Raw genomic sequence first — 57,671 nt, 5'->3', positions numbered from 1 at the left:
CACGAACTTCCTATTTTTTGGGCTTGTGGCGTAACACCCCAAGTGGCGATCGCCAATGCAAAGCCCCCCATTGCAATTACCCATGTACCCGGAAAAATGCTCATCACAGATTGCCTAAACGATGAACTGGCAGTGCTGTAGCTGATCAGCTATTACTTAAGCTATATGAATGGAGATTAACATTATGAAATGGATAGTAAAAACCGCAGCCACATTACTTATCAGCGCATTAGCTGCTCACAATGCGATTGCCGCTAAGTGGCATATGCCGACACCTTACGGGGATGGTCACTTACCTACTCAAATCGCTTATCAGTTCGCGAAAGACATCAAATCCTATACCGATGGTGACGTCGATATTACGGTATATTCTGGGGCCTCTTTGATGAAACATCCTGAGATTCCACGCGCAGTGCGTACTGGCCAAGTCCAGCTTGGGGAAGTGTTCATCGGAATCATGGGAAACACGCATCCAATCTTTAAACACGACAACATTCCTTTCCTTGCCACCAATTACGACCAAGCCAAGAAGCTATGGTTAGCCGCTAAACCAGAAGTTGAAAAGCAACTCAGCAAAGAAGGGGTGATGCTTCTGTACACCGTGCCGTGGCCAGCACAAAGCCTTTACACGAAGAAACCCGTTCAGTCGTTAGCCGATCTGCAAGGCAGTAAGATGCGAGCCTACAGCCCATCCACCTCGCGCCTTGCTGATTTAATGAATACCACCCCGACCACTGTTCAGTTGCCGGACATTCCACAAGCATTCAGCACCGGTATTATTGATGCAATGATCACCTCACCATCAACAGGCGCAAATGGGCAAGCATGGGATTACCTAAGCCACTTCACAGAAGTAAAAGCATGGATTCCTAAAAACTTCGTTGTGGTAAACAAGCGTGCTTTCAAGCGCCTAGATAAAGACACCCAGAAGAGCATTCTGACGGCAGCTGCAAAAGCAGAAACATCAGCATGGGATCTCGTTGTAGAACGTGAAGCTCGTGATACTGCCATCCTTGCAGACAACGGCATCAAAGTAACGCAACCATCAGAGGAATTGCTGTCTGAGCTGAAAGAGATTGGCGTAACCATGACGAAAGAATGGGAACAAGAAGCTCCTGCAGAAGTAAAAATGGTGCTAGACAGATATAACCAATAATACATTACCTAAATGCTCTGTCTTCAGAGCCTTTCTTTGAACTAGGGTCTGTAGGCCTGATACTTCGAAGTATTGCTGTGGGGTTTTTCAGTGAATACGATTAAACACACTCTTTATATGTTGTCTGGCTACTCATCTGGGTTGTGCATCGTTCTGATGATGCTGATCATTTTGGCTCAGGTTGTGGGTCGCTTTTTTGGGTTTATTGTGCCGTCAGCCGAAGATTTTTCCGGCTACGCTTTGGCGGCATCCACTTTTTTCGGGCTTGCATACGCATTTCGGGAAGGTGGGCACATTCGCGTTACGTTGGTAATTCAACGTTTACCTGAACGCGTTCAATACTATCAAGAAACGCTTATCCTTATTTTTGCTTTTCTCTTGGTGACTTTTATGAGCTTTTACTGCGGCCATATGGTGTGGGAATCCTACGATTTTGAAGAAGTCACCCATGGCTACATTCCGATTCCGTTGTGGATAGCGCAAGTGCCTGTTGCACTTGGCATGTTTGGTCTTAATTTGGCTGTTCTCGATAACCTCATTTTGACATTGAAAGGGCAAACGCCAACTTACAAAGCCCACGAAGGCGAGACGGAGTAAGGAAAAGCACTCATGGATATTTCTGTTATTTCTATTATCTTAGCGCTCACCATGATCCTAATGCTCGCGGCTGGGATATGGGTATCGCTTGCCTTAATTGGCGTTGGTGTGCTCGGTTTGTACATGACGGGGAATGAACAAATCGGCTTGTTGTTCGCTACCTCAAGTTGGGGTGGAAGCACCAGTTGGTCACTCACGGCTTTGCCGATGTTTATTTGGATGGGGGAACTGCTGTTTAGAACTCGCCTGTCTGAAGATCTCTTTAAAGGGCTTGCCCCGTGGTTAAGTGGTTTTCCGGGTAAGCTCTTGCACGTTAACGTACTGAGCTGTGGTATTTTCGCTGCGGTATCGGGGTCATCGGCCGCAACAGCGGCAACCATCGGGCGTATGACACTGCCGGAACTCAAAGCCCAAGGTTACAGCGAAAAGATGGCCATAGGCACGCTTGCAGGTTCTGGCACTCTGGGCTTACTGATCCCACCTTCTATCATTTTGATCGTTTATGGTGTGGCCGCAGAAGTGTCCATTGGGCGGCTTTTCATCGCTGGAGCCCTACCTGGGTTTATGCTTGTGTTGATGTTTATGGGTTACACCGCGGTGTGGGCACTACTCAATAAAGATGCGCTCCCTGTACACAGTAAAGAAAGCGTGTCTTTCACCGTTAAGTTGGCGGCACTGAAAAAGCTCCTTCCTATAGTGAGTCTTATCTTGTTCGTGCTCGGTTCAATATACGGTGGACTAACGACACCAACCGAAGCGGCTGCGTTGGGCGTCTTTGGTGCACTCATTTTGGCATGGCCGACGGGTTCTTTATCGCTGAACAACTTCCTTGATAGCTTACTCGGCGCGGTAAAAAGTTCCTGTATGATCGGGCTAATTCTAGTTGGCGCGCACTTTCTGACACTAGCAATGGGATTTTTGGGTATACCTCGAGCTTTGGCTGAATGGATAGCGACGTTTACTCTGTCTCCGTTTGAATTACTAATCTACCTAACGGTGCTGTTCGTTATTCTAGGGTGTTTTTTGGATGGCATCTCTGTTGTTGTGTTAACCGTCGCAGTTGTCATGCCAATGGTGCAACAAGCTGGCATCGACTTGTTGTGGTTTGGTATATTCATTGTATTGGTTGTCGAAATGTCACAAATTACCCCGCCAGTTGGGTTTAACTTATTTGTCATTCAGGCACTCACAGGTAAAGACATACTCTATGTGGCTCGTGCTGCGCTGCCCTTTTTCCTATTGATTTTAGTTGGGTTGGTAATGATCACCGTATTCCCAGAAATCGTGACTTACTTACCGACCACCATGACACAAAGATAATCGAATCTGCGTTTTTAAAAGACATCGTTTAAGAGACAAAACATGAAACTGAATTGCGATATGGGTGAGTCCTTTGGCGGTTGGGCCAAAGGACAGGATTCTCACGTCATGCCTTTTATCGACATGGCAAACATTGCGTGTGGTTTTCACGCTTCAGACCCACTGACCATGGACAAAACTGTTCGCATGGCCGTCGAGAACAACGTAAAAATTGGTGCGCACCCTGGCTACCCGGATCTGATTGGGTTTGGGCGTCGCAACATGGATATTGCACCGCAAGAGCTTGAAGCCATATTGATTTACCAAATTGGCGCTCTGGATGCGATTTGCCAAAAACACGGCACTGAAGTCAGCTACATCAAACCTCACGGTGCAATGTACAACCAGATGATGAAAGACAAAATCATTCTATCGACTATCATGAAAACGGTTCGTAAAGTTCGCCCCCTTTGCCCGCTAGTGGTGATGGCAACCCCAAATAACGACATTATTCGAGCCATGGCTCAAGAGCACGGTATTGAGGTGTGGTTTGAAGCATTTTCTGATCGGGCATACGACGATCAAGGCTACCTCGTTTCGCGCAATGAAGCGGGCTCGGTTTACACCGATTTCACCAGCATCAAAAATCAAATCTGCCAAATCATCGAAGAAGGCTGTGTGACTACGATTACAGGCAAAAAGCTCTCTATAGACGTAGACACCATCTGCATTCACGGCGACGGCGAACACGCTGCCAGTGTGAGTGAAGCAGCGGCAGTAATGGGAGAGCCAACTTATGCGCATTGAGCCAGTCAATGAGATGACCTGTATCGTGTATTTTGGCGACCAAATTAACGAACAAATCGCACAGCAGATAAGCTGGGCGATCAACCGGATACACGAAAACCTTGGTGACATTGTGATCGATATTATTCCATCTTACACCTCCATTTTGGTGTGTTATGACGTCAATAAAACCGATCGATTCAACATCATTGCAAACCTAAAAAATGCGCTTCATGGATCGAGCTCTGCCCATGAAAAAACTCAGTCTTCACACGTTGTAGACCTACCCGTTTACTATGGCGATGAAGTCGCTCTGGATTTACAAGATATTTGCAATCACCATAAACTGAGTAAAAGTGAAGTCATCCAAATTCATAGCGATAAGATCTATCAAGTCTACGCTATTGGGTTTAGCCCTGGCTTTGCCTATTTGGGGACAACAGATGAACGAATCACCATGCCACGTAAATCCACACCTCGTTTAAAAGTCCCCACGGGCAGCGTTGGCGTAGCGGATAACCAAACAGCGATTTACCCAAGCGCTACACCCGGAGGTTGGCAAATAGTGGGTCGAACACCACTCAAGATGATCGATTGGGAAAGCGACTCTCTGGCTCGTGTTGCAGTCGGCAATCAAGTGCGATTCCGCCCCATAACTCGAGAAGAATTTTGGGATTTGGGAGGGCAATTCGATGAGCTTTGAAGTCATTAATCCGGGACTAATTGCATTGTTTCAAGATCTCGGACGTTTCGGGTACCAACACATTGGTATTACCACGGGCGGCCCTATGGATGAACATGCATTTTGTTGGGCAAATCGAATGCTCGATAACCCTCAAAATGCGCCGCAGCTTGAAATTACATTTGGAAAGCTTACTTTAAAGGCACTCGCAGATACTTGTATTGCGATAACAGGCGCAGACTTAAACGCCAGAATCGGCGATAAAAAAATTCAGCCTTGGAATACGTATCGAATTCGACAAGGCGATACCCTGAATTTTGACTCTCCTAAAAACGGCTTACGCGCTTATTTAGCGGTTAAGGGTGGCTTTACAATCGACCTGCAACTCGATAGCGCATCGACAGTATCACGAGAGAAAATCGGCGGTATTGAAAATGGACGCGCGTTAAAGCAAGGGGATGTTCTCCGGTTTAGCCCATGTAAAGACGACATCAAAACTCGAACACCAAAATGGGCGATCCCCGACTATACAGCGCCACTGGAATTGGGCGTGATGCTCGGATACCAGTACAGAGATTTTCCCAATAACGACATCATGACTCTGTTTTCCAGCGCTTATGAAGTCTCATCCAACATTGATCGAATGGGCTACCGGCTTTCTGGTCAAGCCATTCACTGCAATCGAGATGGCATTATTTCAGAAGGCATTGCCTACGGTGCAATACAGATTCCTAAAGATGGGCAACCCATCGTGCTTATGAGAGACAGGCAAACTATCGGGGGCTACCCCAAAATAGGGTGTTTAAGTACATTAGGGTCTGGCCAGCTCGCGCAGCGCGCCCCAGGTAGCCAAATTAGTTTTTACCAAATGGACGTTGGAGAAGCAGAGGCGCAGCGCGTCATCTTCAATCGAGTCATGCAAACTAAGTAGCGACCTAATAAAAGACCTGAGCTCGGATTAAAACTAGAAAGGCGTCACCATCAATTCCGAGGTCTTTGACAGTGAAAATTCTACTTTGTATCGATATGGCACCGCTGAAAAAATTGAAATGGACATTGAGCCGCAAGTGAAATGGGCTCGCTCAAGCTAAAGTAGTGTTGGCGCAGCCTATGATCAGTGAGAAATAGTAAGATATACGGCAAAAGAGCCAAAGCCTCTAGCAAAGATTCCGCAACAACGGAGCGAAAAATGCGAGCTATCGTTTGCCTACGTGGGATACCATGTTCGAATGATCTATATTTTCTTAACCAATCGAGCTTTTCTTCTCCATAAAATTCAATACCTTCACATCCCGATGCGATAGCGCTGATCACAAGGAACATCACATCAATAAGGTCGTGTTTCTGATTGATGTCCGATCGAGTATCTTTTACGACAGATAAGTGTTCAATAAGGTTCAAAATGACTGGATTTCCGAGGGTTTAGCACCATTAGATCACATTAGTTAACAAAGTGCGATCCCCCGCCCAAGGGATAATCACATGACTTACTACCTGACCCTAGAAAAGAAAACAGAAAACGGTGAGTACGTCGATATTTATCCAGACCTACTTGAAGCCTTTGAGAGTGGCAATGAGTATCTCAATGAATACCAAGCTAAGTTATGGCTTTGATGCATTTGGTAAGGACTTCGCAATCACCATCGTCTACATGTACCTAATGTTTTACTACACGGATGTAGTCGGTATTTCTGCCGCTACAGTCGGAACCATTTTCCTCTCAGCACGTATCTGGGATGCAGTCAATGACCCTATTATGGGGTGTCTGGTCAACAATACCCGCCCTCGTTGGGTAAATTCAAGCCTTGGATTTTAATCAAGAGCTATTCCCGTACTACATGGCATATGCGGGTATCGCGATACCTTATCACTCTAGTGTTGTTCCCTAAACTAACGAAAATGTTCTCACGCCGAGTTTTATGGGCCTGTGCATTCACTTTCCCTATCTTAGGCAGCGCGGTACTCATCTACGTTGGCATGTACGACAAACAGAGCATTCTGCTGATCTCGACGACAGGCGCCTTCCTACAAATTGGTACTGCCTATTCTGGGTACTTAACGTGATTATGGTGGCAGACACCGTCGATTACGGTGCATTTAAGCTGGGTGCTCGTTGTGAAAGTATCGCTTACTCGGTGCAAACTCTGGTTTTAAAAGCAGGCTCAGCATTTGCCGCTTTCTTTATAGGTATCGCACTCACCGCTGTTGATTCTGTACCCAACGTCACACAAAGCCCTGAAAACGTGTTCGGCATGCAATGCATCATGGTCGGCTTACCTGCTTTCTTCTTTGCCATTGGCTAATCATCTACTTCCGGTTCTACAAGCTGAACTGCGATGATCACCAAAAGATTCAAGATCACTTAACAGAGAAGAACGACCACATTACAAACGAAGGCTCAAATAAAGGCGTAAGTCACAAACCAACAGAACCGGCACAAATCGTATAACATGACGCCACATAAAACAGTTCGCCTATACAGTTAAAAACGCCAACAACAAAGCCACTGCAAGCACTGTTGCTTTTCTTAATAGTTAGTCAGCTCTAACCTGAACCTTCATTAAACAACCAATAACTCACTGGGTTATCAGGGCACTGATAAGGCCCACACTCAGCAAACGTAGCAATGGCATTGAGCGCAACGACAACAATTGCCAGTAAGCACGCAATACGCCCTAGATTGCTCATTTTGTAAGGCTCTTGAGTCTCTGTCTTGTTCGTTAGTATCAAGAGCACAGCAACCGCAAAGATAGTGGCAGTGAACAAAACAAAAGCCCACGTATAGTAATGCATCCCGAGGATGGGACTGCCGTAACCCGGAGTGCCCGGAATCACATGCAAGGAAACTTGTCTTAGCGACGTTGCAACGCCGTATATCGTGCCAATTAGGACGATACCATAGTGGCGAGGTTGAGGCCCGTAAACTACATTAAGCATGAAACCAAACGCCACCATCACAAAGCCAATACGTTGTAATAAGCACAAAGGGCAAGGCAGTTCATTAAGAACAAACTGAAGAATGAGGCCGATCAACAAAACGCTTGTCATGCCTAGTAAACCAAACGTATTCAAAAGAGTTAACTGATTTCGATTCATTTTAACTCCTTACAATAAGATCGATAGTGGGTCTGTGGCATGGTGGTTAAACCAATATAAACCAAGGATCACTGAGCTAGCAAAAAAACCATAAGCAGCGGTCTTCTTGTTGAACAAGGCGCATAGCATCGCCACGAGTAAAAACATAAAAAGTAAAGACATCATAATAGGTATTTCCTTTCTATTTATCCTGTTCAGTCAGACTAAACGTCATAATAAATATCGGCACCGATGCTCTAAATCATTCAACTTCGGTAAATCGGTGGATTGCGAATTGAAAATCATCAACTTAATAGTTGTTAGTAAGAACCAAGCTGTCAAGTTTGAAACAGCACACTAAAGGCGCACCAACACGTTAAGACAACTAACACAACGATTTCAATGATAAGAATTCAGATTTTCATTCCGAGTCTAAGCTCTATATTTAGTTAGACAAACCAATGAAGTCCGTTGATGATGGCAAGGTTGGCGAATATGTGAATGAATTTAAGCTTGGGGAATATCAGAGGTTATTTTTACTGTTCCCAAAAGCAAAAACCTAGCGAAAGATCGCTAGGTTTCAAATATAAAAATGAGGTAGTACAAGCTTACTTCAGTGGGTCATTGTCCGGCAGTGCATTGTGAATCCATAGTGCTAAACGCTTCTTGATATTCGCGCCATCAAGTTTATTCTCAGGGAGAGGTGTAATCTGATTGACTTCAACAAGGAACAAATACACCGCTTTAACCTTTATCGGTTGGGATGAATTTGGCAAATCAAAACCTTGTAGTTTTGCCATCTTAAAACCGACTTCAACTGCTTTTTTTACCAGTTTATCTTCATTAATGATCTTCGCGGTTTTCGACATATCATCTCCATCATCTTCATCGAATGAACACTAAGTATATCAAACCGAAAAATTTACAAGACTACTTCAGTCTCAATTTGAGGCGTCGCATTGATAAATAACATCAAAAGGATGCTTGATGGAAAACATGATTACAGCTTACCTATCATTTATGAGAGGAATACACACCAACAATGAATTACCAGCAGCAGATAGCCTCAAAAAATGATCGTCAGTCAAGAAACCCAAAATCGAACAATATTTGACTGCAACTCCAGATAATACGAAACACTGTCTTTTACAGTGAAAAGTTATTTACAAAAAGGTCATTAGTGAGATAAAATCACCTCTTTACTATTAGAGTGGGTACTTAAAATGCGCTACCTATGGGCTTCATTCTGTCATAAAAACCCAGTTTTCGGACGAATCGTTCATATCCTTGTTATGTTGGTAGCGTTAGCTTCTATCGTGGTTCCATTGATATCAAAAGACGCAACAACCATCTTAGTTTCATTGTGTGTTGCTCTGGTCTGTGTTGTGTTGTTTGTCTTCTTTGCACTTGCCGACAAAATGCGTTTAGGTATGCACTGATCTTAGATACTGAGTTGCACCTTGAAGCGAGGACCTGCTCTCTTCATGTGCAACGTAATGTCACTCCTCAGTAACAGGCTCTTTTATTGAAGGAGCTTGCTGCTGTATGAATATGTTCCTTGATACCTCTACTATCTATCTTCACAAAGCACCAGTGAAAAACGGGTGTATCTCCCAGCGAAGTTGTATGTCGAAGTTACAGAAAGACCCCAAAATATCTATCGTCAGTGTAATGCGTTAGGAGATAAGTGTGTTGTTATGATAGCTCCGCCGACAGGCTTTAACGCCTCCGAGCGTTGAAACAAACTTACGTGGCTAAGTATGCATGAACTAAGCAAAACACGAAATGGGGTGACTTTGTCTCTAAACTGAATTACGGAACAAAGCCATATATGGATTTTAGTAAACCGCTTACTTTAAAAAACTATTCATCACCAGGCACACCGTAGCTTTCAGCATTAGCGGGGTCGATTGCTCTCCGAATATAAGCCTCCATTTGCGGTATGTAATTTTCTAAAATCATTCTTAGTTCAGAGGTTGGAGATATATGCCAATCAACTCTTAGGTCTAAGATGGGCCACTGTGGCTCACCACACATTAATAACCCCGCGGAATGTATAGGCCCCATCTCTCCGCCTGCATTAAGTCCAGCTTCTAAGGAAAGCATTAATCTGTCAGCAAGAAGTCCTTTACTATGTGCAAATGCCTGAGTCATTACTTGAGGTATCTCAGTATTAGCAAGTAAATTCCCCATAGAAATACAGTTATTTCCGATATGAGTAGAATAATACCCCAACGACTCACTACCACTAAATGTTACACCTACCCCCTCGTTGTTCAAAATACCTAGTTGACGCCATTTTATATTTGTCTCAGATTTACATAGTAAGTCCAACGTATTTTGTGGTGATTTACCACTGCTCAATAACTCTAGAGCCAATGGGCCTAAATCCGGGTTAGTCACGTTCTGAGTTAGTACCACACCTGTTTTACTTTTGGCAAACACACAGCGACTAGCGACTGAAATACTTGAAGACGCAATCGCACAACCTACCATACCTGTGTTTGGGCATACTCCCGCTACTGAAAAAGTCATCCGTTATTCCCCATCTTCAGGTTCAGGTATAACTGCGATAACATCAATCTCCATTAACCATTCTGGTTGAGCCAGTCCTTGTACAACTAGCCCTGTGGAAACAGGAAACACTCCTTTTAGCCATTTTCCAGTTTCCTTGTATACTGCCTCGCGGTATCTTGGGTCTGTAATGTATGTTGTCGTTTTTACAATATGACTCAAATCAGAGCCAGCTTCCTCTAGTAGCTCCTTAACATTTTTCATTGCCTGTTCAGCTTGAGCTCGAGGGTCCCCTAATCCAACAAGATTACCTTGAAAATCTGTACCTACTTGCCCCCTAACATATACCGTATTATGAGCCTTAACCGCTTGACACAAGTCATTATCTAAAACTTGATTTGGGTATGTTTCTTTAGTGTTGAATTTACGAATTCTAGTATGTGTGATCATTTTAAAAGCCCTATTTATACCAATCGTAGTAAATAACTGGTCACCCTAGCTGCTTAGAGCGCTCGATAACTGCGTTAGAAATTTGATTGTAGAATAACTACTCATCGAAAATTTATGCCTTGTTCTCAAGCCTTTTCCGGCGCTACTTCTGATTACTTACTTTGATTGGTATTATTCAAATTTTTTACAGGAAATTCCTCTAATCCGAAATAAATTTCACCTCGGGTCATATTGAACTAACGGATCGTTATCTACAGGATCAGAACCTTGGGCTTCATTCAAATCAAATTCCATCTGTTCTTTTGCTCGGTGGTAATTAAGGTAGTTGCTTTGGGTAGCAATGTGATCTGCGATATATTTGGCATCATGCCAAGCTCCCCAGATAAAAGCCGAACCACGACGTGATAACCAAGGTAAACCAACAAAATAGATACCTTGCTCAGTGCAAACACCACGGTGATGCTTTGGTTTACCTTGTTCATCAAATGCATCGATCTTCAACCAACTATAATTTACTGAATAACCAGTAGCCCAAATAATCGAGGTAACCCCCTCTTCAGTTAAATTAATTTCGGAAATAGGTTCCGTTATACATTTTGGTACCGGTATTAGCTGACGAGCTTCCGGCTCTTCCGGCAAATCCAAACCATGCTTATCTATATACTCATCTGCTGCATCTAAGAAAGCGAAATAATTGCTATCACCATTTACTATGTTTGAGCCCAAATCATCTCTAAAGTAAATAGTTCCATCATAATATGACTTACTCATACCAACGAGATTAATGCCTTGATTCGCGAGCACTCTAAAATCGACAGTTTGACCGCCATGAGCACCGCTAACAGCAATAGCTACATGTTCTGTACCTGGTGTAAGAGCCGCTGCATCCCATTCTCCGAGCACGCCTAGCCACCAACAAAAATCTCGATTTCGATAGCGGCGAGGAGGTCTTTCATGCGCTCCTACAGATAAATACACTTTTTTACCCGAACGTTGTAATTCATCTGCTATTTGCACACCGGAGGAGCCGGCTCCAATAACTAAAACTCCTCCATCGGGCAATTGCTCAGGGTTATAATAATTAGCTGAATGCAATTGTGTTACATTAGCTTCTTTTGGTACGATAGGTGGAATTACAGGATTTTGAAATGCCCCAGTTGCAATCACTACACGATCGGCCACAAAATCTCCTTGAGATGTTTCAGCTTTAAATCCGAAATCACCGACATTTCGCACTACACTTTTAACTTCAACTCCAGTACGTATGGGAGCACTAATTTTTTTTACGTACTCTTCAAAATATTTCGTTATCTGACCTTTAGACATAAACGAATCTGGATTTACGTCTTTAAACTCTAATCCGGGAAAACGGTCATGCCAAGCTGGGCCGTTCGCAACTAGGGAGTCCCAACGACCTGTACGCCAACTTTCTGCAATTCGGTCGCGTTCTAACACAATGTGAGGTATACCTTGTAATGTAAGATGCTCACTCGTAGCTATACCAGCTTGACCTGCACCAATTACTAGAGTATCAATTTTCTCAACAGTCATTTAAAAGTCCTTTTAATATATAGCGCATTTTTAAACACTATTATTTTGTTATTAGAGCAGTACTTAAAATATGCTGCAAAACATATGGTCAACATTTAATATAATTTTAAATATCCCAGAAAAACAATTTAAACACTATAAATTGAGCTAACCGACATTAAAAATGTATTAACATCACCATAAAACTAGCAAATAATCACACTTTAATTAACCTAATAATCAAAGAAGGAAGGGTGATTTAATGAATTTAAACCTCCCGTCCTATTTGAACATAGAAATCATTCAGAATTAAGGTGCTTGTCTATCGATTCAGGCTCAAATAGCCCTTTTTTCATGACGAACTTAACCCATACCATACCTATAACCGAAGTTATACCAAGTACGATAGCTGTAGCTGTGAATATCTGTTCACTTAACTCAGGAGAAGGTGATGCGTATATAATCGCGTAGATCATTCCGGCGATACCAAGTAATTGAGGTAAAGGATAAAAAGGTGTTTTGAAAGGGCGTTTCATATCAGGATAACGATTTCTAAGTACAATAACATTAATATGAGTAATAATGTAGGCCACTAACCAGGCAATAGCTGCTGATATTAAAAGTAAGCCAATCGCATCAGGGTTATCTCCTAGAAATATCATAGGTAAACCACTAATAATCGCTACAAATAATACCGCTACCCAAGGTGAGTTACTAGACTTGGACAGTGTCTTTAATTGAGGAAATGCTTGACCATTATTTGCCATACCATAAAGCATACGAGGGATAGCTGCGAGCGATGTATTTACTGTTGAACCAGTAGCTGTAACAGCAGCCACTGCTAAAAATGTTAGCCCAATATCACCAAAGACAGCTAAAGCAAAATCATAATGAGGAAGTGTTGAACCAGCCAGATCATCAGCAGGAATATACAAGAGAGCACCTAAGCAATACAGAGCTATAGTCCCGAAAATTATAGACAAACCAATAGTCATTGAACGAGGAATATTTTTTTCTGGTTCCTTAGCTTCTTCCACAAGTGGACAAACAAATTCTGCACCGACAAATCCCCAAATAGCAAGAGCAACCAAAGTAAGAACGCCAGCTCCCATCGGATTAAAAGTTGACATAAGGTCAATCGATTCAGGCTTAGGGTTAAATGTCCCGCTTATAGCACCTAATCCAAGTGTAAGCAAAACAACTACCATTATAAATGCTAATGTAGACTGCATTTTGGAAAATACGTCAATTTTAAATAAATTTAGTACTGTGAATATAGCCAATAATCCAAATCCAACACTATAAGGTGGAAAGATATCTGGATATATTTTGTCAATAATTAAATCCACTAGTAACAACTCGGCAGATAGTGCAAACATAGCAACCACCACGTAACCAGAAAATACGGATAAGATAGCTGGAAAATGTCCAATTGCAACTTCCGTATAACTACTTAAACTTCCAGCCTTCGGAATCATCAAAGACAGTTCCGAAAAAGAATAGATATAAGTCAAGGCCAAAAAATAACCTATCACAAGAGGTATAATAAATCCAAGACCAGCGATTCCCGCACCTTGCAACATTAAAACCATAACACCTTGCGATACAACTAACCCTACTGCAACTGAAATCAATGATTTCAATCCCAGAACTCTCCTAAAAAGAGGTTTATTGGAAGGGGTTACAACATTATTATCCGGAATGTAATCTGTATTATCAGACATATTATTCTCCTTTAATATAATTCCCAAAACCATATTTAAACATAGTTTTAAATGACAATTTTTAATTACGTTATTTTTAACTCTTCAATTAGTCTATGCATAAACATCTCACATTTATCTAATTGTTCCTTTTCGATAAACTCATCTGGTTTATGTCCCTGCTCCATACTACCCGGACCACAAACTACAGTTTCCACTCCAAGAATACTATTAAACAAACCACCTTCAGTACCGAAGTTAATCGTTGTCGTTGATAATTCTCCTGTTAACTTTTTCGCAAAATAAACTATGGTAGCATCATCAGGAGTATTCAAACCTGAATATTCGCTTGTTACTTCTATTTTAATATCACATAAGTCATCTTTTTTTTTCATTTCACGAATTAAAACATTTGCATAATCCCTAAAGTCACTCAGAATAGAGTAAGGTTCCTCTTCAGATATGTTCCTTATTTCAAAATCAAACTCACATTTATTGGGAACGATGTTAAGCGCAGTACCACCATTTATTACTCCAGTGTGTATAGTAGTAAATGGGACTGTATATCTACTGTCAAAGGGACCATTTTTTCGTTTTTCGGTTGATAGCAAGTCTAGCCAACATACAAGGCGTGATGCATAATTTATTGCATTGACTCCATATGGAGCCATGCCAGAGTGACACTCCCTACCTGTTATTTTCACCTTAATTGCTAATTTCCCTTTATGAGCTGTTACAACTTTCATAGATGTAGGTTCACCAATAATGCACATTTTGGGTTTGATAGGATTCCCCTTAAGATTCTCTATAAGATGACGCACTCCGACACAGCCAACCTCTTCATCGTAAGAAAAAGCCAAATGAATCGGCATATGCAGTGGTTTCTCTAACATAAGCGGAACCGATGATAGAACTACCGCCAAAAAACCTTTCATGTCAGTCGTGCCTCGACCATAATATCTGCCGTTAACATAACTCATAATATATGGATTTGAATTCCAACTTTGATTAATAACAGGTACAGTATCAGTATGTCCTGAGAGTATTATACCAGGCTTGTTAGCAGGACCAATTGTTGCGTATAAATTAGCTTTGTTATTTTCTTGGTTATATACCAAGGTACTATCAACACCATGTCTATTTAGGTATGAGACAATATAGTTAATCAAATTAACATTTGAATTAAAACTAGTAGTATCAAAACTAATTAAATCATTAAGAATAGCTATCGTTAATTTCTTGGTCATCCAAACTCCAAACTCCAAACTGATACATGTTATTGTTGAGAGGTTTAATTTTTTATTACTAATTCAACTTTATATTTTGGCTAAGATAACTTTATCCACGTTGTTTTCAACTGAACAAATTTATCTATAGCATGTAGTGAAAGATCACGACCAAATCCAGATTGTTTAAACCCACCAAAAGGAGTACCGAAATCTAAAGCATCCATGGTATTTATTGATATTGTTCCCGCTTTCAACTTTTTGGATACTCTAATACATCGGTTAATATCCCTAGTCCAAACAGAAGCAGCGAGTCCAAAAACCGAGTCATTTGCAATCGATATAGCCTCTTCTTCTGTATCAAACGAAATAAGTGCAGCCACAGGTCCAAAAACTTCTTCATTAGCAATTTCCATTTTGGGAGATACATCATCGAAAATAGTAGGCATTACTACAGCACTGGATTGATCACCACAACCTCCAGTTAATAACGTTGCACCTTGTTCAGATGCCTTGTATATATACTTTCGTACACTTGATGCATGTTCCATGTCGATTAATGCACCAACTTGGGTTTCAGGATCAAGAGGGTCTCCAACAACCAACGAACGCGTTTTACTGACGAACCTCTTAACAAACTCCTTCTTTATTGAGTTTTGAATTAATATCCTTGAGTTTGAAGAACATACTTCTCCTTGGTTGAAAAAAACACCCTTTACAGCATGATCAACAGCTAAATCCAAGTCGCAATCAGAGAATATTAAATTAGGACTCTTTCCACCAGTTTCGGGCCATACTGGCTTCATATTGGATTGTGCAGAGTATGCCATAAATAACTTACCAACTTCAGTCGAACCCGTAAACGCAAGGCAATCTACATCATCATGTACACCTAGCGCTTTACCAACTATCGCACCATATCCTGTAACTACATTTAAAACCCCATCTGGCAAACCGGCTTCCTTTGCCAATTCTGCGAGTTTCAATGCCGTCATTGGAGATTGTTCTGCAGGTTTTAAAACAACAGAGTTCCCAGTAATGAGTGCAGGAGCTAATTTCCACGCCGCAATATCTAAAGGAAAATTCCAAGGTACTATTGCAGCAACTACCCCTACTGGTTCTTTAGTTATCATTGCTACATTGTTCATATCAGTAGGCGCTATTTCGCCATATATTTTGTCAATCGATTCTGCATACCACTCAAAGCAACCAGCAGACCCTGGGATATCAATATCTAGAGCATCCTGTATTGGTTTACCAACATTAAGGCTTTCCATTAAGGCTAACTCTTCTTTGTGTTCAATAATTAATAAAGCAAGTTTTTTCAATACTGCTTTTCGTTCCCTAGGACTCTTATTCGACCAAACACCAGTTTTATAACTTGAGCGAGCAGCAGTAACAGCAAGGTCAACTTCTTTACTTGAGCAAGCTGAAACTTTAACAATGATTTCACCAGTAGCTGGGTTAATAGTTTCGTACACAGAGCCATCATCAGCATCAATAAACTCTCCATTAATGAAAGCTTTTGAAGGGAGCGATAGATTATGTAGCTTTTTCTTCCAGTATTCTTTTGTTTGCTTTGACATATATAATCCTAGTTAGAAGTATCCTGAAAGCCTAGTTAACAACTTTTCAAACCCAAAAATATAAATTAAAAATGGAAGGTGTATTATTCACTTGATTACAATAAATATTTCCATAACAAAAAAACAGCATTGATTATGTAAATTAAAATCTATTAATTTAATCATGGGCAATGTAATTCAAGCTATCTCCATAAATAATTTAAATTCAAATAAACCCATCTTCTTTTAAGTCTATCATTGTAGCTATAATACTTTCCCTTAGTGTCTTCACCAAAAAGTCTATATTTTCTTTAGTTAATATCAATGGTGGAGATAGTACATTCATATGTGCTAACGGACGAACGATCAATCCACGCTCCTGACAGTGTTTAGCTATGCGATCACCAACTTTCGCATCAGGATCGATAAGTTCTTTAGTCTTTTTGTCTGCGACACTCTCGATACACATCATATATTTACGGCCACGAACATCACCTACTATCGGAAGATCAATTAGTGTTTTCACTTGTTGTTCAAAATATAAACCAAACTCTTTTACTTGGTCACAAATATTTTCACGTTCAATTATTTCAATATTTTTAACACCGGCGGCACAACTTACCGGATGTCCTGAATAAGTGAAGCCATGTGTAAAAATCGCACCATTAGCCTGTGGTTTACTAATAGTTTCATAAATTTCTTCAGATAATATCGTTGCTCCTAGAGGCAAGTATCCAGAAGTTAGACCTTTAGCACAGGTAATAATATCTGGGACGATACCGAACTCATCTTCGGATGCAAACATATAGCCAAGGCGGCCAAACGCAGTGACAACTTCGTCAGAAACATATAGCACCCCGTATTTATGACAAACATCTAGTGTCTTTTTGTGATAACCTTCTGGCGGAACGATAACACCACCAGCTCCCATTATTGGCTCTGCAAAAAACGCTGCCACATTATCCGGCCCTAATTCAAGAATTTTATTTTCAAGTTCCTGTACTTTTTCGTCACAAAACTCTTCGATAGATTGGCCTTCCGGACGACGATACGGGTTGGGGCATGAGATATGGTGAACGAGGTCTTCTTCGATGTCGAAACCAATGTGGTCGAATTTGACCCCTGTAATTGACATCGCCATGTATGTGCTGCCATGGTAACCATCAATACGAGCAATAATTTTCTTCTTAGAAGTTTTACCTAGTTGGTTGAAATAGAAATGTATAATTCGAACGGCTGTATCATTTGCTACTGACCCCCCACAACCATAAAATACATGGTTTAGATTACCAGGAGCTAACTCTGCAAGTTTTTCGGCCAAGTTTGCAGCAGGGATTGTGGTATGGTGTCCGAAACAAGAATAGTACGGAATTTGCACAACTTGTTCAGCAATAGCCTCAGCCATTTCTTTACGTCCATAACCAATGTTAACGCACCATAACCCACCAATACCATCAAGATACTGCCGACCATCCCCTCCTTGGACATGAACTTTGTCTCCTTTAGCCAGAATCATCGAACCAGTTTCCTTAAATATCGAGAAATCTGTCCAAGGGTGAATGTAATGGTCCCGATCCTGCTGCCAAACTTTTTTCATGTCTGTATTAATGTTACTCGCCATCTCAGAATACTCCTTTGTGTACCAACACTTTACGGTAGCGTTTCGTTGTAATTTGGAGATCAATGCACTCACGTCAAGTTAATTTAATGTTAGTATCGTTGTTACATCTATGTAAATTATTTATTTCCGTTCCATTGCATCAACAAAAACTATCTAGCGTTTGTATTGAACACTCAGTTTAACTAGACCCAAAAGTTCATCTCATAATTCACCTAGTCCTGCGTTGTGTAAGCTTTTGATATTCGAATATGACCCGCACCAGCAGTTTTGGACACTGACGTAAGTGACGACAATCACTAACGAGTTGAACAATGATAGCGAAGCAAACACGAATCAAACACGCTCCTGAATTTAAAGCCTAAGCGCTTAAGTTAGCCGAGAAAGTCGGTGTAGCAGTCGCCGCACGACGTATTCAAAAGGAACTTGAAGAAAATGATTGTAAGCACGATATAAAAACATAGCTGCGAGCATGAAGCACTATAGCTTGGTCTCAAAGGCCGCCCGTAAATTCAAATGTACGAAATACAATAGACATCGGATCCCTGTTGCCCCGAACGTGCTTGAGCAAGACTTTAACGCGACAGCACCAAACCCAAAAAGGGCTGGAGATCTCACCTATCTAGCGACAAGCGAAGGCTGGGTGTATTTATCCGTTGTTATCGACCTGTACTCTCGGCAAGTATTAATCAGTGCCATTGATAACGCTACTCTGGCCTGTAATGCGTTCTCAATGACACTGTTCTGCAAAGGCATGTCTGAAGAGGTGATAATCCATAGTGATAGAGGTTGCCAATATTGCTCAAAAGAACACAGAGGATTTAATAGCATCCTATAATGAGTAAGAAGGGAAATTGTTGGGATATACCAGCGTTGAAAGCTTTTTCCACTCACTTAAGTAGAAGCCGCCCAATACCAGCCGATAATGACGCGAGAAGATATGCGCCAAGCACTTTTGAATATATCGAAGTTGATTATAATCGAGCAAGAAGGCACAGTGATCTTGGGTATCTAAGTCCTATTAACTTTGAAAAATAATATGTCGCTTAATACGGTGTCCAGTATTGTCGGTGCAGATCACTTAAGCTCTGGCTGGAAGTTCTATACAATGTGTAAAAAATGGAGTTGATTGTGAATTTTACATTAAGGCAATTAAAGTATGTTGTTGTAGCTGGAGAAATGGCAAGCGTCACAAAAGCAGCAAAGTCCCTCCACGTTTCTCAACCATCTATTTCTTCAGCTATCCTGCACCTTGAAGACACTACAGGCTTACAACTCTTTATTAGACATCACGCTCAAGGTCTGTCGATCACACCAACTGGAAAAAAATTTTTATCAAAAGCCAAACAACTTTTATTACAAGCAGAGGATCTTGGACATTTTGCTCATACTCTCGTTGATGAAGTTACCGGTAAGCTAAAAATAGTAGGGTTTCCCACCTTTACATCCATTGTTTTACCCACTTTAATGAAGGATTTTTCAGAAAAATACCCTCAAGTTAGAGTGCAATGTGATGAAAGCCATCAGATTGATATAATAACTAGCCTACTACGAAGTCAATATGAACTCGCAATAACTTATGACCTTCAATTACCGCCAGAAATCGAATTTGAGCCTCTCGTTGAACTTCCACCATACGCTCTACTATCAGCAAACCATCCATTAGCAGGTAAAAAAACTCTTACTCTTTCGGAACTGGCATCATTTCCAATGGTTCTCCTTGATTGGCCAATGACAAGGGACTATTTTAATTCATTATTTTTACATTTGGATTTGGAGCCGAATTTGGCTTATAAAGCGCAATCGTTGAATATGGTTATAGGTTTAGTGGCAAATGGACTCGGTTATACTCTATTTAATACACCTCTGAGTAGTGACTCAAATCAAGAAATATCTGGTGTCAAAGCAATTGAGTTATCAGATGCATTGCCGACTCTGAGACTCGGTATAGCTAAGGTAAGCCACTTTAAACTAACCACAACTTCTATCGCTTTTATCGAGTTATTTAAGAATAAAACACCTGAATTATTTAATAGGTCATTTGTTAATTAAATGAGAACATAACGCCTCTCAGATCGAGGAACCATCAGCAAAACATGAGTTTAACTGTAAATTAACCGGCCTACGCATTTTTTATAGGCAGCTTTCCCCTTTGGCAGGATAGTTATCAATATTAAAATTTAACCAGATTGGGCGGTAATGAGTGAATTGTGTCTCCTATTCAGTAGAAAGAAAAGAAGCCATATTGAAGACGCTACTGCCTCCATATTTAATGTCAGTGAGCCAGCTGTCAAAAAAGGAAGGCATTAGCACGGCAACCTTGTATCATTGGCAGCAACTCAGACATTCAGAAACCGTAGTGTCAAATAGCAACATTTCATCAGGCTGTGAACTGATAAAACAACTCATTCGCTATATCGACGATGCTGTAAAGCATCGCGCTCGCATCAGCACCATTTGGTGTATTTGAGAAGAGCCAATTTTTTCTTCCAATGACCAGCGGTTTAATGGCGCGTTCAGCACGATTATTATCGATAGATAAATGACCGTCATCGATATAGCGGATAAGTTTCGGCCATTGGCCGAGCGTATACTTAATCGCTTTTCCTAATGGACTAGAGCTTATTACTTGTTGAGACGTCATCCAGTCGTACAGCTCATCCAATATCGGCTTGGCATGCTGTTGACGTTCTGCTTTTCGTGTTTCGACAGTCGCACCTTTTAAGCGGGATTCTATCCCATAGAGCTTCTGGATTTTGGCCAGCGCTTTATCTGCTTTGCCTGACTTACCTTTACCTTGAAGCTTCTTAGCATCCATGAACTTACGCCGTGCATGCGCCAAGCAACCAACATTGGTTACGTGATGAAGACCATCATAGGCACCATAGCCATCGGTTTGCAGATAACCACTGTAATCCCCCAAGAAGGCAACAGGGTATGCCCTCGCGCGACTGTTTTGATAGTCGTACAAGGCGATATTCTTCACATTCGGCAGTGCAGCGTCGGGCGAGTCTGCGCCCGAGCAGTAGAGCCACATATAACACTGTTTATCTTCTTTGAGGACATTGAGCGGCGTTTCATCCGCCTGAACCACCACTTGCTCTAGCAGGTGCTCTTTCAAGGCCGCATACAGCGGTGTGAACTTCTCACTGACTTGGATAACCCACCTTGCCATGGTAGTTCGCGATAGCTCAATACCCGACTGAGTAAACAGCGACTCTTGGCGGTAAAGTGGCATTGCGTATTGATATTTACCAAGGATGATATTGGCCAGCAAGCTTTCTGTGGCAAAGCTTTTAGGGATGATGCTCTGAGGCGCTGGCTTTTGAACGATACGGCTGTTGTCTTCCGTTTGCTCGCATTGACGACAAGCATATTTAGGACGAACATATTCCAGCACTTTAAGCACAGCTGGTGAGAACTCAAGTTTCTCACTGCGGTCTTCACCGATTTTATGCAGACTATGTTGGCAGCATGCACACTGTTTTTCATGGTCGTCTAAATCGAGTTCGATAACCTCACGAGGCAAAGTCTTTGGAAGTGGCTTGCGTTTACCACGCTTCTTCGTTGTGGTCGTCGTCGTTACCTCAACCTCTTCTTCCTTAGCGGCTTCACATTCCACTTCGTTGAAGAGGTCACCTTGAGATTCATCGTAAGGCTTTAACGCCTCCGAGCGTTTTGCGAACTGGCGGTCGAAAGCAAGTTTGAGTTGCTCAAGCAGAGATTGACGCTCTTGTTTCCATTGGTTTTCTGACGCCATCAGCGCTTTCACCATCGCTTGTAGCTCGGCAACATCTTGGCTTTCTGGGTTGATATTGTAGCTCGGGAACTCAAGTTTCTCACTGCGGTCTTCACCGATTTTATGCAGACTATGTTGGCAGCATGCACACTGTTTTTCATGGTCGTCTAAATCGAGTTCGATAACCTCACGAGGCAAAGTCTTTGGAAGTGGCTTGCGTTTACCACGCTTCTTCGTTGTGGTTGTGGTCGTCGTCGTTACCTCAACCTCTTCTTCCTTAGCGGCTTCACATTCCACTTCGTTGAAGAGGTCACCTTGAGATTCATCGTAAGGCTTTAACGCCTCCGAGCGTTTTGCGAACTGGCGGTCGAAAGCAAGTTTGAGTTGCTCAAGCAGAGATTGACGCTCTTGTTTCCATTGGTTTTCTGACGCCATCAGCGCTTTCACCATCGCTTGTAGCTCGGCAACATCTTGGCTTTCTGGGTTGATATCTGGCGTCCTTTTCATGGCATTTATTATACTAAAATCATGCCATTTACGCTTGGTGGATAAGGCTTTATTATCGATTAAGTCATTGTAAAATCGTTTATTTGAACGGGTTTATGGCCGATAATCGTGAAGCCAGAAAGCAGTCTATCAAGCTCGAATTGAGTCAGGGTAAACACTTCATTTTTCTCTTTTRWWGGCCAYTTATACTTGGCTTTTTCAAGGCGTTTATACCAAAGTGCAAAGCCAGTTTTATCCCAGTACAGCACTTTGATTTTGTCGCGCTGTTTATTGRTGAACAGGAACAGTGCGCCGCTTCCCAAGGGTAAATCGGTGTCACTTTCGATAATCGCCGCGAGGCCATTGAKGGACTTTCTAAAATCGACACTCTCACGATACAGATAAATCTCTGGTGCGCTGAGCATATGTTTCATGACAAGGCTCCAATGAGTTCTGCCAGGTAGGCAGCGGGCGTGCCTTGAGGAATGCTCAACTCCACATCATTGATGAGAAGTGTCATGTTAGCGGTGGCTATTTGAGCTTGATATTTCGTTGTCTTTTCGACGACCTCTGCCCGTACAAAGCCTTGAGAGAYATCTGCTTTTTTGAGTTGCTGGCGCTTAGCATAAAACGTCGAGGGATTGAGTTCATTAAGCTTACAAAATGCAAGCGTTGACAATGAACTCGATTCAGACTGAAAGTTCTGCCAGGTAGGCAGCGGGCGTGCCTTGAGGAATGCTCAACTCCACATCATTGATGAGAAGTGTCATGTTAGCGGTGGCTATTTGAGCTTGATATTTCGTTGTCTTTTCGACGACCTCTGCCCGTACAAAGCCTTGAGAGAYATCTGCTTTTTTGAGTTGCTGGCGCTTAGCATAAAACGTCGAGGGATTGAGTTCATTAAGCTTACAAAATGCAAGCGTTGACAATGAACTCGATTCAGACTGAGCGATGAGCGTTTGCCATTCTTGATTAGTGTGTCGTTTTCCCATTTCAAATCTCCTCATGGTTGGAGACTTGATCTTATTCTTCGCGCTAGGCGATTAGAATGCGGGTTTTATGGAGCGCTTACACACTAGCAATGTCGCCCTGTAGGTTCATGGGCGCTGACTACAAAACACAATTTTCTCTAGATTAAATGACCTATAAACATGTACAGCCGAGAGCTTATATTTTTCCTACGGTAAGAAAAGAAAAACAACCGTCGTCCCTGTTCGCCTTGCTGATTTCACAAGCCCTAACAATCTGTCATTACAACAATACCCATACATTCAAGCAGTTGCTCTTGTTGCCAAGCGACAATTTTAATGCCCGATGTATCGACCTTTCGAGGGTCTAACCCTTCTAACTCAGCGTGACACAAGTTTGCTCCCTGCATACTGAACTGCCCCCATACATCTTCAGAAAATACGCCTCGGCTCAGATCCGACTCCTTTAATGACGCTCCTGCAAGGAAAGTCTCTATCCAACGGTTCTCAAACAAGTCACACTTTTCTAAGCAGGCCTGTTCAAAATTAGCATAAGACAAGTTACAGCCTTTGATATACGCCGAGCAAAAGTACATACGATTGCTCACCTTGTTGGCAAAGTTTGTTCGCGTAAAGTTAGCCCCTTTTAAATCACATTCACGTAACTCAATCCCATAACAATTGGCGTTACTAAAATTCGCCATGGCGAGTTGGCAGTTCTGAAAACTTGCATCACGCAGATCTGCGATACCAAAGTGACACCCATCGAGATCACCTTGTTCAATGAACTTACAATTGATAAAGGTCGTGTCACGTAGGTTACAACGCCTAAAGTCACAGCGAATGAAAGTACATGCTGTGAAAGTCATATCGGACAAATCTTGTTGAGCGAAATTGTGGTGATGATAAGTACTGTTATTCGTGTCCATTTAGCCCCCTAAAGAAAGTAAGCTAAGACTACCACTGAGATCTTAAGAAAACATCAAATTAAAAACAACAAAAACAGCAACTTAGAAAGACCGTTTTTAGTCAATTTAAGGCACCAAACAAGCAATTTAAGCAGGTTGTTTTCACTTAATAGAACCAACTTATCTTGAAAAAAGTTGTGTGGCTTACAGAAGGTTTTATGACGTAGCTGCTCATCAGATAAAGATACATGTCTAAAAATAAGAAACTTTAAATAGTCAGGAAACCTGACTCATGAGGAGGGAAGTACAATACTCAATTTTTCTGAGAGGTTAAGAACAAAATAGGTCAAGCTCACTATCGTGGAGGCTAACCTGTTCAGAAGTACCGAGGGTTGTATTTAACTCGTGTTCTCAGATTGTATTATCTAGCTTTTCGCGATATTAGCAATGCCTTCAAGCTGAAGTACTGGAGCGGCGTCGATGTCTTCTGCGTTCATCATAGATGATACTCGCTGCATTGAAGAAAGCAGTAAGCTTTGTTCCCAAGGCTCCAGGTTTTGGAATTTTTTAACGAAGTTATCTTGCAGCGGTGGTGGCGCATTGTTTAGCAACTCTTGACCTTTTTCAGTCAGGTTTGCATGTACTTTGCGGCGATCTGACGAGCTGCGAACACGTTGTACATAGCCATTCAGTTCCAAGCGATCGATGATCGTGGTTGTGGTGGCTTGGCTTACGTTGGTGTGATTAGACAATTCTTTTATCGTCACATTACCCATTTCTTGGATTGCTCTCATTAAGATTAATTGAGGGCCAGTCAAACCATACTCTTTACTCAGCTTCTTCGAGTGTAAATCGATAGCGCGAATAATTTGGCGAATAGCGACCAGGATTTCGTCATGTTTGTCCAAGATGCAGACCTTTGTACTAATATACTGTGAATAGTTTGACAGCGTCGAAGCGATAAAATGTCCTGATTATTTACGTCAGGTGAGCTCGAATTACACTGTAAATTGATAAATTACTTCATTGATTTTTCCGCATTGTACTGATGTTCATACTATTCTCAATCTTTAATATGCCTCTGAATTTGCGAATGGCAACACTTTTGTACAATGAGTAGCGATATTCAGTCTTAAAGTGGGGAACGAGGTAAGAAAAAGCGAAATGTTGTCGGTAAATAAAAAGCCGCATACTCAAAATAATTGGATTTGCAGCTAGGCAACAAACTAAGTTCATCCCTATGAGCATAGAAGTTCTATGTGATTAGGGTGCACTTAAGCAACTTACAACGCTACAGCTTCAAGTATGAAGAGTATAGAGTCATATAGGTAGCAAGATTTGAACACCTCACTACCTATTTTATTCGTTAGAAAACGAATTATTTCAGTTCAAACCACTAAGCGGCATTATTGAGTTGAAAGCTACCCGTTAGTGCGTTGTAAAACTCGCTGTTATCCAAAATACCCACCAGTTGATTGTCTTCAACGAGAAGAATGGGATAGTTACTGATTTGCTTGAGCTTAATCGCATCACGCATGCCAATTTCCGGGCTTGCCACGACCACACTCGACGCGCTGATCGCGGTTAGGTCGTCAGACTCGCTCCACTCTACAAGCGCCAAGGTAGATTCACCTTTCACCGATAAAACACCTTCATTCTGTTCAATCCAGAGATCTTTAGAATCGCAGATCTTCCAGCTTTTATTCTCTTGCGTCAGTGAATCAAGAGGCTGCATTAAAGAACGACCTTTTAGCACATTCAATGGATTAGTGTGAGCAACGAAGTCTTTTACGTATTCGGTTTTTGGCGTCAGTACGATCTCTTCAGGCTTACCGTGTTGAATCAGTTTGCCTGACTCCATGATCGCAATGTTATTGCCAATTTTCAAAGCTTCATCTAGGTCGTGGCTCACGAACAGAATTGTTTTATTGAGTTTGTTTTGTAGCGTGATCAGTTCATCTTGCAGCTGAGCACGAATCAGTGGATCAAGTGCCGAAAACGGTTCATCCATCAACAGAATGTCGGTGTCCATCGCAAACGCACGCGCCAAACCAACACGTTGCTGCATGCCGCCAGAAAGCTCATGTGGAAATTTAGTGTCCCATTCCGCTAGGCCGACCATTTCTAATTGTTCACGCGCTTTTGCACGACGAACATCTTTGGATACACCTTGCATTTCAAGACCAAACGCTACGTTATCTAATACGTTAAGCCATGGCATCAAAGCAAACTTTTGGAAAACCATTGATACGCGGTGAGTACGAAGATGACGCAAAGTCGCTTCATCACATTGCGCTAAATCGACTTGTTGGTCGCCATCTTTGATTGTCAGTGAACCACGGCTGATCTCATTCAAACCGTTAACTGCGCGAAGCAAAGATGATTTACCAGAACCAGACAAACCCATCAGCACACAAATCTCGCCTTCTTCAACCTTCAGCGACACATTGTCTACGCCGACAACTTGACCAGTTTCATCGATAATCTCTTGGCGGGTTTTACCCTGGTCGAGCAGTTCAAGCGCTTGTTTCGGCTTATTACCAAACACAACATCGAGGTTTTTAATGGTAATCGCGTCCATTGCTGTCTGTTCTTGAGATACAGCTTTGTTGTCTTGAGACATAGCTACGCTTCCTTCTGGTTTGGTGTTTTGCACAAGCGATCAAGAATGATAGCGACTAATACAATCGCCAGCCCGGCTTCAAAACCTTGTGAGATGTTCACTGTGTTCAATGCGCGAACAACAGGTTTACCAAGTCCGTCAGCACCGACAAGAGCGGCGATAACCACCATCGAAAGCGATAACATAATGCACTGAGTGACACCCGCCATAATGCTTGGTAAGGCAGCCGGTAATTCCACTTTCATCAGCAATTTCATGCGGCTCGCACCAAACGCTTTACCCGCTTCAATCAACTCTTCAGGGACTTTGGTGACGCCTAAGTAGGTCAAACGAATCGGTGCAGCTATCGCGAAAATAATGGTCGAGATTAAGCCAGGAACGATGCCTAAGCCGAATAGAACCAGAGTTGGAATCAGATAAACAAACGTTGGGACTGTCTGCATCAAATCAAGGATTGGACGCAAAACTGTATAGAGCCAAGGACGATGCGCAGCCATGATGCCAACCGGTACGCCAATTAATACGGAAATCGTTGTCGCCGCAAAGACGAGGACAAAGGTTTCCAGCATTTCTTGCCAGTAGCCGAGGTTAAGAATAGTCAGCAGTGCCGCGACCACAAAGATCACCAACGAAGGTTTACGGTGTAAGTACCATGCAATCGCAGCAGTCATCACGATTGGCAGTGCAGGCGGCATCCACTTAAATACATCGACTAAAAACATAATGACGGTTTCTAGAAAAATCGAAATAGCGTCAAAGAATCCTGCCGCATTGATTGTTAGCCAATCAACACCCGCTTCCATCCATTGTCCGACAGGGATTTTGTTTTCCGTAATAAAATTCACAATATTGCCTTTTATTATGGGTGGGCTACTTCAAACCAATCGATAAATTGGCAAGCCCACCTTTATTATTTATGTAGCTGTTGAGATAGGTAGAACTAAGCTTTAACTTGTTTTAGGTATTCAGTAACCGCTTGAGTCGCTGATTCACCTTTATGCGTTTTTACGTTGTCTAACCAAGCTTCAACTTGTTGAGGGTTCTTGGTCAACCATTGTTGAGCCGCTTTTTCTGGCTTCACTTTTTGGTTAAGAATGGCTTCCATCAACTGGTTTTCCATCTCTAGAGTGAATTCTAGGTTTTGCAGAAGTTGACCGACGTTTGCACACTCAGACAGGTAGTTTGAACGAACGTTAGTGTAAACATTCGCGCCACCGTAGTTAGGGCCAAAGAAGTCGTCACCGCCAGAAAGGTATTCCATATCAACATTGCTGTTCATTGGGTGCGGTGCCCAACCAAGGTAAACAATCCATTGGCTGCGACGTGCGGCACGAGATACTTGCGATACCATGCCCGCTTCACTTGATTCCACTAGGCTGAAATCTTTCAAGCCAAACGCGTCAGAATCAATCATTGATTGGATTAAGCGGTTACCATCGTTACCCGGTTCTATGCCGTAGATGCGGTCTTTAAATTTGTCAGCATGTTTTGCTAGGTCTGCGAAACTTTTTACACCAGAGTCGTACACGTATTTTGGTACGGCTAGCGTGTATTTTGCGCCTTCAAGGTTAGCACGAACGGTTTCAACCGTGCCCGCTTCACGGTACTTAGCAATATCGCCTTCCATGGTTGGCATCCAGTTACCTAGGAATACGTCAATATCACCGTTCGCCATTGAAGAGTAAGTCACCGGTACTGAAAGTAGGTCGGTTTTGGTTTTGTAACCAAGGCCTTTTAATAGCTCAGAAGTAACAGCTGTTGTTGCGGTAATGTCAGTCCAGCCTACATCAGCGAAGCGAACGTTTTCACATTGCTGTGGTTCAACTGAAGCGTTAGCACCAAATGCAAATGAACTGATGGCTAGTGCTGTTAACGTTTTCGTGGTCATGTTCTGAATATTTAGAGTCGTCATAATGGTTCCTTTTTATCTTTCCTTTTTCTGCTCGATATCAACACCGATAGAGAGCAGTTCTTCTGACTTTTGACTAATTTTTGTTGTTACTTTTTGCTTTTTCTATTTTTTAACTAATAACAGAAACTTACGCTTCTCTTACTGGTTTATTGATTCTTTGCTTCTCTTGCCATTCAGGTGCAATCCACACTGGAACATCCTGCTCTTTGAGCATTGGCTTACCCAAAATCAAATCGGAAGCACGCTCAGCCACCATGATGGTCGGGGCGTTCAAGTTTCCGTTCGGAATAACAGGGAAAACAGATGAGTCGACAACACGCAGATTATCAATGCCGCGAACGCGACACTCTTCATCAAGCACTGCCATTGGATCATCATCAGCGCCCATTTTGCAGCCACATGAAGGGTGATACGCACTTTCCACGTTCTGTTTAACCCATTCGTCGATTGCTTCATCGGAAGTCACACTTAGACCCGGCTGAATCTCTTCACCTCGGTAAAGATCCATCGCAGGTTGCGACAGAATTTCGCGCGTCAGACGAATACAATCACGCCAATCTTGGCGGTCTTGTTCGGTTGAGATGTAGTTGAAAATGATCTCTGGCTTGGCATGCGGATCAGCAGAAGTGATCGCAACCGTGCCGCGACTCTCTGGCTTATTAGGCCCTACGTGTACTTGGAAACCGTGACCATCAAAGGCCGCTTGTCCGTCGTAACGCATCGCTGCTGGCAGGAAGTGATATTGAATATTCGGCCACTTCAATCCTTTGCGAGAACGAATGAACGCGCACGATTCAAAGTGGTTAGTGGCACCAAGGCCTTTGCGAGTCAGAATCCATTCCGCGCCAATCATGCCCTTGCTGACCAAGCCAAGCTTGCTGTTAAGCGTGATGGGTTCGTTACAGTGGTATTGGAAGTACACTTCTAGGTGGTCTTGTAGGTTTTCACCGACGCCACTGAGTTCGTGTTTCAGCTCAACGCCAGCCTTTTCAAGCACGGCTTTCGGGCCGATACCAGAAAGCTGCAGCAGTTGAACCGAACCGATAGAGCCCGCAGAAGAGATCACTTCTTTGTTCGCTACAGCCACCTGAGTATTGCCTGACTTTTCAAACTCGACACCGACGGCTTTCAGCCCTGATTGGCCTTTTGATGACAGGTCTTTTACGACGAGTGCTTCAAGTAAGAAACGACGCGCCACGATGCCTTTTTTCAAGGTAAGGTTTGAACGCTTCAATGCACGACGTAGATAAGCGTTAGAGGTTGAGGCTCTAACCCCCTTGTCTACCGTCATATGCATGGTACCGAAGCCTTCTTGCTGGTAGCCGTTGTAATCTTGTGTTTCTGGGTAACCTGCGTCTTTACCTGCATCAATGAATGCTTGGTAAAGGGGGTTAAGCGCCATATCGTTACCGTTACAAGTGCCGACAGGACCATTGTCACCACGGTATTCATCACCGCCTTTGTTCCATGACTCAGCACGGCGGAAATAAGGCAGACATGCTTGGTAGTTCCAACCCACAGCGCCCTCTTCTTCCCATTGGTCAAAATCACACGCGTGGCCACGAACATAAACCATGCCGTTGATCGATGAGCTGCCACCCAACACCTTGCCGCGTGGACAATGCAGTTCACGTCCATCAAGGCCCGGTTCTTGTTGGGTCTCAAATTGCCAAGCGTACTTTTCAGTATTCATCGGGTAAGAAAGCGCAGTCGGCATTTGGATAAAAATGCTCTTATCCGTACCACCCGCTTCCAGTAATAAAACGCTATGTTCACCGCTTTCCGTTAGCCTATCCGCTAACACACAGCCGGCCGAACCCGCGCCGACGATAATATAATCGTAGCGTTGTTCCATGTTTTGATTTCCCTGAGATTAGTCAGTAGTGAGACTAGCCCGTAAGCCAGTCTCTTGAATTGAGTTACGCGTTAGGCATAAGGGCTGGCGTAGTCGCCAAGTTCAATAAGAATGCTCTTAGTCTGCGTATAGTGGAGTAGGGTCTCTGGCCCGTTTTCACGGCCAACACCTGAAAGCTTGTAACCACCAACAGGCATTTCTGCAGGTGAGTCACCCCACGTATTAACCCAACAAATACCAGCCTGCATTTGATGGATCACGCGGTGAGCACGAGAAAGGTTTTGCGTGAACACGCCAGCCGCAAGGCCATATTTGGTGTCGTTAGCGCGGCGAATCACGTCGTCTTCGTCCGTAAACTTCAACACCGACATTACAGGGCCGAAGATCTCTTGTTGAACATGAGGCATGTTGTCTTCGCAATCCACAAACACGGTTGGGATAACAAAGTTACCGTTTTCGAGGCCGTTGTCTGTCACTTGATAACCGCCCGTCAGCAGAGTTGCGCCCGACTGTTTAGCCTGCTCAATGGCTTCAAGGACTTTTGAAAGGTGTTCTTTGGAAATCAACGCGCCGATCTGAGTCTCCATGTCCATTGGGTTACCAATGATCAGCTTCTCAGTGCGTGTTTTAAGTTGGTCGATGAATGCGTTGTAAATGTTTTCATGTACATAGACACGAGTACCGTTAGTACACACTTCACCTTGGGTGTAGAAGTTAGCAACCATCGAAGCTGAAACTGCATCATCCAATTTCGCATCATCAAACACGATCATTGGTGATTTACCGCCAAGTTCCATGGTGACTGATTTCAGCGTTTTGGCACTGTCAGCCATTACCGCCTTACCTGTTCCAGTTTCGCCCGTAAACGACACTTTTGCGATGTCTGGGTGAACCGTTAGCATTTGACCAACACGGTAATCGCCCTGAACCACGTTGAACACGCCATCAGGAAGACCAGCTTCTGTAAAAATCTCAGCAAGTTTAAGTACCGTTAGCGGTGTTTCTTCTGAAGGCTTGAAAATCATCGCGTTACCCGCAGCGAGTGCTGGAGCCGATTTCCACATCGCGATTTGAATTGGGTAGTTCCACGCGCCAATGCCCGCACAAATGCCTAGCGGCTCGCGGCGAGTGTAAAAAAATTGAGATTCGCTCAGCGGCTGTTGGTCGCCTTGTAGCGTTGGAGCCAAACCAGCAAAGTATTCAATAACATCAGCGCCAGACGCCACATCCACTTCAATCGCTTCTTGTAGCGGCTTACCCGTATCAGCAACCTCAAGGTTTGCAAGATCATCATTTCGAGCTCTAAGTATTGCCACCGCTTTTAAAAGAATACGGCTGCGTTCCACAGCGGTCATTGCTGACCATACCGCAAATCCGCGTTTCGCAGATTCAATAGCACTGTTGACATCCGCTGAAGATGCTTGGCCTAACGTCGCGATAGGTTCACCGTTTGCAGGGTTAATGCTATCAAAGGTTTCACCAGAGGTTGCTTTAATCGCTGCGCCATCAATGTATAACGAGTTCATTTCCATTTGAGATTCTGACTTAATTATTGTTATTAGACTCTACTGGTCTATGTGTGAGTATTTGGTGTAAATATTGGTCGCTCTAGCGCTACCAGTGCGATCTATTTGCTGCGACACGAGTAGAACGTAAGTTGCTTATCAAGGTAGTCGTTGATGATGGCGCGCGCCTTCTGAGCATCGATACCATCTGGGTTTAGTGTGCCTCTCAGCCATAAACCATCAATCAGAGACGCGATCCCGTGAGCAACAAGATCCGCTTGTTCGTGATTCAAAATACCTTTTAACTCAAGGCGTAAGTGTGAAATCAAACGTTTTTCGTTCACACGCTGCAGTCTTTTTAGCTGCTTGTCATGCATTGAATATGACCAAAATGCCAACCACGCCTTCGCGACCTTGTTTTCTGCTTGGTAACCTTCGAAGTTACCATCGATGATCGCGTTAATTCTCTGTTGGTGAGCATCAACAGGAAGCGCTTTTAGTGAAGTCGTGATGGTGTTGGAGAGTTGGCGAAGAATTTCACGCATGGTCTCTTCGAGCAGGCCGTGTTTTCCGCCAAAGTAGTGATTAATGATGCCGGTAGAGACTCCCGCTTCTTTGCTGATTAACGCAATACTCGCGGCATGCAAACCCACTCGATCAATCACCGTCATGGTGGCTTGAACAAGCTGTGGTTTACGTATATCGGGCATCCCAACCTTCGGCATTTCTTAGTCCTTTTATTTTATATTGAACGTTCAGTTAAGTATAAAATGACAGAAATTTAGTTAGGGTTCAAATGATTATTTAAAACAAACTCGTAACAACACGACATTCAAAACCAAACAAATCAATTAAAAACAATCAGTTAAATATCATCCAGGGCACTAATGAAATCAATTAAAGATTTGAGGTGTGATAGTTATTGGTCAAATATTTTCGCTAGATGCGTACAATATTCAATCAGACTGCTGTCATATAGAAAATTGTGGGGAAACGTCTTATCAGTAAATTTGAAGGTAGAGTTTAAGACACGGAAAGCAAGGCTCAATAACAACAAGCAAAGAAATACCAAAAAGGTTGGTGACAACAACGTCATCACCAACCTTCTCAAATCGTTTCTTATGTTATTACGAGCCTAAGCTACTCAATGCGAGTAATAAAACCGTATTTATCTGAATCGCTTTTAGTCACCCAGTGCTCACCAGAAGCAGGCGCAGAGTCTAAAGTGAAGATATAAAAATCGATTCCTTTGTCTCCCATTACCTTTTTAAAGTAACTCGCTTGCTTGCGATGGCTTTCGTTGGTGTATGGGAAATCTTTGGCTGTTTTATCCCCCTCGGCCCAACTGTGCACGCCAACCTGTTTATTAAGCTCAATAGCTTTGGTGGTATCAGCGCGTTGCAAAACTCGTGGATTACCTGCAGCAAACAGGTCCGTGCCTCCCGAGAAAACCGACCCCGTTGGAGTCACAACCGTCGTCATATTGCTGTTCTTAATCATGCGCCCGGTGTACATATTAATATCATCGTCAGCACTTCCACCAATATGGTTGGTAAACTTCAACGTCATCTCACTGCCTTGATACAATTTCACGATATCAAAAAGCTGGGAATAGGTTGATGCCCCAAGGGTCGAGTTAATGCGATCAACGGCTCCAGTCTCGTTGAGCACATCGCGGTAAAAAGCGTTAAAGGCAAACGAAGTGGTGATCGTTACCTTGTTACCACTCTTAGTGTTGCTCAAAATCGTAGAGCCTAGACTAGTAACGTATTGCGCCAGTTCATTGTGATACTCAAGCTCGACTTGTTTATTAGTATTCGTCGTCGTGTTAATTAACGTGGTGTCATTGCCAATTGAGCGTTGAGTCGTACCACAATCAAACGAATCATAGTAATTGCCTTCACTGTAAAGACCGCAGTTATCAAAGCCTACATCAGGAAAATACAAGTCAACGCTCTGACCTAAGCGACTTGATAGCCTAACCACTTTTTGCTCATCACTGATGTCTTCAGCAAACAGAATAGTTTCATACTGCACACCGTCGTAATTAAGCTTCATTGCTTCTTGGAGCTCTTGTCGCTCTTGATACAACTCACCAAGCTTAACCGATGAAAATACGTAGTCAGCCTTAGGTTTCGCTTGCGCTTTAGTGGCAGGCTTATTCGAACCGGAACTTGAATTACAGCCTGCTAAAAAAATCAAAGGTAACGCCAGTAATGTCTTTCGATAGTCGCTCATACAGTTATTCCCATAATGTTTTGATGGGAATGATTCTATTATTTAAAGACATATACATCTGTCTCGTGAATGTATGAGAATGTAATTCTTTTTGAACGTTGTTTTTTATTTTTCCAAAAAATCAAAATCATCATTGAACTGGCGTAGAAAGTGTTTAATCATTCACGTTAGGTATTTTTCGTAAAGCATTGCAATTTAATATGCGACATCGACTCGCATAAGATGAAAATTGCTCACGTGATCTCAATAAGTGAAACGCACGATAAGGCAGGAAGTGGAATGACAAAACCTAAAATGATCATCGTGGAAGACGATTTAAAACTTCAGCGAATGCTAAAGGACTACTTTGTTACGCAGGACTTTGAAGTCTCCACACTAGATGATGGCTGTGATGCCGCGCAAACCATTCTTGCCGAGCAGCCTGATATCGTGTTGTTGGATTTAATGCTCCCTGTAACCGATGGACTGACAATATGCCGACAGACGCGCACCCTCTTTAAAGGTAAGCTTTTAATGCTCACCGCCAGCGATGATGATTTCGACCACGTCGCAGGCTTAGAGACAGGGGCTGATGACTATGTCACCAAGCCAATCAAACCAAGAGTTCTGCTGGCAAGGGTTCGTTCGCTATTACGCCGTCAAGAAGCTAATGCTCCTTCAGCTGATGATTCAGATAACCTTCAGTTCGACCAACTGGTTCTGAAAAACACCTACAAGAAATGCGAACTCGTAGGGCAGGTGTTGTCACTAACTGATAGCGAATTTGACCTATTGTGGTTATTAGCAAGTAACCCTGACACTCCGCTATCACGTGACTATTTGACACAAACGCTGCGTGGTATTGAGTACGACGGAATCGATCGAACGATTGATAATAAAATAGTGCGCCTAAGAAAGATCCTTGGCGACGACCACACTCCAGCAGAGAAAATTCAGACCATTCGCGGGCAAGGTTACTTATTTGTTTCGACCGCCTGGCGTTAATCTCGCTCAATACGAGCGAAATAAAAGAGAGCGATTATGCGACGTATCTATTGGGAGTCCTTGTTAGGGCTAGTGGTTTGTTTTGTCACAGGTATCGTTGCTTATGATATTTCTGTTTATGTGCTCAATACAGATTATGAATTTATTCTTCAAGATTACGAAGCAGCTGCCCACCAACAACTCATAGAAAATATCGCTTTAAATCAGGGCCTTGAAGCAGCTCATCAAGCAATAAACCAGTTTGTCGAGACCACTCGAAATAAGCTGGTGATTCTCAGTCCCCAAGACGAAATGCCAGGCCCCGTTTCAGAGTTCTTCAGCACTAACCCGAATACCTTTGTTTTTCACGATGATGAACGTGACCTGTGGTTTCGCTTAGCAAGCAGTGACAATACCTATCACTACTTACCCAACAGTGAAGCGTTAGTTAGGCAAAAAATCGAGTTAGAAGATGACCTCATTTGGTTGTTCTTTTTGGCGAGCTTTATGTTATATGGCTTATGTCATCTATTTATTATCTTCCACCGAGTTAAGAAGCTTGAGACTGCAACTCTGCGCTTTGCTGAAGGGGATCTCTCGACACGAGCCGAGACTTCAAGTGGTATAGCGATCGGTTCACTGAACAAATCCTTCAACCTAATGGCCGACCGAATTCATCTCTTAATTGAAAGTAAGCGCTCACTCACAAACGCTGTAGCTCACGAACTGCGCACGCCAATATTTCGTATTCAGTGGCAAGCTGAAATGTTGAAAGACACGCCACTCAACAAAGCACAGCAAAATACCGTTGAAAGTATTGTCAAAGATACTGAAGAGATGGAGAAAATGGTTGATGAGCTGCTTTACTACGCCAAACTCGATAGCACTGATCTAGAAGGCCTACAGCAACCATTAGAGATAAAAGACTTTCTCGAGCACGCGATGACGCGTTGGAGTAAAGAGACTAAGCTCAGCATAAACCTATCATTGCCAGGAAAAGCCTATTCAATAGTGGCAGATGAAACACTGCTCAACCGTGCCTTAGATAACCTAGTACGTAACGCAATGAAGTTCGCTCGTACGCAAGTATCTATCGAGGCCACTGCTTACCAAGATAAGCTGCAGATCGCGGTACATGATGATGGTGATGGTGTGGCTCAAGAGCATCAAGCTCGTCTGTTTGAACCCTTTTATGTTGGTGACAAAGCTCGCAACAAAACCAAGAGCGGTCATGGTCTAGGGCTTTCTATCGTCGAGAAGATCTGTGCTCAACACGACGCTACCGTGGAAGTAGGTCAGAGCCAAACTTTAAAGGGTGCGGTATTCACCATAACCATTCAGCTATGTAATGACTCAGCTGACAAACCCATACAGTAACGACAAAACACCTCTGGAATAATGTTCAACATTGGTCGGGAGATGCTGTCTCCCATGAACTTATTGAGTCTAGATAATCACGACAAAGCCATTGTGGCTTGCCATCTCGATTCCAATCATTCTTAAGGTATTTTTATGAAAAAGTTATTAGTTATTTTGGGTATTGTCTCTCTTTCAGGTTGTTCAGGTATTAGCCACAATGACGAAGTTTACACAGCGCACGCTGAAAGCTTCAACATTGTTGGTTTTCAAGTTCCTGGTAGCACACAAGATCGCGCAATGAAATTAGTGCCTGAAGGCGCAACGATTGAGACTATTCGTTCAACAGACTCTGATACGAGCTCTTTAATAGGTATCCTCAACCGTATTATCGGTATCGACTACGTGCAAGTTGGCGGTAAAAAGCAATAATTCGCTTTAGTTACGCACCTTTAATCAGTAGTCTGTACAAACTAAGTTAATCTAAGCCAGTGATCCCACCGCTGGCTTTTTTCATCCACCAGATTTTGTTCTCTGTGCCAAAGAAGTGCCCAATTACCTTCCCTCTTTTTGCTGACAATCCGAGAAATATGCCAAAAACCTTCAGTTTATTATCAAAATTTTCCTTAAATTCGCTTAATTGCCTTCTGCCTAAATTTTCATTTTCAAGTCGTTGATCCTTCTATCAACTCAGAACACCATAACTGATACATAGATCAATTTACTCGGAAATCTTAATTTTCAAGAGAAATTAAAATTTAATAAAAATATCAAGACATTATAAACAAAGTGTATGAGTGAATTCTAAAATCAACAGAAACGATAACTATCTGTAAATACGAAAAGTATAATTTTCATGAATAAAAGCGGCCACCTCCATACTACTAATTGATTAGATCGAATTATGTAAAATCTACGTGATAATTTTGTTACGTTTTCATGGATTTTACATGGAAAGAGAAAATAACAATGAGAATGAAAAAGCGTTTAGTTGCCGTTGCTATAGCTAGTACTATGTCTTTATCAGTGCACGCGGGTGAATCCGTTAGCATTAATCAACCGATCAATTTTACTAGCTTCTCTGGGTTAAATACTCAGCTAGGCGTCAGTAATGCCTCAAGCTTCAAGATGGTTAAAGAAGTTAACCTGAAAAAGCGTGGTATCTACAAAGTTAAGATCCAACAAAACATTTGGGGGACGCCGGTGTGGGGACACTACCTAAACGCGACCCAAAGTGTTCAAGGTGGCGCGCTTAAGTCTGTTCAAGGTCGCTACTTAAAAACCACTACTCTGGAGCGATCTTTCGTTAAGCCGTCCATCAACAACGCTCAAGCAGTTGAGCTGGCAAGTAAAGACCTAAAAGCCCAGAACGTAGCTAGCAAATCACTAGACAACGTACAACATGATCTGTTTATCTACCAAAGCATTTCTAAGCAAGGTCTTGGAGCACAAGGGGCTGATAAGACACGCCTAGTATACGTTGTTTCTTACCTCATCAAAGGTGGTGATAAGCCTTCACGACCATTCACTATGCTAGATGCTCACACGGGTGAAGTGATCGACCGCTGGGAAGGTATTGCTCACGCTCAGATCGGTACAGGCCCTGGCGGTAATGAGAAGACAGGCATGTACGAATACGGTACCGACTACCACTTCCTCGATGTTCAAGAGAATGGCACTGAGTGTGTGATGGAATCGGAAAACGTTGTCACGGTTGACCTAAATGGCGCAACAGAAGGCGATACCGCTTACACTTACGAATGCCCACGTAACGAACATAAAGAAGTAAACGGTGCGTACTCTCCTCTGAACGATGCTCATTACTTCGGTAACATCGTTTTCGACATGTACAAGAACTGGTTCGATACAGCACCACTCTCTTTCAAACTCATGATGCGTGTCCACTACGGCTCTAACTACGAAAACGCCTTCTGGGACGGCAAAGCGATGACCTTTGGTGATGGTGAAAGCTTCTTCTTCCCACTTGTAAGCTTAGACGTGTCTGCCCACGAGGTGAGCCACGGTTTCACAGAGCAAAACTCAGGTCTGGTCTACGCAAACCAATCTGGTGGTATGAACGAAGCATTCTCTGATATGGCCGGAGAAGCAGCAGAGTACTACATGAAAGGCACCAACGACTGGATGGTAGGTCGCAACATCTTTAAAGGTGACGGTGCTTTGCGTTACATGGATGACCCATCCCGTGACGGTTCTTCAATCAACAACGCATCAGAATACTACGACGGCTTAAATGTGCACTACAGCTCAGGCGTGTTCAATATGGCGTTTTACCACCTAGCAACGACACAAGGTTGGGATACCAAGAAAGCATTCGAACTTTTCGTTTTAGCAAACCAAATCTACTGGCAGGAAAACAGTGATTTCTGGCAGGGCGCTTGTGGCGTGAAGAACTCAGCAACCGACCTTGGTTACAGCACAGAAGATGTGGTTTCTGCATTCACACTGGTAGGAGTAACACCATGTGCTGAGCCACCACTACCGCCAGAACCAGAGTATCAACGTCTAGAAAATGGGGGGGAAACACCAGTAGCAGGTGAAACAGGTTCAAAAACTTACTTCGATATCGAAGTACCAGAAGGCCAAGACAAACTGACGATTGATCTTGCTGTCTCTGCGGGTGATCCAGATATGTATGTCGGCCTAGATTATGCGCCAAGCTCTCAAGAGAATATCTGTGAGAGTGAAAGCATTACCGATGAAGTCTGTGTTATTGAAAACCCAGTTGCAGGTCGCTACACCGTTAACATTCTAGGCTACTCAGAATACTCAGGTGCTAACCTGAAAGCGGCATATGAAGTGGGCATCGCTAACGTGCCACCAGTATCTTCGTTCGAACACACAGTGGTCGGTAAAGAAGTAGAACTTCGCAGCACAAGCTCAGACATCGACGGCCAAATCGTCTCTTACCAATGGAACCTTGGCGATGGCAACACACAAACGGGGGAAGTAACTCGCTACACCTACGCTAAAGCGAGTAACTACGTGGTAACACTGACCGTCACTGACGATGTTGGCGTTGCAACATCAACAAGTAAATCGATCACAATTGAAAGCAACTCTGCGGAAGGTTTCCCACTAAAACTGAAGTTCGGTAATAAGAATCCGAATGGCAAAGCTCGCGTCAAGCTAGCATGGGATTACGACACTAACGATTACTTCGTGATTAAGCGTAACGGCAAAAATGTTGGTGCAACAGACTTCAATTCATACGTCGATAAGTTCCGTCACAACGGCACGGTAGATGTGGAGTACCAAGTGTGTACCTCTAGCGAGGTTTGTTCAGAAACCAAGCACTACCGTTTCATCAAAACACAATAATCGATAGTTGATTCAGGGCTCCGAAAGGAGCCCTTTGACTATATGGGTAATGAAAACCCTCATAACTAAAGCGATAAGAAAAACAACAATATAAACGATAGAAAGGACATCAAATGGCTATTCAAAAAAGCATTCTCGCTGTGGCTCTATTTGGCAGCGCTACGGCTTACGCATCCCTAGGGATTACACCACCAGAAAACTCAGAAGTTTGGATCACAACCGATGCTGACGCTCAGCACCTGATAGTTGAACACGGCGCAACGGTGTACCCAGCGGTGAATGGAAACAAACATTCGGTCGTTGCAAAAATCAACGCAAAACAATTGGCTAAACTGTCTAGCCACATGCACGAAGAGACTCACCGTTGTGGTGGCTACATGGTGCACGAAGACAAAGCAAGTGCGCTTAAAGCTTCAGCAATGCCACTAACAATGAGCACCTTCGAAAAACCGGTGATCAGCCATCAAGATACAATGAATGATTTGATCGCTCAGGTCGAGCCAAGCAACATGGTTACGACCATAGAGAACTTAACCAACTTCACCAACCGTTTTTATACCACTTCTACAGGTGTTGCTGCTTCAGATTGGCTGCTAGAGCGCTGGAAAGCGGAAATTGAAGATGTGCCTTATGCCTCGGCACGCCAAATCACGCACGCAGAGTATCCGCAAAAGTCTGTCGAAGTCACCTTACTTGGCGCGAAGTATCCAGAAGAGATCGTTGTCGTTGGCGGACACCTCGACTCAACCGTTGGTTCTTGGACGAGCGAGGGCACAATCTCTCCAGGGGCAGACGACGATGCATCGGGGATTGCTACCGTTACTGAATCACTGCGCTTAATGATAGCTAGTGGTATTCAACCAGACAAAACCATCAAGTTCTATGGCTATGCGGCTGAAGAAGTGGGACTGCGTGGTTCACAAGATGTTGCTAATGCTCTTAGAGACGAACAAGCGAATGTTGTCTCTGTACTTCAGTTGGACATGACTAACTACAACGGCTCCGCGCACGATATCACCTTCATCACTGACTACACGGACAGCAACCTAACGGCTTACCTAAGCGAGCTGATTGACACCTATGCTAGCGACATCAGTTACAGTTTCGATCGTTGTGGTTATGCCTGTTCCGATCACGCCTCATGGCACAACGTTGGCTACCCAGCAGCTATGCCGTTCGAGAGCATGTTCAACGATTACAACCCGAGCATCCACACGCAGCATGATACGATTGAGAACTCAGACCCGACTGCAACCCATGCCTCGAAGTTCGCGAAACTGGCAATTGCTTACCTCGTTGAAACCAGCCTTGATTCACCCGTTACTGGGCCAACAGAGCTAGAGCCTGGTGCCCCTGTTGGCGACCTATCTGCTGGCTATGGTGAAGAGCAATTCTTTACCTTAACGACGGAAGACTCAGGTCAATTAACCGTAACCATGACAGGACCTCGCAGTGGTGATGCCGACTTATACGTCAAATATAACGGTGTGGTATCGAAAGCAAACTTTGACTGTCGCCCATACCAGAACAACAGCAACGAACAGTGTGTATTGAACGAACCTGCGGGTAAATTCAACATCATGGTGCGCGGTTATCGTAACTTTAGTGATGTCACTATCGTCGCTAATTTCGTTCCTGATGGGCTGTAAGGTTAGTTAATTAACTAACAAGTAAACACGGCTAAAATTAAAAATCCGCAAGCCCAAATAGATAGGAGCTTGCAGATTTTTTATAGTCTTCGGAGATAAGCTTAGATCAATGATCTTCAGTTATCATCAAGCCGTCTTTTTCATTACCTTGCCACAGATGTACTCACCAATCGGCATTGCAGATGTCGCTGCGGGAGACGGGGCATTGCAAACATGCAGGCTTCTTGCACTCTCGGCAAACAAGAAATCATGAACCAAAGTGCCATCGGATAACACCGCTTGCGCGCGAATACCCGCAGGATATGGTTTGAGATCTTCGACCTTGATACTAGGGCAGTATTTGTTGACCAATTTGAGATAGCCCGGCTTCCACCATGAGTTCTTAAACTCGTCCAGTCCGGTTTTTAGATGCTTTTGTGTCACCTTCCAGAAACCGGAGAAGCTGAGCATTTGCATGGTATCTTGCAAGCTGAAGTTAACCTTGTCGTACCCTTCCCGCTTCCAGCCTTGTACCGCATTTGGACCGACAGTCACACTGCCATCAATCATGCGAGTGAGGTGGACTCCCAAGAATGGCAAATCAGGGTCGGGAATTGGGTAAATAAGATGATTCACCACTTGGCCGTGCTTGCTATCTAAGCGGTAGTATTCACCGCGATAAGGGATGATCTGAAAGTCAGTTGGAATGCCCATCATCTTAGTCATGCGATCCGCCATCAAGCCGCTGCAAGTAACCAAGAACTTGGTATTGAGCTGCATGGTTTGCCCGTCTGAAATGCAGATCAGTTGGACTTCTTCATCTTTCTCTTCGGCAGCCACCACTTTGGTTCTTAGGCTGATTTGACCTCCGAGCTTTTTGAACTCTTCCGCCATCTGCTCAGTGACCAAACGATAATCGACAATACTGGTGGTTTTGACATAAATCGCGCCCAAGCCTGTGATGTTTGGCTCAGCTAGCTTGAGTTGAACTTCATCGAGTAGCTTTACGTCGATGCCGTTGACATGGCAGCGCTCATAGAGGGCTTTCATGCGTTCGACTTCTTGCTCATTGGTCGCAACCAACAACTTGCCACAGTTCTCCACCGGAATATCGTGCTCAGCGCAGAACGAAATGGTTCGCTCTACCCCACGCTTGCAAAAGTCCGCCTTTAAACTGCCCGGCGCGTAATAAACCCCGGCATGAATCACGCCGCTATTGTGTCCGGTTTGGTGCTTAGCAAAGCCGGACTCTTTCTCAACCAATAAAATGGATTTATCTGGGTGACGTTGCTGCAGTTGCCATGCTGTCGATACGCCGACGATACCGCCACCGACAATGATGTAGTCATAGACTGATTTCATACGACCTCTTATAAAACCGATAGTTGAGATTGTTGCAATTTGAACTTGCGACCACTGTAAATGAACACCGCGACAAATACCGCGCAGCTTGCCACACGAACCAACATTGGGATGTCGTGCCAAACCAGCAATGTACCCACCACTACCAACAAGAGACGCGTCAGAATGTTTAGAGGACCTTCCAAGTAGCCTTCAATCGCACCAATCAATGCATAGGTACCGATGATGGCAAAGAAGCCCACGGTAATCACTGACGTCACATCCCAACTGACCAAGCCTGTGTAAGCAATCAACAGCGGGACAAGATACAAACCTTTGGCGATTTTCCACGCCATCAAACCGGTACGCATTGGCGGTGTTTTAGCGATGGTTGCCGCAGCAAATGCGGTCAAACACACTGGTGGTGTTACGTTACTGTCTTGCGATAACCAGAAGATGATGAGGTGAGCAGCCAGCAATGCTGAGCCTACTGCTTCCATACCCAAACTTTGTTCAAGCAGGGTTTCCATAAAGTCCGCCGGAACTAACACCACCATTTCTTTAGCAGTTTCCAATGCCATTGGCGCATTAAGCAGTTCCAACTTTTCTGGCGCCGCCAACATAAAGATCGCTTTTGCTTGCTCTGGCAATTGCCCCGACACCATCAATTCAAGCAGTTGATTTTCCGCAATCAATTTGTAAAGCGCAGGCGCAGACAGTGTGCCCAATACAATATACGCCGCTGTCACGGGTAAACCCATACCTAAAACAAGAGAAGCGAGCGCAATTAGAACGATCATTATGAACAAGTCGCCATTCGCCCAACCGTCGATCATCAGTGAGAACGTGTTACCGATACCCGTTGTGCTGATCACGTTGATCACCAAACCAATACCCACCAGCAATACAGCAGTTGTCGCCATGTTTTTCGCGCCTTGCGATAGCGCTTCGATGATCGCTTTTGGTCCCATCTTGTGATCTTTCGAGAACCAAGACGCGACCACTACTGAAATGATCGATAAGCCAGCAGCATAAGTTGGCGTAAAGCCTTGAACCAACAAAGTAACCAATACCGCCAGCGGGATAAGGTTGTGCCAACCGCTGATCAGCACTTTAAGTAATGATTCATCGCTTGTCGTGATCTTCTGAACGCCGCTGCGTTTGGCTTCAATACGCACAAAGAACGCCACAGACAAGAAATAGATAAGAGCAGGAATGAAAGAAACGGCAATGATATCAACATAAGGAATTTGCGTGTAAGACGCCATGATGAAAGCACCCGCGCCCATCACTGGTGGCATCAACTGACCACCAGTCGACGCCGCAGCTTCAACGCCCGCTGCAAAGCGCGAAGGAAAACCTGCTTTTTGCATTAAAGGAATACTGATAACACCGGTTGAAACCGTATTGGCCACACTAGAGCCAGATACTGAGCCCATCAAACCGGAGCCAATGACCGCAATAAAACCCGGACCACCGATGATTTTGCCAGCCGCAGCACGTGCCACATTAATAATGTAATCACCCACACCAGAGCGAACCAGACACGCACCAAATAGAATAAACATGAATACAAAAGTCCAACTGATGCGCGAGATAGAACCAAACATGCCCTCAGAAGAATAAAAGCTACGGTAGAGCAGGGTTTCCATGCTCAAACCCGGAAAGTGGAAAATACCTGTCGCCCACTTACCCCAAAGCACAACGTAACTCAGACACACCCCAATCAGCACTGGAATAAACCAACCCATGGTGCGTCGAATCAGTTCGATAACAATCAAAATTGCCATGATGGCAAAGACCCAATCGCTGGTAACAAACTTAACACCACGCTCATACAGCGCATCTTCAGCATAGGGAATGTAGAGCAAACACGCGACCGCGCCCATGGCAATTAACACATCAATGCCGAGTGCAATCTTACTCTGCTTGAGAGAGATATGAGCCGGATACCAAAGCGCACAAATCACCGCAAAGCCAGCAAAGTGGGTAGCGGAAATCCATAACTCCGGTAACGTCGAGAAGGTATTAAACCAAATGTGCAAAGCAGACAACACCACGCCAAACACTGTGATTGTGGTGGTTACCCACGGAAAACCTGTGCGCGTGGGCAGCTCAAACTTCTGCAATTCCTTTTCTATTGAGTCGCTCATCTCATACTCCAAGCTCTGGCGGCTTTTTCCATCTTAGAAATCGGTAGGGACAAAATGCCCCGAGCCAAAACTCGGGGCCAAGTAGGCGTTATTTCAACATTAGGTCTGATGGGATTTCGATGCCCATCTCTTTGTAGTAACGCGCCGCGCCTGGGTGAAGAGGCACTGGCAAGCCAGCGATCGCTTTCTCAATCGCCATTGCTTTTGTTGCTTTATGGATACCTTGTAGGAAAGGCAGGTTCTCGTAGATCGCTTTAGTTAGCTGGTAAACGTCTTCTTCCGAGATATCTTCACGAACAGCCAAGAAGTTTGGCTGTGCAATGGTGGTGATTGGCTTATCTAGACCCGGATACGTGTTCGCAGGAATTTCGTACTTCGTCCATAGGTTGTAGTTACCGTTCGCCTCTTTGATTTGCTCGTCAGTAAACGAAAGAATCGAAATGTCTTTACCCAGCGCAGCAAAAGCTTGAGTGACCGCACCAACAGGTACACCTGCAGGCGTGTTCATGCCGTCAATGGTGCCGTTTTGAAGTGCGCTCGCACTGCCGCCGTAGCCCATGTACGCAAGGTTGAATTTATCAGGATCGACCTTCAGACCTTTCATGATTTGGCGACCAGAGTTCTCAGTACCTGAGTTCTTCTTACCGATAGAGAACTTCTTACCGTCTAGGTTGTTCAGGTCTGTCACTGTGCCAGTTTTTGCTAAGTCAGAGCGAACAATAAAGTGCTCAACGTTTTGCCACAACATAGAGACTGAACGCAGTTGTTCTTGGCGACCGCTTTTCTCATAAGGACCTTCACCAGACCAAGCCCATGCACCGTAAAGACCTTGTAGAATCGCGAACTGTGCTTCGTTTTCGTTCAGCAGTTTGACGTTTTCACCAGAGCCCGCAGAGCTGATTGCAGAAAGGGAAAAGTGGTGCTTTGGTGCCAATTTCACTTTGCTTAACGTCGCCAGCGCTACGCCCACAGGGTAGTAAGTACCACCTGTCGACGCCGTTGCTAGGATGTAGCTGCGCTCTTCTTGAGCTGAGGCGTTGCTGATAAGTCCAATAGATACCATTGCGATTGCCAAAGTTTTAACTAGCTTGTTGTATTTCATTGTTACTCTCCATGTAGAGTTATTCACGTTACTGCTTTGTTAACAACAATCAGATAGCAAGCACAATGCCAAAGATTAAACTATTGATTTGATTTAATTTAAATAAAAAAATCAATAGTGATAGGCGGATTATTGCTTATTCAATGCAGATTACATGAGCCATTTATTGCTCATTAAAAACAGTCATTCATATCTATGGAAAGTTAGTCATATCACACTTTAGGCGTTAAGTGTGACCGATATCCATAAAATCGCAAATACAGAGTGCGCCATTTATTGCTCACTAGGGCCTGTTGTTCTTTCCTGGTTAAATTTTATTCGAAATGAAATCGTTTTAGGCACGGCGAAGGTTATATAGCCTCATCATTCTAGGCAAATAGTCTTCAACAAAACATAGAAGCACAGCCCTTTTCAGGCGCTAAATTAGATCAATATTACTGTATATGACAAACGTATTAATCTTGTTTAACGCTACCAAATATCCATACAATAATTGTGCAATTTTGAGAATTCCAATCACAGATACGACAAAAAGGTAAAAACTTGACCTAAAACAATAGCGGAATACGACAACTTATTTTATAATGCGAATTAATGTTTCAGAACACTATAATATTTAATTTCTAGGGGCAAAATCAATGAGACTTATTCCATTAAGCAACAAAGCAAAAGTAGGTAAATGGGCTGCTCGTCATATCGCAGATTCGATCAACAAATTCGCTCCAACTGCTGAGCGTCCATTTGTACTAGGTCTTCCTACTGGTAGCACACCTCTAACTACTTACGCTGAGCTAATTGAACTTTACAAAGCTGGCGAAGTTAGCTTCAAGCACGTTGTAACATTCAACATGGATGAGTACGTTGGTATCGAACCAAACCACCCTGAGTCTTACCGCACATTCATGCACGAAAACTTCTTCAACCACGTTGATATTCAAGCAGAAAACATCAACCTGCTAGACGGCAAAGCTGAAGACATCGATGCTCACTGTGCAGCATACGAAGAAAAAATCCGTTCATACGGAAAAATCAACCTGTTCATGGGCGGCGTAGGCATCGACGGTCACATCGCGTTCAACGAACCAGGTTCTTCTCTATCTTCACGCACTCGTATCAAAACGTTGACTGAAGACACTCGTATCGCGAACTCTCGTTTCTTCGATGGTGACATCAACCAAGTTCCTAAATACGCACTAACTATCGGTGTTGCTACTCTTCTGGATTCTGAAGAAGTAATGATCCTTTCTCTAGGTCACAACAAAGCACAAGCGCTTCAAATGGCTATCGAAGGTTCTGTAAACCACATGTGGACTGTTACAGCTCTACAGATGCACCGTAAAGCTATTATCGTTGCTGATGAGCCAGCTCAACAAGAGCTAAAAGTTAAGACTCTTCGCTACTTCCAAGAGCTAGAAGCTGAGAACATTCAAGACCTATAATTTGATGTAGATCTTGATTGTAGAATTAAAACCACTTCTTCTATCGGAAGTGGTTTTTTTTTTATGTCACAATCGCTATCAACTAAAAAATATGGAAATAGACATGTTGTTGAATGAAATTGTCGAGATCATCGAACTGACTGACAGTGATCACCTCTCAGAGGCATTAGAAGAGTTTAATCTACATAACGTAGTTCACTCTAACCACCTTCCTTTTTTAAATGTTGTCTACGATAACGCCAAGCCACACTTGCTAAAAAAACTGTGCAGCATTGGCTTTAAAGGACAAATTCAATGTGAAAAATTGATAAGCGGTGACTATATTATTTTCAATGCAGACACCTATACGCCCGAACAAGCTAGCTCAAAATTCAGGTAAAACAGACTTCAATTTATTAGGAACTGACTTAAATGACAGACACAACTAACCTAAGCAATGAACAACTATCTCTACTTGGAAAAGCTCTGCTTTCAGTACAAAGATTGGAAAACTCACTCTACCAGTCGATTAGAGCACTTTGTAAACAAAACAGTTCTAGCGATACCCAAGCCATTGAAAACCTGACTTCAGAACAGTTCCTGAAAGGCACTATCACAGAGCTAAAGCCAGTTATACAACAGTTATATGATGTGTTTGGCGAGACACTTGTGCTTTCATCAGCAGAGTTAAATGAGTTCCTATACAAAAGAAACTTAGTCTCACTGAGTTTTTGGCAGGTAACGACAACAAGTGTAAAAGGAAATGAGAAACTTGCGAACCCAACACTATTTTTGCAAGAGCTCATCGATCAGTGTGATCTGTGGTTGGCAAAACTAGAGTCATAAATTGCACCCAGTTTATTTTCATTACTCACTGAAATGGTATTAAGAAGTCAACACGTTCTCTTTCGCTAGCTGCTGATGTATATCATTAACCGCTAGCACTATCGTTGAGCGCACTTTTTGAAAATGGCGCTCTAAAAACATCCGCTTCATATCATCAGACATGCCTTCGACCAACTTTGGGGCGTAATCGATTGGCATCATTTTTTGAATTGCATTGATACGGTTAAGTTCGAAAACGACATCTTGGTCCCAGAAGTTTACCTTCCCTTCTTGAATATTGACCCACTCTTTGAGAGTAACGAAAACTTCAATGTCGTCATACACTTCTTTGCTGATCACCCCTAAACCTAACAATAATTTTGTTCGAACCAGAATTTCCCCTAAAGGGCCATCAGTGGTAAGGAGAGGGTCAACAACAAATTTGACAGCGTAGTCATCTTTATAAAAGATACTTTTCAATAAAGCGTCCAACATGTCTTCTAAGACATCGTAGGCGCACAACAGGCACTCCGCAGCATTGGCTGATTCGGCTAGTTCTTCAAGTAACTCTGATTCGTGTGTTGTATGTATGGGCATGGTTGCTCTAAAAGAATAAAGTGCCACTGGGGTGGCACTTTGATGGTTTATCATTTCAATGCTAGATAAGCTTCTTCCGCTAGTTTAACAACTTCTGAGTCACTATTCAGCTCAGAATAATGCGCTAATGTCTCTGCAAAACCTTTTTCTGCGAACATTGCTTGAAGTTCAACCGCTTGCGGATCATCTTCATTCTTGTAATGGAACGCAGCGGCGATCGCTTTTACTAGATGAGCATTTGGTAGCCCGTATTCTAACGTACCGTTCAGTGGCTTGACTAGGCGATCTTGAGGGCTCAGCTTACGAATAGGTTGACGACCAACACGATCCACTTCATCACGTAGGAACGGGTTAGCAAAACGACCTAGAATTTTTTGGATGTATGCCGCGTGCGCTTCTGGATCAAATCCATAACGCTTAATGAGAACAGCGCCACTTTCTTCCATCGTTGCTGTTACTTCAGCGCGGATTACGTCATCTTCGATAGAGTCTTTAATTGTCTCGTGACCAGCGAGTACACCAAGGTATGCCGTTACTAAGTGACCCGTGTTTAGCGTGAACAATTTACGCTCAACGAAAGCCATTAGGTTATCAGTGCATTCCATCCCTGGGATGTTTGGAATCTCACCCTTAAATTGTGTTTGGTCTACGATCCACTCGCTGAACGTTTCAACCGTTACCGCTAGAGGGTCTGTTTCACCTGCTTCTGCCGGTGGAACAATACGGTCAACCGCTGAATCAACAAAACCAATGTGCTCTTCAGTGAACGCCTTCATTTCATCAGAAAGGTGCTCTAAAACTGCTGCTTTTAATTGGCTAGTACCGCGAACCATGTTCTCAGCCGCGATGATGTTCATTGGTGCAGTGTTGTTTGCTGCTGCACGCTTTTCAATGCCTTGAGCAATAGACTTAGAGATAATTTTAAGAACCGTAGGTCCTACCGCCGTTGTCACAATATCAGACTCAGCAATGCAACCTACTACAGCACCTGTTGCTGAATTTACTGCTGTTACGTTCTTAACAACTTCAACAACACACTCTTCGCCAACAATCTTAACTGGGTATTCTTGACGTTCAATTAACGCATTTACAACCGTTTCATTTACGTCAGCAAACGTAACCTTCATACCAGCGTCAGAAAGAAGCTTACCAATGAAACCACGACCGATATTACCCGCACCAAAATGTAACGCTTTCATAATTTTGACCTTATAAATATTTAAATCTAAATAGCTAACCACTCAAACACATGCCGCTTTCAATTACGTCCTAGGCATTAAGCAGTGACCTATTCAGACCGAACCTTTATCTACAGATAAAGATTGAGACCGGAATTGAGGCCAGTAGGGGGGTACTGGCCTCCTTCACTCAGGAGCTTGACTAGAGCTTTTAGTTTCCGTTGAGAATACGTAGAACATCAGCAGGGTTTGTTGTGTTCTGTAGGCATTCCACAGCGTCTTCATCGTCGAGTGAATTGGTAATAGCCATCAGCACCATGTTGTGCTCATCGCCTTGTGCGGCAATACCGATAACCATCTTCGCGATATCATCTTCATCTTCGCCCCACTGAATACCTTCAGGGTACTGACAGAAAACGATGCCGGTTTTTTGTACGTATTTTTTCGCTTCGATTGTGCCGTGTGGTACTGCGATAGACTCACCTAGGTAAGTAGAGACGAGCTCTTCACGAGCAAACATGCCTTCTACATATTCTGGTGATACATTGCCTAGTTTTACCAGTTGCTCACCGGCGAACTTGATTGCGTCTTCCTTTTGATTTGCCTTAAGGCCAAGGAAGATGCTGTCACCAGTTAGTGCAAGCTTGTTGCCTCCTTGCGCTGGAGCTGCTGCAGGCGTTGTCGATCCTACTTTCACTTCATCACTTTGAGCATCTACAAGCTCAGCGACTAGTTGGTCGTATACGCCGCCGTCTAAGAAATTACTTAGAGACATATGCATTGCACCTGGAACAGTGTTACGAGCACGGTCTGTTAGGTCTTTATGCGTAATAACAATTTGTGAATCAGCCGGTAGGTTGTTTATTGCGTAGTTGGTTACCTCAATATCTAGGCCCGCGGTTGCTACTTTCTTACGTAGTAGACCTGCACCCATTGCACTTGAACCCATACCCGCATCACACGCTACATATACCGCTTTAACATCCGCCAGATTTACGTTTCCTTTTGAAGCAGCACTTTTAGAAGACGCTTTCATGTCTTTCATTTGTGCAGACGCTTTTTCTAGAGAGTCTTCATCGTCATCTTGAGTTGAAGTCTTAAGTAGGATTGAAGCCACTACGAAAGATACTGCTGTTGCTGCGATAACTGACAATACAACACCGATGTAAGAGCCTTTTGGCGTCATCAGTAAGATTGCGAAGATAGAACCTGGTGATGCTGGAGAAATAAGGCCAGAATCGAACATTACGTTAGTGAATACGCCAGCCATACCACCTGCGATTACCGCAAGAATTAGACGTGGGTTCATTAGAACGTAAGGGAAGTAAATTTCGTGGATACCACCTAGGAAGTGGATGATAGATGCACCAGCAGCAGATTGCTTCGCGCTACCTTTACCAAACACCATGTAAGCAAGTAGAAGACCAAAACCAGGACCTGGGTTTGCTTCGATTAGGAAGAAGATAGAACGACCCATCTCTTCAGATTGCTGGATACCTAGTGGAGAGAAGATACCGTGGTTGATTGCGTTATTTAGGAATAAAATTTTTGCAGGTTCAACAAAGATAGATGCTAGAGGTAGTGCACCCGCTTCCACCATTGCGTTTACGCCAGCAGCAAGTCCGCCAGACAGAATCTTAACCGCAGGACCAATCACGATGAAGGCGATGATCGCGCAGATCATGCCGATGATACCTGCAGAGAAGTTGTTCACTAGCATTTCGAAACCACTCTTCACTTTACCGTGAACAGCTTCATCGAATTTCTTAATTGCGATACCACCCAGTGGACCTACAATCATTGCACCCATGAACATTGGGATATCAGTACCAACGATTACACCCATTGTTGTGATAGCACCCACTACGGCACCGCGGTCGCCACCAACCATTTTACCACCGGTATAACCGATCAATAGTGGTAGTAGGTATGTGATCATTGGGCCAACCATTGATGCTAACGTTTCGTTAGGCCACCAACCCGTTGGAATGAATAGTGCAGTAATGAAACCCCACGCAATGAATGCGCCGATGTTTGGCATTACCATATTGGATAAGAAACGACCAAAGTTTTGAACCTTAATCTTTGCTTCTGGTGATAACATAGGTAGAACCCCGTAATGTATTGGTTGGTCAAATGACCGAAAGTGTGTGCTCAAAAGTTGATTAAAATGTATCACAACATTTCCAAAATGCACTCCAGCCCAACTTTCGTGACAAACATCACACACAAAAAACACTTTCGGGTTAACGGTAATGCTTTAGATCACAAAAATGTCATGAATTTAAATTACAAAGCAAAATTAGTGAGAATAACTCTCATTAATATAAGATAAAGATCACATTTCACAACTCAATCACCAAAAATAAATAGTGATATAAATCACACTTAATGAAAGATGCATCTTAAAAACTATAAACCATGTATGAAGGAACGCCATTCCTAGCGGGATTTATATGCAACCAGAGGGGTTAAGCCTTACTTTCTGTAACTTAATTACACAATGTGTTGAAGGACTTTCTTGATGCTGTTTTGGAGAACACTTCCCCAATTAAACTAAAAACACATGGGCAATCAGAAAAGGAATTACGCGAAGTAGATGTGTTATTCTAATCACTTGTTTTGGTTGAATACCTACCCCACATCATCTAGTTGTCAGGTGACGACTTAAGAGAAGGCTATGTCAGACAAGATCTCCACATCAGCTCTCGCTAAACAAAAAGGCATAGAAGCCAAAGCCCTGTTTAGTGATCTAAAAACAGCCGGCTATATCGTACGTTCACAGGATCGCTGGGTGCTGACCGAGCGAGGGGAAAGCTTTGGTGGGGAGTATGTGGAACACAAAAAGTTTGGTGTCTTCATTGTCTGGCCAGAGAAGCTGCTTATCGACTTGGACACCTTCTCAGGGCAAACACTAACCGCAACTCAACTTGGCAATGCTTTCAAGCTCAGCGCAAAGAAAATTAACCTCTTGCTCAATGAACTTGGTTGGATAACAAGAGAAGAAGACGGTTGGCACGTCACCTCGACAGGTTTAAAGGCCGGTGGTGCACAGAGGGAAGATAAAACCACACAAAACTTATTCGTGGTGTGGCACGATTCATTAGTCCGCAATAAACGTTTGAAACAATCAGTTGTTGAATTCCTAGGGCACGATGCAGAAAGCCACTCAACGGATGTGTCACTTTCTAGCTTCCGCCAGAAGTTCGAGGCCAAGCACCGAAGCTTGGATGGACACTATGTGCGTTCAAAAGGAGAGCTAATCATCGACAATTGGCTATATATGGCGGGTGTGGTACATGCGTACGAGCGTCCACTGCCAATAGCGAAAGAAGTGATCAGTGACTTTTATCTTCCAAGCGGCAAAGTATACATTCAATTTTGGGGAACCGACTCTGCGCCAATCGCCGAGGAAAAACGTGAAGCGACGAGAAAAATCTATGCCGAGCATAGTTTTGGCTTAATCGAAATCACACCGGAAGATATCCCAAACCTAGACAGCGTCCTTCCACCATTATTGCGCCAATATGGCATCAAGGCGTACTAAACTACTGAATCTAGACAATTTGCACCCATTGATATCACACTTATCGAATCATTATGGACATTATTTACCATAGTAATTTGATATGTTCGCTATTTTTCCCAGGCTACTCTTCTATTATCTTACCTCCATCGACTTGAGCTACCGCAGATACTCGATTTATTGGGGCATGTTCGATGACCGTTTCAGCGCTTATTTTCTTAGAGACCCGTTCTATTAAAGACCGATGATATTAGAGAAAAAGCCCAAATGCGTTATCCGTTTATTGTTGACGTTACCGAACATAACACCCTACAACATTTATTATTGATAGATATTAGGATTCAACATGACTCATCCAATCATTACTGATCTAAACACTCGTTACACAACTAAAAAATACGATGCAGAAAAACGCATCTCTGCGGAAGACATGGAAGTAATCAAAGAAGCACTTCGTCTGTCAGCTTCTTCTATCAACTCTCAGCCTTGGAAATTCATCATCATTGAGAGCGACGAAGCAAAACAACGTTTCCACAAGACTTTCGAGAACATGTTCCAGTTTAACCAACCACATGCAAAAGAAGCGTCACACACAATCCTGTTCGCTCACGATCCTAAGTACACTAAAGAGAAATTCGCGAAACGCGCAGACACAGAAGTAAGCTCTGGTCACCTACCTGCTGAAATGTACGAGCAGTTCTTAGGGGCTTACGCATTCGCAGAAATGAACACAGATGAGACTGGTTTCAACGGAAACTGGACTAAGTCTCAGGTGTACATCGCACTAGGTAACACACTGCACACGCTTGCTCGCCTTGGTATCGCTTCAACTCCAATGGAAGGTGTAGACGCGGCTATGATCAGCGAAGAGTTTGCTGACGAACTAGAAGGTCACGTTGTTGATGTAGCACTGGCTATCGGTTACCACAAAGACGGCGAAGACTACAACCACGGTAAACCCAAAGCGCGTCTAGCTCTTGATGAAGTCGTGACTACGCTTTAAAAACTAACAAATAAATTACACTGCTTATTTGGCCAGACTTTCGTCTGGCCTTTTTTATGCGCGCCTTTTGGCTGTTGGTCAGCATTGATAACCACATGAGTCAAATGGACACTTTAGATTCATATTAATTACAGAAATTGGAATGTCATAAAGACTCAAAAGAAAGACTAAAAAGAAAGACTAAAAACCAAAAAAATTCATAAAAACAATTATTTAAAAACATGGAACGACTAGTGCAATGATGACCTTAGAAACTCAAACAAGGTATTCTCATTATGACTATTCACGTTAAATCAAATGTTCACTGGGTTGGTATTCACGATTGGGAAACCGAGCATTTCCATGGCAAGGAATACCACATGAACAAAGGCACCAGTTATAACTCATACCTAATCCGTGAAGAGAAAACGGTGCTTGTCGATACCGTTGACCATCGCTTTACAGAGCAATTCCTTGCAAACCTTGAGATGGAAATCGACATCAACGAGATTGACTACATCATTTGTCAGCATGCCGAAGAAGACCACTCCGGCTCCCTTGCCGCGCTACTTGCTAAGATCCCTAATACCCCTGTCTACTACACAGAAGCGGGGGTGAACTCGATTGTCGGCCATCATCACCAGCCAGACTGGAACTTCAGAACGGTAAAAACCGGCGACACACTGGATATCGGTAATGGTAAGCAACTTATCTTTGTTGAGATGAAAATGCTGCACTGGCCAGATTCAATGGCAACTTACCTAACAAGCGACGAAATTCTGTTTAGTAATGATGCCTTTGGCCAACACTACTGCGATGAAAACCTGTTCAACGACCAATTAGACCAAGTTGAACTGCACGAGCAGTGTCTGCGTTACTTCTCAAACATCCTGACGCCATTTGCACCGCTAGTAAAAGCTAAAATCGAAGAAGTATTGAGTTTAGGTGTACCGATCGATGTGATCGCCACTTCCCATGGCTGTATTTGGCGAGACAACGCCACCCAGATCGTCGAGCAATACTACGAATGGTCGAAAGCGTACAAAGAAGACCGCATCACAATTGTGTACGACACCATGTCTAACAACACTCGTATGATGGCCGATGCCATTGCGAAAGGGATTCGTAAAGGGAGCCCAGAAACAGCAATCAAGGTGTTCAATATTTCCAAGCATGATAAGAACGATATCCTTGCCAATATCTTCCGATCAAAAGGTGTACTTGTTGGCTCGTCAACCGTGAACAATGTGATGATGCCGCAAATCGCAGCCTTACTCGAAGAGATACACGGTTTACGTTTTGCCGGAAAAAGAGCCGCGGCATTCGGTTCTTCAGGTTGGACTGGTGGCGCAGTAAAACGTATTGATGCTCGCCTACGTGAAGCAAACTTCGAAGTCAGCGCTCCGCAACACATCCATTGGAAACCAGACACAGATGCTCTTCGCCAATGCATCGATTACGGCATGACATTGGCTGAAGTTTGGCGCACCGATGCAAACGAGGTGAGTACGCCTAAACAAGTTGAACGCAGCGTAAAGAAAATCGACACTCCGGATAATCAGCCAGAGCAAGCAACTGAACCTGAAGCCGTTGCAGCAACTTCTACCAAAGAAGCACAGCAGGCAGAGACGCAACGCGCTCACAGCGAAAATTGCACATGCTGACGTTGCACGGTTTGTGAATGGGTATACGACCCACAATTAGGTGAACCGTACCAAGGTGTTGAACCAGGAACACCATGGAAAAATGTACCTGATGACTTCCTTTGCCCTGAGTGCCATTTAGGCAAAGAAGTATTTGTGGAGAAGTAACATGTCGAACATTGTGATTGTGGGTGGTGGTTTCGCTGCCCTACAAACTATCAAAATGGTACGTAAACTCGACCAAGATATCGCGATCACCATGATCACGGCAGATTCGGGGTGGGGGGGGGGTGAGTATAGTAAGCCGAACCTTTCGCACGGGTTCAGTCAGGAACAAACGCCGGAAACACTCACCGTACATAATACTCAGCAGCTAGCTGAGCAGTACAACGTGGTTATTAAAACCAAAGCGCTTGTCAGCGAAATAGATATTGAGCAACAGTATATTCGTGTCGATGGCCAACCAATCCACTACACAAAGTTAGTGTTTGCAACGGGGGCCACACCATTTACTCCACCAGCAAAAGGGCTAAAACGAGGGGCGACTATCACGCTCAATAGCCTGGAGGAGTTTGAGAAGCACAAAGCGCAGATCGATGATGCTCAGCGTGTCACTGTGATTGGTGGCGGCCTGATCGTAGTCGAGCTTGCCTTTGACCTCCAAACCGCTCAAAGCTGGGAGACTCGCTTTGACCCGAAAGGCATTGTCGCAAAAGGCTTCAACGCAGATAATCAATTGGTTGGGTTTATCGTCACTGGAGAGCATACCAAAGCTGCATTCCCACTGCTCAAAGAGCTACAGACAAGCTCACCCACTTAATCTCAATGACATAAGCGGTGTCCTACAAAACGAAAAAAGCCAGTCAATAGACTCAACATCGATTAACCAGTGTGACAGCATAAAAAAGGTTCATCGCGGCTTTCCGGGGAAAGCCGCTTTTATCTTCAAGAAGAAGTAGTCTGTATCTCGATACCCATATCCCATTCGCTTGATTAGTTTTATCTTGTTGTTTATCCCTTCCAATGTGCAGGTGTTAAGCGGATAACTTGCCGATGCGATAATGCCGTGAAGATAAGGACTCAGTTTTCGTGCGAACTCTTGCAATGGCTTAATTCCACTCTCCTGTACTTGTGCCCACCACACCTCCAATTCCACTCTCCTGTACTTGTGCCCACCACACCTCC

General features: G+C 43.5%; 50 protein-coding genes and 5 pseudogenes (1 of these 55 running past the window's edge). 24 read left to right on the top strand and 31 right to left on the bottom strand.

The window, feature by feature from the left end; all coding sequences use genetic code 11:
- The 7 genes from L1D11_RS17840 to L1D11_RS17810 all read left to right on the top strand — a co-directional run.
- A protein-coding gene (locus L1D11_RS17840; protein WP_239833338.1) for a putative hydro-lyase crosses the window boundary here: on the top strand, positions 1–141 show its end. It extends 681 nt beyond the left edge of the window; the window shows 141 of its 822 coding nt (coding positions 682–822); its start codon lies beyond the left edge, outside the window; the stop codon is at positions 139–141.
- Between the two features lie 34 nt (positions 142–175).
- Complete coding sequence (locus L1D11_RS17835) at positions 176–1,156, top strand: TRAP transporter substrate-binding protein (protein WP_239833350.1); 981 nt, start codon at positions 176–178, stop codon at positions 1,154–1,156.
- 99 nt (positions 1,157–1,255) lie between these two features.
- Positions 1,256–1,753, top strand: coding sequence for a TRAP transporter small permease (locus L1D11_RS17830; RefSeq protein ID WP_239833351.1), 498 nt, complete (start codon positions 1,256–1,258; stop codon positions 1,751–1,753).
- A 12-nt stretch (positions 1,754–1,765) separates the two neighbouring features.
- Complete coding sequence (locus L1D11_RS17825; protein ID WP_239833339.1) at positions 1,766–3,073, top strand: TRAP transporter large permease subunit; 1,308 nt, start codon at positions 1,766–1,768, stop codon at positions 3,071–3,073.
- Positions 3,074–3,115: 42 nt separating this feature from the next.
- Positions 3,116–3,859, top strand: a complete 744-nt coding sequence (locus tag L1D11_RS17820; protein WP_239833340.1) for a 5-oxoprolinase subunit PxpA — start codon at positions 3,116–3,118, stop codon at positions 3,857–3,859.
- The gene (pxpB, locus tag L1D11_RS17815) at positions 3,849–4,541 is read left to right on the top strand and encodes a 5-oxoprolinase subunit PxpB (RefSeq protein ID WP_239833341.1); all 693 of its coding nucleotides are present in this window, start codon (positions 3,849–3,851) and stop codon (positions 4,539–4,541) included. Before L1D11_RS17820 ends, pxpB begins: the two co-directional genes overlap by 11 nt.
- Positions 4,531–5,451, top strand: coding sequence for a biotin-dependent carboxyltransferase family protein (locus L1D11_RS17810; RefSeq protein WP_239833342.1), 921 nt, complete (start codon positions 4,531–4,533; stop codon positions 5,449–5,451). The genes pxpB and L1D11_RS17810 overlap by 11 nt, the downstream gene beginning before the upstream one ends.
- Before the next feature lie 218 nt (positions 5,452–5,669).
- Here the strand turns inward: L1D11_RS17810 and L1D11_RS17805 are convergent.
- Positions 5,670–5,921: pseudogene (locus L1D11_RS17805) on the bottom strand (transposase family protein); the annotation flags it as partial.
- 81 nt (positions 5,922–6,002) lie between these two features.
- Here L1D11_RS17805 and L1D11_RS22670 point away from each other — a divergent pair.
- Both L1D11_RS22670 and L1D11_RS17800 read left to right on the top strand, forming a co-directional pair.
- Complete coding sequence (locus L1D11_RS22670; protein WP_275665944.1) at positions 6,003–6,134, top strand: hypothetical protein; 132 nt, start codon at positions 6,003–6,005, stop codon at positions 6,132–6,134.
- Positions 6,094–6,969: pseudogene (locus L1D11_RS17800) on the top strand (MFS transporter). Before L1D11_RS22670 ends, L1D11_RS17800 begins: the two are co-directional and overlap by 41 nt.
- Before the next feature lie 95 nt (positions 6,970–7,064).
- On the opposite strand, the gene L1D11_RS17795 reads toward L1D11_RS17800, so the two are convergent.
- The 3 genes from L1D11_RS17795 to L1D11_RS17785 form a co-directional block, all read right to left on the bottom strand.
- Entirely contained in the window at positions 7,065–7,616 is a 552-nt protein-coding gene (locus L1D11_RS17795) for a disulfide bond formation protein B (protein ID WP_239833343.1), read from the bottom strand.
- 9 nt (positions 7,617–7,625) lie between these two features.
- Positions 7,626–7,781 carry a DUF5993 family protein gene (locus tag L1D11_RS17790; protein WP_239833344.1) on the bottom strand — a complete coding sequence of 52 codons (156 nt, stop codon included), beginning with the start codon at positions 7,779–7,781 and terminating at the stop codon, positions 7,626–7,628.
- Between the two features lie 422 nt (positions 7,782–8,203).
- Positions 8,204–8,464, bottom strand: a complete 261-nt coding sequence (locus L1D11_RS17785) for a DUF5062 family protein (RefSeq protein ID WP_239833345.1) — start codon at positions 8,462–8,464, stop codon at positions 8,204–8,206.
- A gap of 354 nt (positions 8,465–8,818) precedes the next feature.
- Between L1D11_RS17785 and L1D11_RS17780 the strand changes: the two genes are divergently transcribed.
- Entirely contained in the window at positions 8,819–9,034 is a 216-nt protein-coding gene (locus L1D11_RS17780; protein WP_239833346.1) for a hypothetical protein, read from the top strand.
- Between the two features lie 424 nt (positions 9,035–9,458).
- Here the strand turns inward: L1D11_RS17780 and L1D11_RS17775 are convergent, their stop codons facing one another.
- From L1D11_RS17775 to L1D11_RS17745, 7 genes are all read right to left on the bottom strand, one after another.
- Entirely contained in the window at positions 9,459–10,130 is a 672-nt protein-coding gene (locus L1D11_RS17775) for a DUF1028 domain-containing protein (RefSeq protein ID WP_239833347.1), read from the bottom strand.
- Positions 10,131–10,133: 3 nt separating this feature from the next.
- Positions 10,134–10,559, bottom strand: a complete 426-nt coding sequence (locus L1D11_RS17770) for a RidA family protein (protein ID WP_239833348.1) — start codon at positions 10,557–10,559, stop codon at positions 10,134–10,136.
- A 216-nt stretch (positions 10,560–10,775) separates the two neighbouring features.
- Complete coding sequence (locus L1D11_RS17765; RefSeq protein WP_239833349.1) at positions 10,776–12,110, bottom strand: NAD(P)/FAD-dependent oxidoreductase; 1,335 nt, start codon at positions 12,108–12,110, stop codon at positions 10,776–10,778.
- A gap of 278 nt (positions 12,111–12,388) precedes the next feature.
- Positions 12,389–13,813 (bottom strand): APC family permease, encoded by a 1,425-nt coding sequence (locus L1D11_RS17760; RefSeq protein ID WP_239834365.1) that lies wholly within the window; start codon positions 13,811–13,813, stop codon positions 12,389–12,391.
- Positions 13,814–13,878: 65 nt separating this feature from the next.
- Positions 13,879–15,039, bottom strand: a complete 1,161-nt coding sequence (gene argE / locus L1D11_RS17755) for an acetylornithine deacetylase (RefSeq protein ID WP_239834364.1) — start codon at positions 15,037–15,039, stop codon at positions 13,879–13,881.
- Positions 15,040–15,119: 80 nt separating this feature from the next.
- Positions 15,120–16,604 (bottom strand): aldehyde dehydrogenase, encoded by a 1,485-nt coding sequence (locus tag L1D11_RS17750; RefSeq protein WP_239834363.1) that lies wholly within the window; start codon positions 16,602–16,604, stop codon positions 15,120–15,122.
- A gap of 205 nt (positions 16,605–16,809) precedes the next feature.
- Positions 16,810–18,204 (bottom strand): aminotransferase, encoded by a 1,395-nt coding sequence (locus L1D11_RS17745; protein WP_239834362.1) that lies wholly within the window; start codon positions 18,202–18,204, stop codon positions 16,810–16,812.
- Between the two features lie 401 nt (positions 18,205–18,605).
- Here L1D11_RS17745 and L1D11_RS17740 point away from each other — a divergent pair.
- Positions 18,606–19,239, top strand: a pseudogene (locus L1D11_RS17740) (IS3 family transposase); the annotation flags it as partial.
- Positions 19,240–19,332: 93 nt separating this feature from the next.
- Positions 19,333–20,253 (top strand): LysR family transcriptional regulator, encoded by a 921-nt coding sequence (locus L1D11_RS17735; RefSeq protein WP_239834361.1) that lies wholly within the window; start codon positions 19,333–19,335, stop codon positions 20,251–20,253.
- A gap of 364 nt (positions 20,254–20,617) precedes the next feature.
- Here L1D11_RS17735 and L1D11_RS17725 read toward each other — a convergent pair.
- The 13 genes and pseudogenes from L1D11_RS17725 to L1D11_RS17665 all read right to left on the bottom strand — a co-directional run.
- Positions 20,618–22,447: pseudogene (locus L1D11_RS17725) on the bottom strand (IS66 family transposase); the annotation flags it as partial.
- Between the two features lie 59 nt (positions 22,448–22,506).
- A complete protein-coding gene (gene tnpB, locus L1D11_RS17720; protein WP_239862649.1) occupies positions 22,507–22,860 on the bottom strand; it encodes an IS66 family insertion sequence element accessory protein TnpB in 354 nt (117 codons plus the stop codon).
- Positions 22,857–23,144: an IS66 family insertion sequence element accessory protein TnpB gene (locus L1D11_RS17715; RefSeq protein ID WP_239862653.1), complete on the bottom strand. Its 288-nt coding sequence runs from the start codon at positions 23,142–23,144 to the stop codon at positions 22,857–22,859. The genes tnpB and L1D11_RS17715 overlap by 4 nt, the downstream gene beginning before the upstream one ends.
- A complete protein-coding gene (locus tag L1D11_RS17710; protein WP_239862647.1) occupies positions 23,116–23,418 on the bottom strand; it encodes an IS66 family insertion sequence element accessory protein TnpB in 303 nt (100 codons plus the stop codon). The genes L1D11_RS17715 and L1D11_RS17710 overlap by 29 nt, the downstream gene beginning before the upstream one ends.
- Positions 23,419–23,663: 245 nt before the next feature.
- Positions 23,664–24,323 carry a Qnr family pentapeptide repeat protein gene (locus L1D11_RS17705; RefSeq protein ID WP_239834053.1) on the bottom strand — a complete coding sequence of 220 codons (660 nt, stop codon included), beginning with the start codon at positions 24,321–24,323 and terminating at the stop codon, positions 23,664–23,666.
- 404 nt (positions 24,324–24,727) lie between these two features.
- Entirely contained in the window at positions 24,728–25,210 is a 483-nt protein-coding gene (locus tag L1D11_RS17700) for a MarR family winged helix-turn-helix transcriptional regulator (protein ID WP_239834052.1), read from the bottom strand.
- Positions 25,211–25,698: 488 nt separating this feature from the next.
- On the bottom strand, positions 25,699–26,925 hold the full coding sequence (gene choV / locus L1D11_RS17695) for a choline ABC transporter ATP-binding protein (RefSeq protein ID WP_239834051.1): 1,227 nt from the start codon (positions 26,923–26,925) through the stop codon (positions 25,699–25,701).
- Between the two features lie 2 nt (positions 26,926–26,927).
- Positions 26,928–27,770, bottom strand: coding sequence for a choline ABC transporter permease subunit (gene choW, locus L1D11_RS17690; RefSeq protein ID WP_009845976.1), 843 nt, complete (start codon positions 27,768–27,770; stop codon positions 26,928–26,930).
- 95 nt (positions 27,771–27,865) lie between these two features.
- Positions 27,866–28,837 carry a choline ABC transporter substrate-binding protein gene (locus tag L1D11_RS17685; RefSeq protein ID WP_239834050.1) on the bottom strand — a complete coding sequence of 324 codons (972 nt, stop codon included), beginning with the start codon at positions 28,835–28,837 and terminating at the stop codon, positions 27,866–27,868.
- A gap of 127 nt (positions 28,838–28,964) precedes the next feature.
- Positions 28,965–30,692, bottom strand: a complete 1,728-nt coding sequence (gene betA / locus L1D11_RS17680; RefSeq protein ID WP_239834049.1) for a choline dehydrogenase — start codon at positions 30,690–30,692, stop codon at positions 28,965–28,967.
- A gap of 71 nt (positions 30,693–30,763) precedes the next feature.
- Positions 30,764–32,224 carry a betaine-aldehyde dehydrogenase gene (gene betB, locus L1D11_RS17675; RefSeq protein WP_239834048.1) on the bottom strand — a complete coding sequence of 487 codons (1,461 nt, stop codon included), beginning with the start codon at positions 32,222–32,224 and terminating at the stop codon, positions 30,764–30,766.
- A 95-nt stretch (positions 32,225–32,319) separates the two neighbouring features.
- A complete protein-coding gene (betI, locus tag L1D11_RS17670) occupies positions 32,320–32,922 on the bottom strand; it encodes a transcriptional regulator BetI (RefSeq protein ID WP_239834047.1) in 603 nt (200 codons plus the stop codon).
- Positions 32,923–33,337: 415 nt separating this feature from the next.
- Positions 33,338–34,435 (bottom strand): alpha/beta hydrolase, encoded by a 1,098-nt coding sequence (locus tag L1D11_RS17665; protein ID WP_239834046.1) that lies wholly within the window; start codon positions 34,433–34,435, stop codon positions 33,338–33,340.
- Positions 34,436–34,714: 279 nt separating this feature from the next.
- On the opposite strand from L1D11_RS17665, the gene L1D11_RS17660 reads away from it, so the two are divergent.
- The 5 genes from L1D11_RS17660 (at position 34,715) to L1D11_RS17640 (ending at position 41,742) form a co-directional block, all read left to right on the top strand.
- Positions 34,715–35,419: a response regulator transcription factor gene (locus L1D11_RS17660; protein ID WP_239834045.1), complete on the top strand. Its 705-nt coding sequence runs from the start codon at positions 34,715–34,717 to the stop codon at positions 35,417–35,419.
- 36 nt (positions 35,420–35,455) lie between these two features.
- Positions 35,456–36,775: an ATP-binding protein gene (locus L1D11_RS17655; RefSeq protein WP_239834044.1), complete on the top strand. Its 1,320-nt coding sequence runs from the start codon at positions 35,456–35,458 to the stop codon at positions 36,773–36,775.
- Positions 36,776–36,910: 135 nt separating this feature from the next.
- Positions 36,911–37,186, top strand: coding sequence for a hypothetical protein (locus tag L1D11_RS17650; RefSeq protein WP_239834043.1), 276 nt, complete (start codon positions 36,911–36,913; stop codon positions 37,184–37,186).
- Positions 37,187–37,723: 537 nt separating this feature from the next.
- On the top strand, positions 37,724–40,093 hold the full coding sequence (locus L1D11_RS17645; protein ID WP_239833745.1) for a M4 family metallopeptidase: 2,370 nt from the start codon (positions 37,724–37,726) through the stop codon (positions 40,091–40,093).
- Positions 40,094–40,206: 113 nt separating this feature from the next.
- On the top strand, positions 40,207–41,742 hold the full coding sequence (locus tag L1D11_RS17640; protein ID WP_239833744.1) for a M28 family metallopeptidase: 1,536 nt from the start codon (positions 40,207–40,209) through the stop codon (positions 41,740–41,742).
- A 126-nt stretch (positions 41,743–41,868) separates the two neighbouring features.
- Here the strand turns inward: L1D11_RS17640 and lhgO are convergent, their stop codons facing one another.
- The 3 genes from lhgO to L1D11_RS17625 all read right to left on the bottom strand — a co-directional run bounded on the left by lhgO (position 41,869) and on the right by L1D11_RS17625 (position 46,317).
- A complete protein-coding gene (lhgO, locus tag L1D11_RS17635; protein ID WP_239833743.1) occupies positions 41,869–43,083 on the bottom strand; it encodes an L-2-hydroxyglutarate oxidase in 1,215 nt (404 codons plus the stop codon).
- An 8-nt stretch (positions 43,084–43,091) separates the two neighbouring features.
- The gene (locus tag L1D11_RS17630; RefSeq protein ID WP_239833742.1) at positions 43,092–45,215 is read right to left on the bottom strand and encodes a TRAP transporter permease; all 2,124 of its coding nucleotides are present in this window, start codon (positions 45,213–45,215) and stop codon (positions 43,092–43,094) included.
- Positions 45,216–45,303: 88 nt separating this feature from the next.
- Positions 45,304–46,317 (bottom strand): TAXI family TRAP transporter solute-binding subunit, encoded by a 1,014-nt coding sequence (locus tag L1D11_RS17625; RefSeq protein WP_239833741.1) that lies wholly within the window; start codon positions 46,315–46,317, stop codon positions 45,304–45,306.
- 638 nt (positions 46,318–46,955) lie between these two features.
- On the opposite strand from L1D11_RS17625, the gene nagB reads away from it, so the two are divergent.
- The 3 genes from nagB (at position 46,956) to L1D11_RS17610 (ending at position 48,581) form a co-directional block, all read left to right on the top strand.
- Positions 46,956–47,756: a glucosamine-6-phosphate deaminase gene (nagB, locus tag L1D11_RS17620; protein WP_102257676.1), complete on the top strand. Its 801-nt coding sequence runs from the start codon at positions 46,956–46,958 to the stop codon at positions 47,754–47,756.
- 103 nt (positions 47,757–47,859) lie between these two features.
- Complete coding sequence (locus tag L1D11_RS17615) at positions 47,860–48,135, top strand: hypothetical protein (protein ID WP_239833740.1); 276 nt, start codon at positions 47,860–47,862, stop codon at positions 48,133–48,135.
- A 32-nt stretch (positions 48,136–48,167) separates the two neighbouring features.
- Positions 48,168–48,581, top strand: a complete 414-nt coding sequence (locus L1D11_RS17610; RefSeq protein WP_239833739.1) for a glucosamine-6-phosphate deaminase — start codon at positions 48,168–48,170, stop codon at positions 48,579–48,581.
- 39 nt (positions 48,582–48,620) lie between these two features.
- On the opposite strand, the gene L1D11_RS17605 is transcribed toward L1D11_RS17610, so the two are convergent.
- The 3 genes from L1D11_RS17605 to L1D11_RS17595 form a co-directional block, all read right to left on the bottom strand.
- A complete protein-coding gene (locus tag L1D11_RS17605; protein WP_239833738.1) occupies positions 48,621–49,157 on the bottom strand; it encodes an MltR family transcriptional regulator in 537 nt (178 codons plus the stop codon).
- A gap of 50 nt (positions 49,158–49,207) precedes the next feature.
- Positions 49,208–50,356, bottom strand: coding sequence for a mannitol-1-phosphate 5-dehydrogenase (locus L1D11_RS17600; protein WP_239833737.1), 1,149 nt, complete (start codon positions 50,354–50,356; stop codon positions 49,208–49,210).
- A 190-nt stretch (positions 50,357–50,546) separates the two neighbouring features.
- Positions 50,547–52,439: a PTS mannitol transporter subunit IICBA gene (locus L1D11_RS17595; RefSeq protein ID WP_239833736.1), complete on the bottom strand. Its 1,893-nt coding sequence runs from the start codon at positions 52,437–52,439 to the stop codon at positions 50,547–50,549.
- Between the two features lie 576 nt (positions 52,440–53,015).
- On the opposite strand from L1D11_RS17595, the gene L1D11_RS17590 reads away from it, so the two are divergent.
- The 4 genes and pseudogenes from L1D11_RS17590 (at position 53,016) to L1D11_RS17575 (ending at position 57,306) form a co-directional block, all read left to right on the top strand.
- Entirely contained in the window at positions 53,016–53,882 is an 867-nt protein-coding gene (locus L1D11_RS17590) for a glycerol kinase (protein ID WP_239833735.1), read from the top strand.
- A gap of 325 nt (positions 53,883–54,207) precedes the next feature.
- On the top strand, positions 54,208–54,864 hold the full coding sequence (locus tag L1D11_RS17585) for a nitroreductase family protein (RefSeq protein ID WP_239833734.1): 657 nt from the start codon (positions 54,208–54,210) through the stop codon (positions 54,862–54,864).
- A gap of 275 nt (positions 54,865–55,139) precedes the next feature.
- Positions 55,140–56,654 (top strand): annotated as a pseudogene (gene norV, locus L1D11_RS17580) (anaerobic nitric oxide reductase flavorubredoxin).
- A gap of 1 nt (position 56,655) precedes the next feature.
- Positions 56,656–57,306, top strand: a complete 651-nt coding sequence (locus L1D11_RS17575; RefSeq protein ID WP_239833733.1) for an FAD-dependent oxidoreductase — start codon at positions 56,656–56,658, stop codon at positions 57,304–57,306.
- Positions 57,307–57,396: 90 nt separating this feature from the next.
- Here the strand turns inward: L1D11_RS17575 and L1D11_RS17570 are convergent.
- A partial coding sequence (locus L1D11_RS17570; protein ID WP_239862645.1) for a transposase occupies positions 57,397–57,671 on the bottom strand: 275 nt, incomplete at its 5' end.

The organism is Vibrio sp. Isolate32, assembly GCF_022397955.1.
GTDB lineage: Bacteria > Pseudomonadota > Gammaproteobacteria > Enterobacterales > Vibrionaceae > Vibrio.
The sequence above is the reverse complement of the archived record's forward strand: the minus strand, read 5'-3'. Positions and strand labels throughout refer to the sequence as shown.

Coding starts and splice junctions, on each gene's coding strand:
- L1D11_RS17825 (WP_239833339.1), top strand. CDS start 1,766: ATGGATATTTCTGTTATTTCTATTATCTTAGCGCTCACCATGATCCTA.
- L1D11_RS17820 (WP_239833340.1), top strand. CDS start 3,116: ATGAAACTGAATTGCGATATGGGTGAGTCCTTTGGCGGTTGGGCCAAA.
- pxpB (WP_239833341.1), top strand. CDS start 3,849: ATGCGCATTGAGCCAGTCAATGAGATGACCTGTATCGTGTATTTTGGC.
- L1D11_RS17810 (WP_239833342.1), top strand. CDS start 4,531: ATGAGCTTTGAAGTCATTAATCCGGGACTAATTGCATTGTTTCAAGAT.
- L1D11_RS22670 (WP_275665944.1), top strand. CDS start 6,003: ATGACTTACTACCTGACCCTAGAAAAGAAAACAGAAAACGGTGAGTAC.
- L1D11_RS17795 (WP_239833343.1), bottom strand. CDS start 7,616: ATGAATCGAAATCAGTTAACTCTTTTGAATACGTTTGGTTTACTAGGC.
- L1D11_RS17790 (WP_239833344.1), bottom strand. CDS start 7,781: ATGATGTCTTTACTTTTTATGTTTTTACTCGTGGCGATGCTATGCGCC.
- L1D11_RS17785 (WP_239833345.1), bottom strand. CDS start 8,464: ATGTCGAAAACCGCGAAGATCATTAATGAAGATAAACTGGTAAAAAAA.
- L1D11_RS17780 (WP_239833346.1), top strand. CDS start 8,819: ATGCGCTACCTATGGGCTTCATTCTGTCATAAAAACCCAGTTTTCGGA.
- L1D11_RS17775 (WP_239833347.1), bottom strand. CDS start 10,130: ATGACTTTTTCAGTAGCGGGAGTATGCCCAAACACAGGTATGGTAGGT.
- L1D11_RS17770 (WP_239833348.1), bottom strand. CDS start 10,559: ATGATCACACATACTAGAATTCGTAAATTCAACACTAAAGAAACATAC.
- L1D11_RS17765 (WP_239833349.1), bottom strand. CDS start 12,110: ATGACTGTTGAGAAAATTGATACTCTAGTAATTGGTGCAGGTCAAGCT.
- L1D11_RS17760 (WP_239834365.1), bottom strand. CDS start 13,813: ATGTCTGATAATACAGATTACATTCCGGATAATAATGTTGTAACCCCT.
- argE (WP_239834364.1), bottom strand. CDS start 15,039: ATGACCAAGAAATTAACGATAGCTATTCTTAATGATTTAATTAGTTTT.
- L1D11_RS17750 (WP_239834363.1), bottom strand. CDS start 16,604: ATGTCAAAGCAAACAAAAGAATACTGGAAGAAAAAGCTACATAATCTA.
- L1D11_RS17745 (WP_239834362.1), bottom strand. CDS start 18,204: ATGGCGAGTAACATTAATACAGACATGAAAAAAGTTTGGCAGCAGGAT.
- L1D11_RS17705 (WP_239834053.1), bottom strand. CDS start 24,323: ATGGACACGAATAACAGTACTTATCATCACCACAATTTCGCTCAACAA.
- choV (WP_239834051.1), bottom strand. CDS start 26,925: ATGTCTCAAGACAACAAAGCTGTATCTCAAGAACAGACAGCAATGGAC.
- L1D11_RS17685 (WP_239834050.1), bottom strand. CDS start 28,837: ATGACGACTCTAAATATTCAGAACATGACCACGAAAACGTTAACAGCA.
- betA (WP_239834049.1), bottom strand. CDS start 30,692: ATGGAACAACGCTACGATTATATTATCGTCGGCGCGGGTTCGGCCGGC.
- betB (WP_239834048.1), bottom strand. CDS start 32,224: ATGGAAATGAACTCGTTATACATTGATGGCGCAGCGATTAAAGCAACC.
- betI (WP_239834047.1), bottom strand. CDS start 32,922: ATGCCGAAGGTTGGGATGCCCGATATACGTAAACCACAGCTTGTTCAA.
- L1D11_RS17665 (WP_239834046.1), bottom strand. CDS start 34,435: ATGAGCGACTATCGAAAGACATTACTGGCGTTACCTTTGATTTTTTTA.
- L1D11_RS17660 (WP_239834045.1), top strand. CDS start 34,715: ATGACAAAACCTAAAATGATCATCGTGGAAGACGATTTAAAACTTCAG.
- L1D11_RS17655 (WP_239834044.1), top strand. CDS start 35,456: ATGCGACGTATCTATTGGGAGTCCTTGTTAGGGCTAGTGGTTTGTTTT.
- L1D11_RS17650 (WP_239834043.1), top strand. CDS start 36,911: ATGAAAAAGTTATTAGTTATTTTGGGTATTGTCTCTCTTTCAGGTTGT.
- L1D11_RS17645 (WP_239833745.1), top strand. CDS start 37,724: ATGAGAATGAAAAAGCGTTTAGTTGCCGTTGCTATAGCTAGTACTATG.
- L1D11_RS17640 (WP_239833744.1), top strand. CDS start 40,207: ATGGCTATTCAAAAAAGCATTCTCGCTGTGGCTCTATTTGGCAGCGCT.
- lhgO (WP_239833743.1), bottom strand. CDS start 43,083: ATGAAATCAGTCTATGACTACATCATTGTCGGTGGCGGTATCGTCGGC.
- L1D11_RS17630 (WP_239833742.1), bottom strand. CDS start 45,215: ATGAGCGACTCAATAGAAAAGGAATTGCAGAAGTTTGAGCTGCCCACG.
- L1D11_RS17625 (WP_239833741.1), bottom strand. CDS start 46,317: ATGAAATACAACAAGCTAGTTAAAACTTTGGCAATCGCAATGGTATCT.
- nagB (WP_102257676.1), top strand. CDS start 46,956: ATGAGACTTATTCCATTAAGCAACAAAGCAAAAGTAGGTAAATGGGCT.
- L1D11_RS17615 (WP_239833740.1), top strand. CDS start 47,860: ATGTTGTTGAATGAAATTGTCGAGATCATCGAACTGACTGACAGTGAT.
- L1D11_RS17610 (WP_239833739.1), top strand. CDS start 48,168: ATGACAGACACAACTAACCTAAGCAATGAACAACTATCTCTACTTGGA.
- L1D11_RS17605 (WP_239833738.1), bottom strand. CDS start 49,157: ATGCCCATACATACAACACACGAATCAGAGTTACTTGAAGAACTAGCC.
- L1D11_RS17600 (WP_239833737.1), bottom strand. CDS start 50,356: ATGAAAGCGTTACATTTTGGTGCGGGTAATATCGGTCGTGGTTTCATT.
- L1D11_RS17595 (WP_239833736.1), bottom strand. CDS start 52,439: ATGTTATCACCAGAAGCAAAGATTAAGGTTCAAAACTTTGGTCGTTTC.
- L1D11_RS17590 (WP_239833735.1), top strand. CDS start 53,016: ATGTCAGACAAGATCTCCACATCAGCTCTCGCTAAACAAAAAGGCATA.
- L1D11_RS17585 (WP_239833734.1), top strand. CDS start 54,208: ATGACTCATCCAATCATTACTGATCTAAACACTCGTTACACAACTAAA.
- L1D11_RS17575 (WP_239833733.1), top strand. CDS start 56,656: ATGTCGAACATTGTGATTGTGGGTGGTGGTTTCGCTGCCCTACAAACT.